We start from the raw sequence: 57,671 nt of genomic DNA on the forward strand, positions 1-57,671 counted from the left end.
GGGTACCACGGATGTACAGCCTTTGAAATTCCGGGTAAATAACCAACAATCCGGATTTTTGAACTCACTCAATTCCAATACTTTTCTTGGTTACCAATCGGGCTTAACCTTTAGTGGGGTTAATGATGCCACCAGTACCTTAACCAATCCCAGAATCAGCGGAGCGCCGGCACTGATGACTAATAAAACCGTAGGGATTGGTTATAAGGCATTAGCGAACGTTCAGTTACCGGTACAATCGGTAGCCATCGGTGCTTTTGCACTGGGGACGGTAGATAATCCATACCGACTTACGGCAATTGGATACAGAAGCCAGTATTACATGACCGGTAACTCACCGGGAAATACCTCTGTAGGTTATAATACCCTGGCAAATAATCCGGGTGGTAATGGTAATACGGCCATCGGATCCGGTGCTTTATCAGATGGAACTGATGCGGTGGGTATTCAAGTAAATGGCAACGTGGTTCTGGGAACAACACAGATCTTCCCTAATGCCACAGCCTTTGATCGCAACATCATCATCGGGAACAATTTCCATACGGCTTTTACCGGAAGTCTGACGGATCGGTTATTGATCGGAAACAGTCCGGCAGGAAATGGTGCACCTAATGCCATTATCGACGGGGACCTGGCCAACAAGGTCTTAACAATCAACAATACCCTTAAAGTCAGCGATCTTGCAAGCACTGCAACAGCGACCACAGGAAATCGTCCCGTAGTGGCTGATGCCAATGGGCAGTTGATGATTGGGACGGTAGCGACAACATCAACATCAGCTATTGTTGTAATAAATGCCGACTATACGGTGTTGGCTGCAGATCGTACCATCATTGCTGATGCTACAACCGCAGGTTTGACCATCACTTTACCTGCCGCATCTGCTAATACAGGGCGAGAGCTCATTATCCGCAAAGCGGATGAAACAACCCATGTTTTAACCTTTAGCCAGAGCCTTAAATATTCGGTAACTACTAACATCACTACCGTTAACAGTTTATCTACCCTACATCTACAAAGTGATGGTACCAACTGGTGGGTAATTAGTAAAGGTTTATAATTTCAGTATCAAACAATCATGAAGAAAAGATTTTTAACATATAGTATTTGCTTAGGATTACTGGGTATCGGTATGAATCGGGCCCAGGCACAGCAGACCTTGAAAATAGGTACCAATCCTACCACCGTAAATAATAGCGCGGTTTTAGACGTAGAAGCAGCCAATAAAGGAGTTTTATTACCAAGGGTAGCCCTTACAGGTTTAACTGATGTGACTACTGTTCCATCTGCTGCAAACGCGTTAACCGTATTCAACACAGCAACCGCAGGTACATCGCCCAATAATGTCATACCCGGATATTACTACTGGAATGCAGGAGCTGCTACCTGGGTAAGGTTGAACGATCAGATTTATTACAATGGATTAAGCTTGAAGACTGGTAACCGGGTTGGGTTAGGAGGACAATTCGACGAAGACACCCGGATTTATTACAATGATAAATCAATGGTTTTTCTGTACGGCGACGAAGGCAATGGTTTCCCTGGTGCAAAATCAATAGGTTTTTCCAAGGGTGGATTACGGCTGAGATATAATGATGGCGGCTCCGGAGATGCTTCCGGTACAGACACCTATCTTTCCATTCAGAATAGCAGAACAGTTGATCCGCAGAATCTTCAGCTAAATACCAGTTATGATGGATATATGACAGGGATCAAGAGCATTCTCGGGTCGTCGAATAGCAATGGTGAAAAGCTTATCGGAGGACAATTCGGGGTGCTTAATAAGCAAACCAGTGGTGCAAACCAGGAGCAGGTAGGGCTGATTGCCAAATCAGCCTATATGGGTAATAATAATAGCCAGGTTACAAAAACGATTGGCGGCTTCTTTGAAAGTAAAAATGTCTCAGCGGCTAATACAGGAAATTATGCCATCTATTCCAAAGCTACGGGCATCAATCCAATTGCTTTGCTGGCAGACAGTGGGGTGGTGATTATTAATGATCTGAACAGCACGGCAACCGCTACCACAGGTAACCGTCCCGTTGTGGCTGATGCGAACGGTCAATTGAAAATTGGCACTGCTTCTGCTGCGGGTTGGTCTTTAACCGGCAATGCAGGTACCAATTCCGCTGTCAACTTTCTGGGAACGACTGATAATCAGGATCTCCTTTTTAAACGGAACAACGTTCTTCTGGGCCGTCTATACGTGAATAGTCTTGCTTTCGGTATCAGCTCATTGCCTGCATCTTCCATCGGCAGCTACAACAACGCATTTGGTTCAAATACCTTGACTCGCAACACCACGGGATCCGCCAATACGGCACTTGGTTGGACATCTTTTCCGAATAACACTACCGGATCAGCCAATGTCGGGGTGGGGTGGCGTACAGGAGAAGCCAATACAACGGGTAATCAAAATATTGCTGTCGGTAACGAAGCGCTGAATATCAACGAAACAGGTAGTTTTAATATCGCCATCGGTAATGCTGCGACTTCCACATCAACATCCAGCAGCTTTAACATAATGATTGGTTCCGGTGCCAATGTTGATACCGAAGGGGGTTCCAATCTGGCACTCGGAACCGGAGCGAATGTTAGTGGAACTAACCTCACCAATGCCAGTGCAATTGGTACTGGCGCGCAGGTGACTGCCAGTAACAGTCTGGTGTTGGGTCAGGTCGCCAACAGTAGCGCTAATATTCCGGTGACGAAGGTGGGAATCGGTGTGACTGCCCCCAACAGTACTTTACAAATTAATGGATCTGTCAGTGCAAGTATTATAACCGTTAACGCCAGTTATTCCGTAACCGATAACGACTTTACGATTATCATTAAAAGGATTGACTCTTCGCCGATATCAATAACCTTACCAAATGCAACTGCCAACAAAGGGCGTATTTATGTATTGAGATATTTTAGTATGGGATTCAGCGGCTATCCAACAGTAAATGCAAGAGGAGATTTTACCTCAGGTGTAAGTGGTGCTACAACTACGGTAGGTACCACTGGTGCATCTAATCTTAGTAATGCATTGACCGTACAAAGTGATGGTACCGAATGGTTAGTCATTGGTTCTTAACCTTATGCCGATAGTTATTTTAGGATGAAATATAGGTGTAGAAGTTAAAGCTTTGAAGGATTTTAAATCATAATAAATGAAAAGAATAATAGTTTGTGTTGTGTTAGGTATAGCACTTCTATGGTACACCAGAGCATCTGCCCAGGATAATCTTCCTTTCACGCTCAATTCCGCCGGGGGGTATGGTAGCTCCGGTGGCCAGCTCTTCGACTTTAATTTTGGAGAAATGGTGTTGGTCAATACATTCAGTACCGGACCTTACCTATTAAGTCAGGGTTTTTTGCAGCCCTATTTGCTAAACACTTCTTCGGTAACAGACGTAACGGTGGTGAACAATGTCATCACCCCTAATGGCGATGGTAAGAATGATGTCTTGCTGATCCAGGGATTGGAGCGCTATCCGGGTAGCAAACTCAGTATCTATGACCGTGCCGGTAGGAAGATCTATAGTGCCACCGATTATCAGAATAACTGGAATGCCATGATAGATGGCAAGCCATTAAATGAAGATACGTACTACTATGTGATTAATCTTGGAAAGGGTTGGGGATTACTGCGTGGTTTTATCTCTGTGATACTGGATAATAAATAACCATAGGAAAGGTAGCAGTTTTTCAAGAGGGATGCTGAAAGCTGCGCAGGGCATGTTTTGAGGATACATGCCCGCCTTTCGAAAATTTTAAAAAACATAAACATGACAAAGAAATTATTAGGTGTGGCATTCTTCTTCATGATGATGAAGGCGCAGGCGCAACTAAACCCGTTGGGAACACAATATTTCCTCAATCAATACCTGGGTAATCCTGCTTTGGCAGGTAATGCCCCAGGATACGAGGTATTTGGCGTAGTAAAGGGCCAATGGAGTGCAATAGAAGGTGCACCTGTTATGCAGGCCGTTACGCTAACCAGGGGAAGTGAAAATAAAAAAGTAGGTTTAGGCCTTTATTTCTACAATGAATCAGCTGGAGTGATCAAAAGAACCAGTTTAAAAGCGAGCTATGCCTATCATTTGCCGATCAATCAAGGCGCCAATTATATCGATTTTGGTCTCTCAGCAGGATATATGAATGAATGGATTGATTTTAACCGTGTAAAGGGCGATAATACCGACGGTTCTTTAGCCAATTTCAACCAGCGGAAAATGTATTTCGACGGCGATTTCGGCATCGCCTACAGGAGTAACCGCTTAACCATACAAGGTGCATTGCCGAACCTTAAAAGATTAATGGATCGTGATGTGATCCGCTCGGTAGCAGATCGGTCGCTTTACCTGACCGCTGTCAGTTACAAATTCTTTTTCGATGATCAAACCACCGAATTAGAACCGAAAGTAATTTACCGTGGCGTACAAAACTATAAAGATATTGTCGACTTGGGGGCAAACCTAAGATTTGTTAATGGAAAACTCACTTTCAATGGCATTTATCATTCTACAAACAGTGTTACCGTAGGGGCTGGGACAACATACAAAGATGCCCTGACTATTCTCTGCCAGTACACCACCAACACAGCCGATTTACAAGGTTATAGTAATGGAGAAGTTGAAATTGGACTTAAATTCCATTTTTAGCGTCACAGTTATGGTCTGAAATAACTTATGCATGAAACTGATAATATGTTGAATCATAGCCGGTTAATGGCAATGATAAGAATGTTGGCACAACTCGAATTGATTTACCCTGTAAGTAAAGCATTATTTGCTGAAATATATAAGATTGCAAAATTTACTTCAGTGGCAAATAACAGGCATATTTCGAGTCCTTTAAGCTTCGAAAAAAGATTTATTTATATTGATAATGGAGTATGTCAGATCGCCAGAAAGATAGGAACTAAGCTAATTACCATCCGTTTAATTGACCGAGGCTCCTTTATAGCTCATGAAGCGATGAGCGCCCAGGCTGGATATATCCAGTCTATTGGGCCAGTTGAATTTATTTCAATACCTGCGGTTGTTTTGGATCGGTTGGCCGTTACAGACAAGAGCACAAATATTATTCTATCTGTACTAATGCAGAGGGAACTAGCCGAAATGAATTTGAGTATTATTACCTGTTCCATTAAACCTACCCGAAAAAGGTTGGATTACTTCAGGGCTAACCAACCGATTTTCGAAGATAGCATTCCCTTAAAATATATTGCATCATACCTGGGTATGAGATTAGAGACGCTGATCAGACTAAGAAAATGCTATACCTGACATGAATATTATCATCAGCGACCTCCAAGACATCACACGGCGTGGTTTGATTTCCTTAATACTCGACTTTTGGCCAAATGCACACATTAACCAATTAAATACCTATGATGAGTTAAAAAAAAATCTCTTGCAAGGTAATGATGCTCCAATCACCATTATAGACCCAGGCTTGCTGTCTGTGCCATATGATGAGGCAATCGTTGGTATTAAAATTCGCGCTCCGTTAAGTCCCATTATCATCTATACGGATTTATCACCATCACTGTATGCCATCAGGATGATTAAGCTTGGAGCCAGTGCCTATATCGAAAAAAGGGCAAACGAAGCTGACATTCTGCTGGCAATTACAGCGGTAATAAGCGGCGGTAAGTACGTTAATGATCAAATTAAAGCTAAAATATTTAGAGAATTTAATGAAGTTGTAAGCTATGAAAAAGAATTATCAGCCAATGAGCTTAAAGTAGCCAATCTTTTAATACAAGGACAATCCATTAAAGAAATTAGTAAACAGTTAAACATTAAACAAGGTAGCGTCGGAACCTTTAAGTTTCGCATATTTAAAAAGTTACAGGTTAGCAATATTATCCAGTTATCCGAGAAAATCAAATGATTAAATACAATTTTTGAGATCCCTATCGTTCATCATCTGTTGTCTATCGTTTACTGTCTGGCATCATCTTTTCCAGTTTTCGATATAACGTAGCAATGGCGATTCCGAGCTTTCTTGCAGCTTTTCTTTTATTTCCCTTGTATTCTTCGATTACGTTCAGGATATGCGCCCTCTCAAGTTCCTCAAGCGATCCGGAAGACTGTTGCGCATGCTGCTTAGGTTTAAGGATCAGATTTTCATCCAGAACACCATCACAAAGAATAATTGCCCTTTCCATTACATTGATCAGCTCACGTACATTGCCTTTAAAGTGCAAAGTTGACATGGCTTTAATAAAGCCAGGTGCCAGGGTCGGTTTTGGGATGCCCAATTGGGCAGGTAAGGTATTGATGAAGTGTTTAACCAGCAATTGAATATCGCCATCCCGCTCTCTAAGCGGCGGAATGTTAATTATGAAAGATGAAATTCGGTAATATAAATCCTCCCTGAAGCTTCCTTTGCGTATTGCCGATTCCAGATTCTGATTGGTGGCCGCTATTAAACGACAGTTAACTTTCGTTGTTTTGGTGTCTCCTAATTTAATAAATGTACCATTCTGCAGTACCCTTAATATCTTAGCCTGTAGTTCAACGCCCATTTCACCTATTTCATCTAAAAAAATTGTTCCATGATCAACCATCTCGAACAATCCTCTTTTATCTTTTAACGCGCCGGTAAATGCGCCGGCTTTATAACCAAAAAGTTCACTTTCCAAAACATCTTTTCCAATTGCACTGCAGTTTATGGCCAAAAATGGTTTTTGATGGCGTAGACTGCTATGGTGTATCGCTTCAGCAAACAGATCTTTGCCTACACCTGTCTCACCAAGTAGCAGTACATTTGCATTGGTTTTTGCCACCCTTTTGCCTAATTCTTTAACCTGTTGTATTGCCGGAGAATCACCGATAATGGAGGCAAAACCTTTTTCCTCCAAACCTTTATGATAGCATTTTTCCATAAACTTATCCATGGCCACCAAACTGGCTTGATTGACCATCGCTATAAGCCGTATCGGAGAATCACCTTTAACCATATAATCAAACGCCCCAAGCTTGATGGATTTGACCCCATCAGGGATGGATCCCGTTGATGTAAAAAGAATAATTTCGGTATCGGGCGAAATTGTTTTGATTTCTGAAATAAAATTTAAGCCACTGCCATCCGGTAAGTGTACATCTAATATAATAACGTGGATTGCCTGACGCATAATAATAGCCTTTGCGGATTTGATACTGTCCGCCTCGATTATCTCGTAACCTTCGTCCGATAATATTCTTACATAAAGTTCTCTCTCTAAGGTATTGTCTTCTATGATTAATAATTGTGCAAGCATGTAGAAATAATGGATATGAACAATAAGTGTAGTAATGCAGAGAATGCCGTATTTTATATCTGGTTTATAAAAGATTGACTATCTGTCAATGAAAAGATTATGAATCTTGCCGTTCATGACGAAAAGCTGAAATCAGCTGCCATGGTAACTAAAAAGTAATATTTTTGAATTTAAATTTTTGGATACTTGTTGGCTGATTGATCAAAGGACATGCGTAATGGGAACACTTTCTAAATCACATTAGCATATCACTTGAACTAGTGCCCTACAAGTGTCAGGCTGATCCAACAAGGCGTTTAGAACCGTGCCACTTCAATACCGTTTTTTTGCGGTAACAGCTATTAAATTGCTATCCAAAAATGCCTTGCGGTCAATTTCGCCAAATCGTGATTTAAGCGTCCAAAAAAAAATGATAGTCAGAAATCTAAAGATTGTAGTAAATGTCACACTGGGTATAGATAGATTATAAATGCTTCGAAGCAGTTTGTAACTCATTTATTTTGTTGTGATAATGAAGGATATTTTGGTTAAATATTAGGGATTTAATAACAATGTGCACTGCGCTTGTTGAATTAATTTATTAATTGCTTCCTTAAGCGCCATAAACGCAATGATCATTTTCATTGGATCCTAACATTTAAATTTAAGCATAACTATCCTCATTTATGTTTATTTCAAAGAAAATATGATAGTTATCAGTAATTAAATTTCAGGGATAGGACTTAGTTATCAATCTTCTTAAAAAATAACCGGCAATAATATTTGCCATATAAAATGGCGTCTAACAGGATATTTTAAAAATAAATGTGGCAATCAATGTCCTGGCTTCATTTAATTGGAGTTGCCGACAACGGAATTTTAATCGGAAAATGTAGATATGCCTACTTTTCCCTAAATTCAATCTCTTGTTATTATTAGTCGACGCATAAAATTGTTGATAAATATCAAGTATGTGCTAACGTTTTATGGGTTCCGACAAAATCTCTTATTGAGTCTGGGTAATGCCGGTTACATTTGTTTTCAGATATCCCAAACTTCGTTTCGCCCTCAGGGATTCAGCTATGGAATGCTTCCCGCTTATTTTGGTGGCTTACCAAACTGAAGATTATCTGTTAGCTAAAGATTTAGAATTGGGTTGGGTGTTGATGGATATGGAAAGGAGCATCACAATTTCCTTTACCGGTCAAAATCACTAAAACCTTAGCAAATTCAGGTAATATTGATAGCTACCTTACATTAGTTGGTTGAGTGGCTTAGCATTTAATGATGACAACCCGGATTTTAAATGAAGAGCGGTTAACCAGTTGTCAGGATCGGATTTATACAGACAATTAAAAAAACATGTTAAGCTCAATGCAGCTTGATCAGTGGCATGCAATTGCGTATAAGAAACCACAACATACCTACAGCACTTTTAAGATTTCAAAAACCGAACTAAAATTGACTTCACTTCATTAAATATCCTCTTCCTCCATGGCAGATATAAAATGAGGAAGAGGTAAGATTCATTAGCTTTTAGGCACCGGGGTTATCTACGGGTTTAAATGTCAGCTCGAGCCAGAACCAGTAGGAAAACCTTTCGCTCGCATCTTTTGCTGAACGCAGATTGGTAATCTCATAATTGGCCGGTATTTTGATTTCCTGGTATTTAAACAGCTCTTTACCTTTCGTCATTGCCGTTTCGCTCTCTGTACCGTCACTGTACACAAAGTTAATTGATTTTAGTGGGGCGAGCCCGATGTAGGGAGGCAGATAGTAAAACCGTAACGCAACAAGTTCCTTGTCAGGATCAACTTTGATCGTTTTGGTCTTATCGCCACCAATTTTGGTTGCCCGCTGGCCGTCGTGGCTTTCAAAATTTACCTGGAAGCTGTCCAGGCTATCTCCAAAGTTGTATACTATTTCTTTGATTTTTCCGCTTTTCTGCGTTTCATTTGCCGGGCGTAAAGGGCGCAGCTCATTTTCATTGCCTGGTGAGAATGGCCCTATAGTAATTTGATTAAAAGCCGGGTCAATGTTCGGCGGTGAGTTCTCCGATCCGGGAACGAGTCTGTTCACATAAAAAAAAGAGGCGTATGACTGCGCAAAGTCGGCCATCCAGAAAGACATCCAGCCTTCCTTGATCTTCATCAGCTCATCCTTCCGGTAATCTTTGCCATCAACAAACCTGTAACTCTTTTTAAACGATCTTTTCGCAAAGGTATCGTTTATCTCAATATCAGTGTCTTTGATCAGTTTTCCACTGGTTTTACTGTCATACATAATCTGTGAGGCGCGCCACTCCACCAGCGCCGGGATCTGTTCAGTAAAAAATGACTGATAATTTTCAATCTGCCGTTCCAGGTCAATTACCCAGGCCTCGTCAAATTCGCCGTAAAGTGCTTTTCCGGAGTCAACGCGCTCTTTCAGTATGGCCAGGTGTACCAGTGAAAATGCAACGGTAAACGGCACAAGCTTCTCTTTGTTTTTAGATTTGATCAGCTTAAAATACATTTCGGTACATCTGCTGATCAGGGTATTGAGCTGCATGGCCTGCTCCAGCTTGTTTTTGGCAACAACGTAAGATACCATGTCGCTTTTAATGGCCATGAGTTCGCTCCCGTCACGGGTAATTTCAAATTCGAGGATAGCCAGGTCTATCATCCTGGCCACGTTCTCGCTTACCTGAGCCCATATATCTGCTTTGGCCTCCTGCCAAAAGCTTTTAATTACATAACTGATGGCCCCGCCGATATAAGGAGCCTTGGCAGCCAGGGCAATCACGACGGTCCTTGCCTTAGATTCCCAGCTCGACTTTGGCAGGGGTGGGGGATGGGGAAAAAAATCTTTGCCAGATAAGATTAGCCGCTCGTAATCGGTCGGCGTGTGTTTGAGCGTAGTTGACATCATTTTTAAATTTAAGTTGTTAAGGTTCAGGTAAAGCCATATTTACATCAGGCCCAGCTTGGTAAGAACACCATAATGATGAAGTCTTTTCCTGTTTACAATCTAAAGTAGGAAAACTAGAGGATAGAAAATGAAAAAATGTAATCCAGGAATCGTAACAAATTTGAAGGATTAATTCAATGCCGGCAATGTTTTACAGCATCATTTATAGGCTGCATACTTATGGCGCCGGTGCCGGCTTAAGAGTCGGGAAGATCTGCTGTTTGTGTAATATCCCCGTGCTGCTGGCTTTGTTTTAAAAGTGAAATTAGTTTTATAGGGGAATATGGTCAGGATGTATTCAGCCAAAAAAAGGGTCAGATCAAATCCATGATCAACTTCTTTTCTAAATTAACGCGCTAAGGCTTTCTACTGGTGTAGGTCTTTCATCTTTTACCCGGCATTAATACCGAAAATATCTCTTACAATATTCATCCTGCTTTTTTGCGTGGCCCTAAAATTCATTTAGTGGATCGGTTCAAGTTATCTGACTTGGAGGATGGGAAGATAAAAATATAAGAACCGGTTCGAGATAAAAATCTCACATCCATGCAAATCTAATCGGTTGGAAGCTATCGAAAAATCTATAAAAATTTGATCTGGCTTCTTGCAGAATTTCAACTAAGCATCTATCTTGTAGAGATAATTATCTATAAAGCAGTCTCATGAAAAAAATTACCGTCTCTCTCGTTTTTATGGTATTTATTGGGTACGGCGCCGTTGCCCGGCAGTCAAAAAATCCCAATGTTTATCTTGATGCTTTAAAACTTCTTGATGCATCGTTTTCTAATACCGGCACCGGCGCTTCTCAAAATGACTATTTTTTCGAAGTCGTCAGGAAATACGGACTGAACCGGTCAAATATCGAGAGCAATCCATTTCTCAAAGACTTTATACCTGGTATCAGGCAGGCAAACAACGGGTCCCTCACCGATGATTTCAAGATCGCACCGGTTGAAAAAAACAGTACACGCTCGCTTAGTTTCCAGGCTGCCCTAATAAACGGAAGCGCCAACTTCATGGCCGGCAGATTCAAAGAGGAAGTATTGTCCGCTTCAATTGATTACATGTTTAAGGCAATAACCAAAAATACGGAAGAGGCAAGGCTTACAAAAGGCGTTTTTCCAAAAACTTTCGCGCTGATAGAAGCGCTATACCAGAAACACAGTTACTATTCTGCTGATCTCATTTACCTGAGACAGGTTGCGCAATATGATCTCAACCAATTACCGGATAATTTGGTTCTGAATTTGGATGAGATTCTTCCTAAACTGGCAGACAAACCGGACTATAAAGACCTGATCCTAGCTACGCACGGTATTTATAAGAACACTAAAAAAGGGGACAATGCCGAAAAGATCGTAACTACCCTTGCAGGATTGAAATATAGCGATGAAGGAAAGATAAAAAATATCATGTCCCTATTGGATCTCGTATCGCAAGCACTTATTGCAACAAAAAATTCCCCGAATATCTGGGTAAGTTCAGATGAGTTACCGCCTGTTCTGGAGGACGGGCGTAAATCTGTACAATCTATATTCTTTTATGGTTTATTGTTTGAGCAGCTGAAAACCATTCCTTTTCTACGCCCTTACCTAATGAAAGGTGGTTTGTACCTTCACGATACAAAAGTGCTTTCAGAAAAAATGTACAAACTGATCGGGATATCAGATCAGCTAAACCAGGCTGCGGAATATGTTAAAAATAGGAAAGCACAGATATTATCAGTGCCGGATGCAGTTGGCTATATGAAAGTAATCGGGGAAATAATCGCTGACTTCAGTGTTGAGATAAATTCAATTAGTGAGCTAGGTATAGTCATCCCTGAAGGAGCAATATCAACACTCTCGACATACATTGACCTCACAGAGCCGATAATGCAAAAGGATTATCAGCGAGCGATTGCCAGCCTGCTCATAGATTTTGGTAAGTATACACGGGTTAACGAAACCTATAATAAACATCTGACCTTTATTGCCCAGGTGGCCGACCTCAAAAGCGCTGCCGATATGGAGGCCTTAATGAAGGCCTACGCGCTTCCCATAGGCGGCTCGTCGATTAAACGTCAGAGTTTTTTTAACCTTTCTGTTAATGGTTATGTCGGGCTTACAGCGGGTAGCGAGAAGGCCTATGGTTCTTTAGCAAATCAGTCAAAAGCAAACATCGGATTAACCGCTCCAATAGGTATATCGTCGACTTTTGCATCCGGAAAGTTAACTGCTTTGGTTTGCCTCATCGATCTAGGATCGGTCGTTAACCAAAGACTCAACAATGATACTACGTCTTATACCGATTTTAAGCTCGAGTACTTTTTTACACCTGGTGCCGGGCTTTACTATAACGTACCAAAACTTCCTATCACGGCAGGAATACAATGGAACTATATACCAAACTTAAGAACGATAAAGTATGAAGCAGGTAAGGCTACGATAATGGAGACAAACCGCAGTGTAAGCAGGTTTAATGTGTCTGTAATGGTTGACCTGCCTTTTTTTACCTTGTTTAACCGCGCAAAAAACGAGTAGTACCCGATTTATTTTGGCTTTGACTGAAAAAACGTATTTCATGGCTCATCAGCAAAATTTAATTTTCTGCTTGTCATGATCCGATTCTGGCCATGTGGAATTGGTTATAACTTCCTGCTTTGAAAAAAAACTGTAGCAGATATGAAAACAGATGATGAAATCCGAATGATGCCGGAAACCTGTTAAGCATTCGTGGGATGGAGAATAAGATAAACAAACCATACCTCAGCCGGGGGAGGTCATGCAGCTTTAAAACATTGCACAGGAAAGCGTAAAAACAAAGGAAAGGTAAACCAGGGTTACCTCATCAGTGATGCCCGGGGCAATGTTAGTTGAATCGAAGTATTTACAGCCAAGCTTTTGGATAAAGCCGGAATGAGCGACATGTAGATAAGGTTGGCAGATCTGTATGGCATAAAATATTTCTTAGGTAATCTTCCATCATCGTTTCATTTGGATAATATTGTGCCAAACAGATCCAACACTTCTGTTCTTTATATTTTCCAAAAGCAATTTCCATAAAACTGTTTACCGGTTTTTGTACGCTTTCAGGTACCTGGCGGTTTTACTGTCGGGGTTTTTACATAGCGCTTCAGGAAGGCCCGCAAACACCACCTTTCCACCCTCGTTTCCGGCCCCAGGGCCAATATCAATTACCCAGTCGCTTTGTGCAATCAGCTGCATATCATGCTCCACTACAATTACCGTGTTTCCGCTATCTACAAGCCTGTTCAGCTGTAAGAGCAGCCGCTCCACATCGGCCGGATGGAGGCCTGTTGTGGGTTCATCAAGGATGTACAGTGAAGAGCCTTTATTATTTTTTTGCAGTTCAGTTGCTAATTTAATGCGCTGCGCCTCCCCGCCAGATAGTTCAGTGGCCGATTGGCCGAGCCTGAGGTAACCCAGGCCAACCTCCCGTACCACATTAAGGCCCTGGTAAATCTGGAGGTCTTCATCAAAAAAGCTGCAGGCCTCCTCAACCGTCATTTCCAAAACCTGCGCAATGTTTTTATCGCGATAGGTTACCTCTAAAGTTTCAGCGTTGTACCGGGTACCTCCACAGGCCGGGCAGGGGGTATATACACTCGGTAAAAACAACAGTTCTACCATCACAAAGCCTTCACCCTGGCAATTGGAACAACGGCCCTTAGCCAGGTTAAAAGAAAAGCGTCCGGCGTCGTACCGTTTTTTTCTGGCCGCGGGTGTGTCGGCAAAGCGTTTGCGTATGTGGTCAAAAATTCCGGTATAGGTAGCCAGGTTTGATCGGGGGGTTCTGCCAATGGGGCGCTGATCGACTACCACCAATCTGGTTAGCTGCCCGGCCCAACCGGTTATTTTTCCCCCGGCCGGCTTTGAGCGGTCGACGAAAGGACCTTCATCTCCGGGTTCGCCATCGGGTTCAGTTGTCATTCCCAATTGCTTTGAAATTAACTCCACCAGTACCTGGCTCACCAGGCTGCTTTTTCCCGAACCCGAAATTCCTGTCACCGTGGTCATCACACCCAGGGGAAAGTCAACGTCCACATCCTTCAAATTATGTTTGTTAGCACCCCGCAGGCAGAGTTGCCCTTTGGGTGTTCTGGGCTGGTGCTCCTTACGATTGTCAGCGTTGTTAAGAAACCTTGCGGTAACAGAGGCGGTATTTTTTTTCAGCCCGGCAACCGTGCCGCTGTACATCATCTGCCCGCCCTGCGCTCCTGCACCCGGCCCTATATCAATAATCCAGTCTGCGCGCCTAATCACCTCTATTTCATGCTCCACTACGAATATGCTGTTCCCGGCGCTTTTTAATTTCTCCAGTATATTTAATAAAGCTTCGGTATCTGCCGGGTGTAATCCGGCCGAGGGCTCATCAAGCACATAAACCACACCGAAAAGATTGGAGTGTACCTGGGTAGATAAACGCAAGCGCTGTAATTCGCCCGGAGAAAGGGTAGGGGTACTTCTGTCGAGGGTAAGATAGCCCAAACCCAGCTCCAGCATCACACTGATCCTGGCACGTATGTCGGCAGCAATTCTTTGTATCACCAGCTGTTTTTCTTCCGGTTTTAGCTCCTTTTTATTCGCGGCAGGTGCGCTAAAAAGCTTCGAAAGTTCAGCTAATGTTAATCCGGCAGTTTCCGCAATATCTTTGCCCTTAAATTTCACAGACAGCGCTTCTTTTTTGAGCCGCTTGCCCGCACAAACCGGGCATTCCTTGCTGATCATATATCTGGAAACCCTTTTTTTCATCAGTTCAGACTGACTTGATGCAAAGGTTTTTAATACGTAAGCTCGGGCACCAATAAAGGTACCCATATAATCAGGTGATTGCTTTTTGGCAACTGCCAAAGCGGTTTCTTGGGGCGAAAGGCCAGGGTAAACGGGTACTGTAGGCGTTTCTTCCGTAAACAGTATCCAATCCCTTTGCTTTCTGGGTAATTTTTTCCATGGCGTATCCACATCGAAACCCATCGATACCAGGATGTCGCGCAGGTTTTGGCCCTGCCATGCCCGTGGCCAGGAGGCAATGGCACCTTCCCTGATGCTCAGCGTATCGTTAGGTACCATGGTTTGCTCGTTCACCTCAAATACACTGCCCATACCGTGGCATGCTTCGCAGGCACCTTCAGGCGTATTCGGAGAAAAGCCCTCGGCATAAATGATGGATTGACCGGGAGGATAGTCTCCGGCCCGGGAGAAAAGCATCCTGAGCAGGTTCGATAACGTGGTTACGCTACCAACCGACGATCTGGTAGAGGTGCCTGAACGCTGCTGCTGTAAGGCAACCGCGGGAGGTAATCCCTCGATGGAGTCTACTTCCGGTACATTCATCTGGTTAAAAAGCCTGCGGGCATAAGGTGAAACCGATTCCAGGTAACGCCTTTGCGCTTCGGCATACAGTGTACCAAATGCCAGCGAAGATTTTCCTGACCCGGAAACACCGGTAAATACCACCAGTTTATCCCGGGGGATCTCAACAGAAATATCTTTTAGGTTATGTTCCCGAGCACCCTTTACCCGGATCGTATTGGTTTTGTTGTTTTTCTCCATTACTTAGCCATTGTATACCATTAGCAACAGTAATTAGCCAAGTAGGTTTGGCAAAATCCGAGATCACTTACATACACCAATTTAATCGTGCATCCGGAATGCAAATTGAGTTTGGAAGTGAAATAATAGAAAACACTTCACATAAGAATGTTAACGCTCATCAAAGATTCATGAAGTATAACAAAGAATTTAATATTGTAATTTAGCCGGTAACTTACAGTTATACATCCGCCGGAAAGGTTACCTCCCCGTTATTAAAATAAAAAACACCTATAAGGTTAAATTAACATTAACAAGACCACTCAAGGGTGGAATGCCAGGTTTATCTTAGATTCATTGCTGTTTTCTTATCCTGATTTAGGCTTTTGATTGAACCCGAATATTGGTAGCGGATCCCTGGTGTTTATCGGATGGTGTTCATTTCGAAAACCTGATCTTTTTCCTGTAGGCTTTTTTGATTTCGATCAATATCACCCCATGAGCCCCTTTTGCGCCGTAAACGGCCATAGCCTTTTCACCCTTCAGTATTTCTATTTTTTCAATCCAGTCCGGAGATAGCTCATTTAATTCCGGAGCTTCGATTGTACAGCTTTTATTGCCGGCCTTGATCAGATAAAGCGGTGATCTGTTCAGGGAGATTGTTGATATACCGCCGAGCATGATCCTTTTCCCGGCGCTTAACCTGATCATCATGTTATCATTCAGATAGGTCTCCATGGGGGTATAACCTGGCAGGTTGAATATGAATTTAGATAACTTTTCGCGATCAGCCAGGTTGAGCTCAAATCTGCCAAGGGAATCGGTTATCGCCAGGATATCGTCTTCTCCCATTTGTCTTAATTTCACGCCGGCAAGTGCCTTGCCATTCAGGTCTTCCACTACAGTTCCTTTTATGGTGATTGGTAAGGTGGGGAGGCCGGCTGATGATGGTATCATTTCACTGGTATTTTTGTGCTGTCCTGCGCTTTGTAGCATTGCCGGTTTTGTGTTTTGTGCCTGGGCCGGGCTAATGGCCAGGGCAGCCAGGGCAACTGGCATTAACCATTGCCAGCCTATCTTGGCCGGGGGCAGTAAGAGGTCGCGGTTCATCTGGCTGGCCAACAGGCGCCCGCATACCTTATCGCTTTTATGTTTAAAAAAGTCTGCCAGTTCCGTATCGGATTTGGCGGTGAGGTCTACGATGTGTTTGTCGCATTTGCTGCAGTAATGTTTGCCGTCTGGCTGCTCCATGTCGCTCCATTGCTGTAAGCATGGCTCGGTCAAAATCAATTGCAGGTGTTTCATGGGCTGAAGTTTTATTTAGGATGCGGTAGCGTGGGCGATTCCATAACTGGTCATGTTTTTATTCTTTATTTTGGTTAACGTCTGGTTTTAATGGTTTTGGTGTATTTCAACAAAATAAGGGCGGTATACTGGATATCCTGAAATAATTAGCGATTATTGAACATTCATTACGCGCTAAATGTTAAGAGAACTATCCGTTTTAACTAGCCTTTTGGTTGCTGATATAGCCGGTTATGGTCAAATTGTTCACCCGGACCTTATCGGGCAAAAGATGGCTGACCATTGTGAACGGAAGTAGCTATAAAAACATTGCATTGCGCACTGACAACAGTACTAATTCATTTAATTTCAATTTTAGCTGGAATGCTACAAACGGGTATACGAAAGGGGACGTACGTATTCATCCGCTTAATTCAGCTCCTTCACCAGCCAATATTTTCGGTATGGTAAAAATCTCAACAATACTGCCCTCCAAAATTCAGGCGCTGCTGATATTACATTTTACAAACAGAATGTTGCTATGACCATTCTTACCCCTGGCGGTAACTACGTCATTACTGTTGAAGACCGGGCACAGTTAACCGCGGCATATACGACCTATAAGAATGATATTACGGCCTATCATGCAAACTATGCACTGTTGATGAGCCAGCCAGGAGGAAACACGAAGGCAATCCCCGGCCTATTGGGCAATGCGATCAACCTTTATAAATCCGACAGCAACAATGTCATGAAGCCCATAGTTCCGGGTTCGGATGGAAATGTTGCTGAATTTAATTGTAACCCGGGATCAGTGGAATAATAACTAAAAGAGAACAGACATGAAAATAATACTAATTGCAACATTACTGAGCTGCCTTTCCATCTTCCGGCAGGAAGAACCGTTAAGCAGGATAGCCAATGTTGAGCTTCCCCATAAATCGCAAAGAATCAACAATAATAACCTACCTGCAGAAGCAAAAAGCCGGTTTAAATCCACTATGGCCATATCGCAGTATAAACACTGATATGAGGTTGACAAAATGCTTCTGGCATTTTCCGATTACAGCGAAACAAAAAACAATTTTAAGGCACTGGAGGACCGCAGGGACGAATGGCTTGGAGGCATGAACAAGGGTGGATTAAAATCCAATATCAATAGGGCGGAGATTATCATGATTAACAATACCAGGTTCCTGATCATGTCGCTTAAGAACGGTGATGAATACTACAGCTCCTTTATTTCCGACCGAAAAGGATCGAGGGGAATATCAGGAAGCATTCAGTACAAAGCGGAGGACAGGGAGAAGGGAGAAAAAGTGTTGTTAGATTTCCTCAAGCATATCAGCTTTAACGCGCCATCACTGTCCGGCGATAATTAATCCAATCTTGCATAGATTTAACTAAGCTTAATTATAGCATCGCTAGCCCGCCGGACCATTTCAGCGGGCGCCGAGGCCTTTGCATTTTTATTACCCCTTAATCATTAACGATAATAGTAAATACCGTTAACCATCGCAACGCCGCAGGTCGTTTCAAAAGCATTACGTGTGCTTTCCGGCGTGCGGGTTCCCCATATATTCCACATCAGGCCCTGGCTATTGCGGATAGACCACGCCTGCGCTGCATTGGCATCCAGCCAGGGCCCGTAATTACTCGCTGTGCCGGTATTTTTTACAAAAAGGCAGGCCCAGCGTGCAAAAATGCTTTTCATGCCCTGGGTGTCGGCATTGCCATTCTCATCCTTTAAAATTCCTCCGGGGGTATTACAAAGGCTATTGCGTGCATAATCCATCGCTTTGGTACCCATCGCCAGGTAATTTATGGCAGGGAAATCAGCACGTAATAAGTCACATGCGCCAATAAAAGTTCCCTGCGTATAAGAAAGCGCACCCTCGGTAATGGTACCGGCCTTATTTATGGCCCCTTTAACTTCACCGCTTGATGAATCGTAAAGCCTGTTCACCATCCAATCCATAATAAGTTTAGCCTTGTTTTTATAACTTACATCACCTGTTGCCTGGTATAACAGCATCGCACATATCACTGCCGGCGCATTTACACAGGTATTTTTGGTTTGATTATCGGTAGTCCACCATAAGCCACCGCCTAACGATTGCGTATCCCAGGCGCGGTTCCACATCATGTTGAAGTTATTTTTTGCCATATCCAGCATGCCGCCATCATTGGTTATTTTAAAAGCCCTTACACACATTAGTGCCCCCCAAACAATATCATCATTAAATTTATTGTCGGTCCACAATAAACCATAACCATCCCGTACGCCATTGTATAAATAAGAAATTTTATTTTTCAAATCGGTTCCGGGATTGATATTATAGGCATCTATCAGCATTTCAATCGCTTCCTGCTGGGTCCAGAAATCCATTCTACCGGTATGGTTATCATCCTTCCAGTAATATGCCTTATATGACGGGCCATAGGTGCCGTATTGATGATAAAAATGATTGTTATAAACCTGCATGGCCACTAAGGCCTCACTCTTAGCAGGTATGGAAAGGGTTGCCACCGCATGAGATGTTGCATGGGAAGCACTTTTTTCAGGTGATAACAGTGCGATGTCTGGTTGATCTTTTTTACAGGCAGTAAACAAACCGCTGAAAGCGAAAATGCCTGCTAAGAGTCTTTTTTTGCTGCTCAATTTCAGTCCATAGGCATGTAATCCCACTGGCTCAATGGTAATTTTCTTTTTCATAGTTAACACTAATGTTGATAAAGGTGATGTATTTGGTTAGCGGTAAAACGATTTCATGTTTTATAATATGAATATACACACTTGTAATGAATAACATACAATAATGGCAGGCGCAACGAATATTTTACAAAAACGAATTAGGAATAAATTTGATTTACCTATAGAAGATAAACGCCGGTATATTTTAGCAGGATTTCCTTTTAATTGCGGAAAGCAGGGACTCAGGTAGTGTTTCAACACGGTTAGCGCAGCGGATGGTGATCCGGGAATTCCATTTTTAATTGAGTTTGGATTTCTGGTGCCTTTTAAAGACAGCCTCACAAAAAAACGGGCGGATAACCGCCGCAATTTTAATTAATGTCGACATTGTTTATAATTTTTGTAAATTTCCATTATGAAAATTTCTTTATTAACTTTCTTTTGTCTGATCTCACTGTGTGCTTACAGTCAGGTTACGTCCTTCATCATTAATGATGATCAATTGAACAAACCTTTAAAGGATTCATTGGAATCCATCTATACATCCGACCAGTCTGTTAGAATTGCAGTTTCCGAAGCCCTGGAAGCTAAAAAACCAAAAGAATATGTAGACAGTCTGAGAGCTGTGATGCGCCAAACGGATAACATTAATTTAATACGCGTAAAAAATATCATTAAAGAAAAAGGTTGGCAAAGCCCTCAGCAGGTTGGTATGATTGCAGCTCAGGGTTTGTTTTTGGTCATACAACATGCTGACTTGCAAACCCAGCTTGAATACTTACCGCTGATACGGGATGTTGAAAAAAAGGGTGAAATATTATCCAGCAACCTGGCTATTCTGGAAGACCGGATCAATATCCGACAGGGGAAAACACAAAGTTATGGTAGCCAGTTATTTACAGACAGGACATCCGGGAAGCAATATCCTTACCCAATTGCTGACGTAGATAATCTGGATAAACGCCGCAAAGCTATGGGAATGCCTCCAATGCAAACCTACCTTAAGGATTGGAGTGTGGAAAGCTATAAAAAGGATCTTCCCATCATTGAACGAATATTCACAGCACAGGGCATACGATAGCAAAAGTTCAGTGGCTGTCCGTAAAACTTTATCCGTTGATGCGCAAAAATAATTGCAGTAAAGTTTTGTAAAGCAATACTGCCGGGAGGGCCGAATCGGTATGGCTATTAAGCTAACTAAGGTATTCCCTCCTGATTACTTTTGCCATGATTACCAGGCTATAATTTTGCAGATCAGGCCATTTATGGTTAATCAATCAAGCCATTTGTTATGCCAGCAGTCAGTTTGGTATATCGGTAACGCCCTAGAGGTCCGTGTAGGATATAGTTACCCTTGGTATTAAATCCAAAGGTGATTACATTTTTTATCCAGGTCTTCAATCTTTTCATTTAATTCACCTGATAGCCACACTTTCCTCCTGCAGCCGATTCTAATTTTTATATCACGAAAATATCCATTAATTTTTATAGATTCGATCTTTTTTACGATAATAGGAAACTTATGGCAGGTGCGGCCGGGCAGGAAAAGGCAAAATTAAAGCCTCAAAAAGCTTGTAAGCAAATCCTATGGATTTAATGCTCATTTGTGTCTTTAATAAACATCAGAAACTGAATTATAAGTAAGCGTGTAATGATAATGAGAAATGTAATTTTGGTAATCCTAACCGCCGTTATCTTTTCTGGCTGTGCCACAAGGTTAACAGAGGTTAAAAAATCAGATTTGAAAAATCAACTGGCAGCAATGGTCAAAACAGACCAGGTTGCTGCGTTTCGATGGGAAAAGCAGTGGTACGGTTATAAGGACAGTGTTTTTACGGCACATAAAGTGCAAGTGGAAAAGCTATTTAAACAATATGGCTACCTGGGTTTTGATAAAGTTGGTAAGGATGGATCGGACAACTTTTGGCTCATTGTACAGCATTGTGACAAATTTCCCGGGTTTCAAAAAAAGGTTTTAAGGGCGATGGACAAAGAGGTTCAGAAGAAGAATGCCAATCCCAAAAATTATGCTTACTTATACGACAGAGTAGAGGTGAATGCAGGACACAAACAACTTTTCGGTACCCAGGTAGAATATGACGTGGCAAAAACGGGAAGGGCATTTGTGAAAAATGGGTTAACCGATAGTGTCAATGTCGACATTCTTAGAAAAAAATATGATCTGAACCCACTAAAGGAATACCTGAACATCATGACTACGATGCATTATGAGATGAACAAGGCTCGCTATCAGGGCATGGGTATTACCAAACCGTCCATATATGAATAGATAGCGAATTTTGCATGCCGGATGTTCCGGTTAATACCAGATGGAAGATGAGCTGATAGCTAAAGCTTTAGAATTGAATTGGGGGTTGCAGGATATGGAGCACAATAGGAGCGGGCGATAGGATAAAGGTTGTACATTTGAGGAAACTGATGCGGTACACGCTGATCTAGATATGATTTTTCAGCCGCACAGTAGTCTGTCATTCTAGCGGGCAGTTTCAGCCTTTTTAACAGCCTGCTGCCGGGTTTTAAACTAATTTATCAGGATAATTTTTCCAAAAACAGTTCCTGATTCCATTAGGTCGTGTGCTCTAGCTGCATCTTTTAATGAAAATACTTCCTGAATAGGAGCATTGAGGGAATGTTCAGCCACTAAGGTTAGTATTTGGCTCATTCACTTTAAAACCTCCTGATCAGGAAAAACATTTAGACTAAAAATATGAAGGCTTAGTAATTGGTGTACCCGTGCCAAAAAATGATATTCGAAAATCTCTTTCCGTATTTCCGGTTTAAAAATTAACAATCAGTCGATTAAAATTAACTGTAATACGTCTTTAAGCATCCATACATTGTTTAACTTTTCAAAAAATGCGGAAACAACTGCACCGCCGGCCCCCGCGCGGGAATATCTGATCAGAAATAATGCTTTATCATTTATATTCTCGTGCAAGCATTTAATGTAACGCTGGGGTTGATTTATTTCCTGGTAAGAAGATGGCAACTTTAAATAGTTGAAAAAGAGTTGAAGTTGCAGTTCAGATAAACCAAAACCACTTCAATGCTTTTACTGTTTTAAAACAATGGAAACACCGGTACCTGGATTTTTAATATTCCCTGATTTTATCAGCGAGGCAGAAGAGCAACAATTAATAGATGAAATAGACGGGCAGCCCTGGATGGTGGATTATGCCAGGCGGCTGCAGTACTATGGTTTCCGTAATGAGCTGGAGGCGCCATACGATCTTGTTGCCATTCCGCTAGCCATTCCGCCCATTATGAACGAACTTGGCCGGAAAATACAGGCCCTGCAAAATCTGGAGTATGTTCCCGATCAGGTGATTATCAATGAATACCAGCCGGGTGAAGGCATCAGGCCCCACAAAGACCGGAACTATTATGAAAATCAAATCTGCGGAATTAATCTGGCAAGCGGCTGCGTAATGCGTTTCACCCGGGCAAAGAACCAGGAGGTGGTGGATATCGAGCTACCGGAACGTTCGCTGTACATCATGCAGGACGATGCCCGTAAGAAATGGAACCACGGCATTCCGCCGAGGAAAAAAGACCTGATTAACGGCACCGTACGGCACCGTGGGCGTAGGGTATCGATTACGTACCGCAAGGTAAAGCCATCAAAGGTACAACAGTTGAATCCACAGGGCAGGGTTGCCGATATCCTGCGGGAGCAATTTCAGGTAATGGTGGCTGAAAAATAAAATTGCCATCACCCAACAGCCGGATGGGCCAAAGTTTTTGGATTTAAAAGCTTGATGTTTAAAATATACCACCCGGTGCAAAATTAAACGCGGATAGGACTGATTGTTATGGAAAGTTGCGGCTAGATCAGATCCACATCAAACTCATGGCGCCAGGGCCCACCGAGATACGAGAAAACCTGCATGGCGTTGATGCCTACGCTGAAAGCTGCCCATTCGGTGTTTAGCTCATCATACAGGCGGCTGGCCGTTTCCGGGCTTACCTTATTCTGTATGGTAACATGTGGCCGGTACCCCTGCTTGTCCTGGGCGTTCAGCACCTGCAAAAACCGCCTGGATAATAAGCGGTGCAACTGTTGCATTTCAGCACATTCTACGCGGTAGGCCAGGCCGCGGCCCAATTTCATCAGCCCGGTTACCTCGGCAGTAAAACGGGGAAACTTAAAACCTTTAAGAAAGGATATCGTTTCAGCATCGGATGGCAGGTGGTGAAATACCATTAAATGGGCCTCCAGAAAATTTTTTTCAGGAGGAAAATGTGCCTGGCGTTTGCGGTTAAAAAAAGACTGGCTTGTTTCATCCATCTTTAGCGTAAGGATTAAGGGATTGTTCATTTTTGGTGGTATAGTTAATCAAACGCCGCAATTGAGCTGAACCGTTGGCGTATTATTCCTTCCGCACCACATGGTAAGCTGGCGAAAGCAATTCGATTCCGGTTGCCGCAAGTTCATTCTGTATGTTTTCAAGCAAACTGCTGTAAATGGATGCCTGTTTTCCGGCTTCATGCGTGTACGCATTGATTTGATAAGAAACATAGTAATCGTTCAGCTTGGTTTGCAACACAAAAGGTTTGGGATCAGGCAGGATGAAATCGGTTTTAAGGGCGGCCTTAATCAGCATTTGATAAGCCTGTTGCCAGGGTACATCATAACCCAGCGTAACCTCGTAATGTATAATCAGGCCAATGTTTCTGGCCTGGATGGAGTAATTTACCGTACTGCTCGAAAGTACCATCGAGTTGGGCACCGTTACATCTTCATTTTTAATGGTCCTGATGCGGGTTACCAGCATCGTTTTTTCAATCACATCGCCGGTAACCTCGCCAATTTTAACCCTGTCGCCGGCACGAAAAGGCCTCATATAGGTAATTACCAGGCCGGCTACCATATTGGTGATGGCACTGGATGAACCCAGTGAAATTAATATGCCCAGAAAAACAGATACCCCCTGAAAAGCTGCAGATCCTGAGCCGGGTAAATAAGGAAAAATGACGACCAGCATAAAGGCGTACAGGATAAAACGCAGTATGTTAAAGGTGGGTGCCGACCACTCCGGATGGAAACCACTAATTTGAATGTTGCCTTTGCCCAGTTCCCTGAAAAAATACCGAACGGCTTTTAGTGCAAATTTGAAAATGAGATAAATAACGAGTATGGTAAACAAATTAGGCAGATAGGCCACAATGCCGTTTAATGCTATTTTTAACGGACCCAATATCCAGTTGAGCAAGGTACTGGTCCAGCTTTCGGTTTCCGGGAATACACTGAAGAGCAAAGGAAGAGACAGGTAAATCAGTAAAATGGTAACGAGTAATCTAACCGTACCATTTATTTTTAACAAAATGATTTCCAGATCCTGAACAGGAATAACCTTAACCGTTCCAAGTTTGAGGCCTGATTTCATTTTTTGTGTACGTTGGCTGATATACTTTCTGCTTTGTTTGAAAATGAGGTGGATTAGCCATACCATAAAAATCAGCACCATCAGAATAAGCAGTGCCAGGCCGATACGTTTTGCCCAGTTGATTAAACTATGCGATTCCCTTTCGCGTGCAATGGTTTGTTTGATGTCTTGTAAATAGGCTTTAGCCAGTTGCGCATTGGTTTTACCAAACCATAAGCCATCTAAATTAGACACCGTCATAATAATTTCATGGTTTTTATAAACGATATCAAAATTATCGGTCGATGACCTGATTGTTAAGGAATCGGGCGTATAAAAAGCATCAGCATAAAGGCTGTTGATTTTTTTGGTGATGGCTGATGCCCTTTCGGCAGCACTGAAAGATCCCGTTCTGGTGTAGATGCTAAATAAAGTGTCGTGATGGAGTACAACCGGATAAGCTTTGGCATGGGCTTTTAACTTCTGAATTTCTGCAGCCTGCTGGATATTCCGCAGCGAATCGCTTACGGCAATTTTGCGCAGCTTTTCTTCCAGCTCTCTGGTTTTGGTTTGGTTGCCGGCAGCGTTCCGCAATTGTTTCTCCAGCTGGATTTTGACTAAAGAATCAATCTGCTTCTGCTGTTGATCTTTAATGAGCATGACCTCGTTAATGGCTAAACTTTCTTTGGTAATGGTATCTTGCTGTGCATAAAGCATATTTGTTAAAAATGCAAGATTGCATAATAAGATTATTTTTTTGATAAGCATAAGCATCTGTCCGTGTTTGTTTCAGTTAGTGGCCTCATCCAAAGTTAAGGATGGTTTTTGCCTAAACAACTGACTGTGGAACAACCTCGTTTACGGGATTGTTTGCCAAACGCAAAGCCTTTAAACAAAAAATCAATAAACTTTTCGCACATTTTCAATGTCAACGCTTTAAAATCGTCATGATACCCTGTTAAATCCCAGGTGCTTAATCGCTATTGCTTCCTGAAAGCTGAAGAAGGACACCGGCAAACGATGATACAGGATCTTGCAGGTAATGGTGAAACCCGGATCGAACAGACTCATACGCTCCGCCTGCCCAAAGCATCATGACGGACCTGAAAACTTTTAAAGCTTTCCCCAAACCACGCCGTAAGCGGCGCCATAAACGGGCTGAAACAGCAGAAAATTCCGCAGGTGTATGCGGATGGCTGTTTGAAGGTATAGTGGAATTGAAAGTAATCAAGTTATTTGAGTTGAGCGTCAGCCCAATTTTCAGGTGCTTTTAAAATATATATTTTTTGATCCTAACCGTGATTTTGTATTTTATTTAGCTGCCTGCCGGCTCATTTTTTGATCCAGAATATCCAAAAAAGGGAAACCGTAATAAAGGTTGGTTGCTCCTTTTTAATTTTGAGCCGGGAACCTCAATAGGCACAACTGATGTAAGATGGTGATACATGTTTAAAAAAGTACTGATCGCAGAAGACGAAGATTTTATGAATATCGCACTGAGAATAGCATTGGAAGACCTGGGCATTATCCAGGATAACCGTGATTATGTGGTAAACTGCGATCAGGCCTTTAGCCGGGTAAAGAAGGCCATCAGCGAAGCTAATCCCTATCAGTTGCTTATTGCTGATCTGTCTTTTAAAGGAGATCCTGAAAAGAGGGAAATTTCTTCCGGCTGGGAATTGATCCGGGCTGTTAAAGAAATACAACCGGCAATCAAAGTGATGGTTTTTTCTGCTGACGACCGTAAGAATATTGCAGACCGGCTTTTTAAAGATTACCTGATTGATGCTTACGTGCATAAATCGTTTGGCGCAGCTAATGCTTTTAAAACAGCGGTTAAAGCAGTGAACGAGGGTCAGAAATATTGTTCAGTTAATCTTCGCCGCTTTCCGGGTGATGAAATTTTAGCTGACCTGACCGTGGAAGAAAAACTTATTTTAACACTCCTCACCGAAGGGGTAAAGCAAAAATCGATAGCGGCCCATTTCAAAAAAAGGGAGATGTCTTCTTCCAGTCTGAGCCATATCGAGAAAAAACTTAAAGCCCTCCGGGAAAAATTAAACATTCCGTCAACTTTTTTGCTGGCCTGGCATTGTAAAGAACGGGGCATTGTTTAACGGATTCCGGCCTGGTAGATGATAATGCAGGCTTTCATTTTCAGTTAAAGTTGTTTGAGGAAAACTCTTTCCGTTCCTGTTTTTGCGGATGGGAAGTGGCAGGCGCAGACCAGGGTTTCCAATACTGAAAATATCATTATTTAACGTTGTCATACAGTATCAAAATTGCAACTGCAATTAAATCAATTGTTCAGCTGTATATAGGGATCATACCGGCTATGAGCTGATTAAAGTTGATTTAACCAGCTATGGTGTAAAAAAAACGGGATTAATTATATCCATAATTAACCCCTCAATCTAAATTAACGCTCTCAGGCTTTCGCCTGCTGTAGGACTCTCACCCCCTACATGACCATTTACGCAAAAATTGATCAGGCGGTCTTACGGTATAGATTAATTTTCGTCAAATAAAGGTCAGATAAGTAGTTTGCCAAATCTGAAGCTTTTAAAATATATAAACCTTTCCTGCCATTTTATGTTAACTGTAAAGAAAAATAACAATGCAGTTATGGATAACTTTAGCTTAATGGCCGTCGCATCCCACATCCGGTACAATCATCATGAGTTGCAAAAAAGTCACCTCTATTATCAAAATCATTTTTTAGAAAGCATTCCAACATGGAATAAAAACGATCAGCATATTACCTTCATCGTTCAGGACGGTACCGATTTATTGCTTTTCGCAAAATCAGCGGCGTTGTTTTGGAAATTTTCCAGCAAATATCCGCACTGCTTTAAAGGAACTGTCCGTACCCGCAAGGGTAACTGCTTTGCCACATTCAACTATCTTGCGGAGAAGAATGCAGACGTGATGATGGAAGTTCAATAATAAATATTCATTGATTATTTTAGTGCTGCCATCACCCAATACTATCCAAACGAGCTTGCATTTAATTGTGCGTAAGTATTGATCTGTTAAAAAAACCGATGATGGACTGCAATTAACTTGGAATGTTGTTGTTGCCTATTCCTGTACCTGTTTACAGATTTCCTTTTCAATAGAAAAATTAAACCTATCGATTCAAATGTACTTAACCCGTTATTATGGATTCCTTTGACTGGAAAAACATATTTCTAAACGATCTTGACCTTACCATTGCGGTTGAAATTGGCATCCGTACCGTTATTATGTTCGCTCTGGTACTGATATTCCTGAGGTCAACCGGCAAGAAAGGAGTGAGGCAGCTCAGCATTTTTGAGGTTGCGATTATTATTGCACTCGGAAGCGCCGCCGGCGACCCCATGCTAAATGGTGAATCCGCTATTATGCCATCTGTACTGGTTTTCCTGGTAATTTTACTGGTTTATAGAATCATTACTTTTTTTGCCGCCAAATACCAGAAAGTGGAAAATATATTGGAGGGTGTACCCATGTATATTGTTGAAGACGGCAGGTTTACCATGAATGAGGAAGGTGATGCGAATTTTGCGAAGGATGAATTTTTTGCTGAAATGCGGGTACAGGGCATTGAACATGTTGGCCAGGTGAGAACAGCATTGCTCGAAACCAATGGACAGGTGAGTTTTCTTTTTTTTGAAGATGAAGAAGTAAAACCTGGCTTGCCCATCTACCCCAAAATATACAATAAGAAAGCTGAAGCGATAACTGAACCCGGACTTTATGCCTGCACACACTGTGGAGAAGTATTGCAGCTCATGCACGAACAGGCCTGCAGCCGTTGTAACAAAGAAGAATGGGTAGCCGCCATTAGCGATAAGCGGGTAAAGTAGTCCTGCTCACCGGTGAAACAGCTTTTGACTGCTGAAAACGGGGTGTTAAATCTGTTATCCGGACTTATACATTTAAAAATATGGAGCAGTATCAAAAATAAATAAACTGACGGCCCGGATTGATATTGATGCATTTAAGCAGGATGGAATTATTTTTATTTAAGCTATTTTCTGTTATTTCTAAACTTTTCAGGCATTGCATGGTTAAACTATCTTACATGAATTAATAACCAAAATATTTTGAATATAGAACACGACGCTGATCTGCCTCTGGCAGGGAATGATCCCGCCAATATCAAATTGCTTAAAGCTGCCCTCGATTCGTCTATATCCGGCATCATTATTACGGATAATACCCAGTTCGATAACCCCATTATTTACTGCAACAAGGCATTTGAAAAACTCTCGGGCTACGGAAGGGAAGAAGTGATTGGCCGCAACTGCCGGTTTTTGCAAGGCGACGAGCGAAACCAGCAAGCCAGGGAGGATATCCGCACGGCGGTAATGAACGGCAAAGCGATAACGGTAGAACTCAGAAATTACCGTAAAGGCGGAGAGTTGTTCTGGAATGAACTATATATTTCGCCAATTGCAGTGGAAGGGGATCAAGTAACGCACTTTATCGGCGTTCAAAATGATGTAACCCGGCGTAAAAATGCGGAAGAAAACCTGACGCATGAACGTGAACAGGTAGAACGTAAAATTGAAAAAAGGACACGGGAACTCAATGAAAGCCGGGAGTATCTGGATAGTATCATCCAAACCATCCGGCAGGGATTGCTGGTGTTGGACCCTCAATACCAGGTGATATCTGCAAATGATTTCTTTCTGAAAACTTTTAAGGTAGAAAAGCGGGATACCATAGGACGTTCATTATATAAACTGGGCAATGGCCAGTGGGACATTCAGCAGCTCAGGGTATTGCTGGAGCAAATTTTACCGAGTAATAACCCCGTGCTTGATTTTGAGGTTGACCATGAATTTCCGCACATCGGCAGAAAACTGATGCTCCTGAATGCACACCGGATAGAGCTGGAGGGAAGTTTCAAAGACCGTATTTTAATTGCTATTGAAGACATTACAGAGATCAGGGCGTCAGAGAACCGAAAAGATGATTTTTTATCGGTATCGAGTCACGAACTTAAAACCCCGCTCACCACAATTAAAGGCTATAATCAAACCATTTTACGTTTATTGCCAACAGATATTAATCCGAAAGTGCCCCTGATCGTCAATAAATCTGGCAAACAGATCGAGCGTTTACAGAATATCATTACGAGTTTACTGGAAATGTCGAGGATACAATCTGGAAAACTGGTGTTGGATGCAGACCAGATTGATCTGAACGTATTGATTTCGGAGTTGCTGGAAGAGGCGCAGGAAAACTATCCAAACCATACCCTGAGCTTTGAGGGGCACCTCCATAAAACCGTTCCCGGAGATGAATCGCAGGTTTCGCAGGTGATACAGAATTTAATTACCAATGCCATCAAATATGCCCCCGACTCAAAAGAAGTTAAAGTATTACTGTCGGAGGTTAGTAATTACGCAAAAGTCTCGGTTACCGATTACGGTTTTGGAATCAGCCAGGAAGACCAGAAAATGATCTTCGAACGCTTTTTCAGGGTGTCCACCATCCAGAAACAATTTCCCGGAATGGGGATCGGATTGTATATCAGTGCACAGATTATTAAGCAACACGGGGGAACATTATGGGTTGACAGCGAACCGGGTAAGGGGGCAACTTTTAGTTTCACATTGCCAATAACGGGGAAGGAGGTTTCTGATGAATAAAAAGCTGCTGATTTGTGATGATGACGTGGATATTGTGGAAATGCTCGAAATTGTTTTTGAAGATTGTGGCGTGGAGGTGATATCCGAAACGGACAGTAAAAAGGTATTGGCGCTGATTACCCACCTGCATCCTGATTTGGTATTGATGGACCTTTGGATGCCGGTGATTACCGGCGACCAGGTATTGAAACGAATGCGGGCAGATAGCGGGCTTTCATCCATTCCGGTGTTAATAATGTCTGCCGCGCAGGATGGCAGGGAAGTGGCCATGCAGGCGGGTGCAGATGGCTACATTGCAAAACCTTTTGATGTTGATCAGTTGTTAAAAAGGGTGCAGGAAATGATTGCCTTAAACTAAAATTTAAAGAACGATTACCCTGCCCGGTTAAGCATGAAAGATCGCAAATAGCTCAGGGGCACATTATTTTGGTAAACGGTTTGTAATGGGTAAACTGAAAAAGGCCATCGTTCCTTTTCCGGTTGGGTTAGGCTGTATCCCGATGGTGCCACCGTGCCGGGCAATAATTTCGGAGCACAGGAAAAGGCCGATACCACTGCCGGCCGCCACATGGCTGGAGTTTTTGATCCTGTAAAATTTCTCAAATATTTTCTCCTGCTCATTTTCGGGTACACCCATTCCCATATCAATAACCGAAACCTTAACAGTTGAAACATCGCCGGATATTTCGATCGCGATGGGTGATTCGCCGGGTGCATACTTGATGGCGTTATTGATCAGATTAGTTAATACCTGCGCGATACGGTAGCGGTCTGCCTGAACGTGGTAAACATCAGTGAGGGTGATCAGTTTGATCTCTACGTTTTCACTGATCAGGCTGGTATTTGAAATCACCTCTAAAATCAATTTTTGAAGATCAAGGTTTTCCTTTTTGAGCAACATTTCAGATTCGCTGTGCGCAGCGGGATGGGTGATCTCCGCTATCAAACGTTCAACCTTACTACTGGCGCTAATGGCACGCTCTGCAATAAGCTGATGTTTGGTATTCCCGGTTCCGGCTATAAATTTATAAATTAATTGCAGATAGCCCTTCACAACCGATAATGGTGTTTTGAGTTCGTGGGTGGTGATGTTTAACAGTTCATCACGGAGAATTTCCATCCCTTTTTTTTCTGATATGTCTGCCGTGGTACCAATAATCCGTACAGGTGTCAGCGCTTCAAAAATAACGGTTCCTCTTACCTGCAGCCAGCGAATGTTTTGATAAGGGTGTTTCACACGGACTTCGAAATCATAGGTTGGCGTTTCGGGATGCATGGCTCTTTTTAACCCTTCCACACGCCTCCAGCGGTCTTCGGGCAGAATCGCTTCGATAATGGTATTCTCGGTAATCAGCTGATCTGCCGTTAGTCCGAAATTAGCCCTGTTCTGTTCCGTACAGCTAACGAGCCCGTTAGCGAGGTCGAGTTCCCAGAATCCCAGTTTAACCTGGGCAAGCGCGATGGCCAGGTTTTCGTTAGAAACGCTGGACGAATTTAAAAAGTTTTTTGGCAAGGTGTTTTGCTATTAGTTTTAGTAAAGATAAGGATTTCCTGCCCAACCTCCAATTCCTAACAGGGATTTTGCAAATCTCTATTGAAGCCGTTTAGCGGTGCGCCGGCTGATTTGCCGGCGATTGATTAACGGGGAACGGATATCCTGTTCACTTCATCCCTGATTTATACCAACTTCATCCGGTATAGGGGCTTCCGTTTTCACTACCGTTTAATGGATGCTTTGCTGTGATCCCCCCCCGGTGCTGACGGAAATTTTCGTAATTCATCCCAAAATATTTTTACATTAGAAGTACCGACAATCAAAGCCAGCGAAATGGAAATGACGAGTGCGATAGAAAAATTACAACAATTACTGTTTGAACTTGCCGGCGTATCTGCCGAAGATTCTTTACCGCTTTTTGCGATGGTGCACGTGGTTAACCTTAACCAGAACCAAACCTATATCGGTATAGGCAGTATCAGCCGAAAGCTGGCTTATATCCAGGACGGCATTATACGTGGTTATACCATAAAGGAAAACGGTGATGATGCCACTTTATTTCTCAGAAGCGAAGGGCAATTCATCGCCTCCCATGAAGGTATTATTTTTAAACAGCCATCCCGGTTCATATACCATGCCTTGGCACCTACCACCCTGATGGAAATAGATTATGATGTATTGGAAGAAATTTTAAAAACGCATCCGGTTTATGAGCCGCTCCGGAATTTTTTTTTAATGCGCATGCTTGGCGAGGCATTAGCCCATATCGAAACTTTTGTAACGCAATCTCCCGAAGAACGGTACCGCGCGCTGGTGGCCACGCAACAGGCATTGGTAAACCGTGTTCCTGATAAATACATTGCTTCCATGCTGGGCATAACGCCCGTATCGTTAAGCAGAATCCGTAAAAGAATGCATAAAAGAGACAAATAGCGGAGGGGTTTGTTTGTTGCGGAATGCGATATTATCTTTTGTTAACTCACCTGAGTACTACTGTTTTCTAATTTTGCGCTAAGAAAAAATTATTTTATGGAAAAGATCATAGAAACTACCATCGAAATTTTCAGCTTATCGGCTATGAGGTACTTTTTAATTGCCGGAATTCCGTTTTGTCTGTTCTATCTGTTATGGCCTGCGAAACTCAGTAAGTATAAGATACAGGAAAAATTGGCTTCAAAAAAAGATTTTATCCGCGAAATCTTACACTCGATGCAGAGCACCCTGGTATTTACGTTTATCGCTGTTGTACTGTTGCTTACGCCCATTCGGCAATACACCATGATTTACACCAACATTAACGATTATCCAGGTTGGTATATTCCGGTTAGTGTGGCCATAAGCCTGTTGATACATGATACCTATTTTTATTGGATGCATGTGATCCTGCACCATAAAAAGCTTTTTAAATTTGCTCATCTGCTACACCACAAAAGTACCAATCCGTCTCCGTGGACCTCTTATAGTTTCCATCTGGCAGAGGGTATTACTGAAGGCCTGGTTTTGGTTGTAATTGTATTTATTTTACCGATACATGTTACCGGCATACTGCTTTTTACCGTAGTGGCTTTTGCGATTAACGTTTATGGGCATCTGGGTTACGAAATAGCCCCTGAATGGTTCAGGAAGAGTTGGTTATTCTCCGTATTCAATACATCGGTTCATCATAATTTACATCATACGCGTTTTAAAGGCAATTACGGATTGTATTTTAGAATATGGGACCGCCTGATGGGAACCGAACATCCCGATTATGTAAAAACCTACGACCAGCTTCAGGAAAAACGCTTTGGATCCAAATAACTAAAATACCCTGCATGCAGCTGTAAACAGAGGCTGCATACAGGGGAGAGCTGAAATAACGGCTACCGGTTCTGGTTTTTTTTGGCAGGTTTACCAGCCATAATTTTGAACGAGGTTTGGATCTTTATCAATTTCTGACTGGGGTATGGGCATCAGATAGTGTTTATCGGCAAAAACGCGGTTTTGTAAGGTAACAGTCTTGTAAAATACGGCCACCCCAGCAGCCTCGCTGGATACATCCAGACCTGTACTGCTGAGTTCTGCTGCCGAAGGCCGGGCGTTGAGCCCGAGAGCGGGTGCGTTATCTACCGTTCTGGCAATTAACCAGCGTCTTACGTCCCAAAACCGGTGACTTTCAAATGCGAGTTCCACACGGCGCTCATTCTGGATCCGGTTGCGCATCCCCGCCTTGGTATTGTCGGTGGCCAGAATGGGCAGGTTGGGCATGGCTACCCGGCTGCGCACCAGATTGAGGTATTGATAAACAGATTGATCTGGTGCATCAAGGTATTCATTCATAGCCTCTGCGTAGTTCAGGTATATCTCCGCCAGTCTGAAAATGGGAAAGTTGCGGGTTCCGGTACCTGAGTTGGCATTTCTGTCGTAACCGGGCGACAAAAACTTGCGGACATTGTAACCCCATGGGTTGGTGCCTGACTTGCCCGTTGCCCAGCCATCGGTTATTCCATTTCCTGCGCCATACCAGGCCAGCCTTACCGGGCGCCTGGTGGCATCAAAACGCCATACATCATACTGGAAAAATACACTGGCATAAAAACGCGGATCACGATCTTTGTACATATTCGATATATTACTTACCGTCTGAAATTTCAGGCCATCCCATAGCTGTCCACTCCAAACTCCGGTAGTGCTATAGCCCGAACCGCTCTGGTTAATGGGATAACCATTTTTCATCTCGTAAGCATCTACAAATTGCTGTAAAGGCGTTAGTTTTCCATTTCCTTTAAAAGGAGAGCCGTTAGGCAGATAATTGCCGTCAATATCTGTGGAGTTGCCCAGGATCCGCTGAAAGATGGTTTCGGTATAATCACGCGTATAAAACTGTGCCGCATAATTTTGTACCGGATTATCCGGAAAAGGTGCATATAATTTGTAAATCCCCAGATCGATCACGGCCTTTGCTGCATCCGCGGCTTTTTTCCATTTTTCTTTATCATAACTGCGGCTAAAAAGGGCTTTGCCGTCTTTGTTTTGTATGTTGGCATAAAGCGGGTTGCCATTAAACAGCGGACTGGCAGCATACAGTAAGGTACGGGCTTTTAAGGCCAGTGCTGCTCCTTTGGTCACACGACCGGTTTGGGCGGCTTCCTGCGTGAGGGGCAGTACGCCTGATATCTCGTCGCATTCTGAGGTGATGAAATTAACGATCTCATCCACCGAGTTACGTGCTACCTGCGTATCTTCCAGGTTCCCGGGGTCTACATCGTTTGAAGTGGTTATTAAGGGAACCGCTCCATAGCGTTTAAAAAGTTCAAAATAAAACTGGGCACGAAGAAAACGCGCCTCAGCTTTGTAACGGGGTTTCCAGATCGCATAATAACTTTCACGATCAAGCGGTACCGGAACCGCATCTATGCGTTTAATAAAGATGTTGGCCCTGCGGATATCCTGATATTTTCCTGACCAGTTACCGTAAGGGTTATCATTGGTGCTCCAGGCGCCAAGATTATATTTATAGGCATCTACCGCTTCGCCATTATCAAACCAGTGGTGGTAGGTTTCATCTGTTGCGGCTGTTAGGGGCGAGGTTAACTCATTAGGCAGCGCGTTGTATAAACGGGCAAGTGCCTGTTCGGTGAGGTTGATATTGTTGTACACGTCATTTTCGCTCGAATATTCGGCGGGAACCACATCCAGGTATTTTTTACAGGAGCTGCTGCTGAACAAGAGTACTGCCAGAAGCAGCTTGGTTATGTTTTTCATGGGATTATAATGAAGCATTTATTCCGAAGTTGATTACACGCATTTGAGGATAGTCTCCAAAGCCATTGGTTCGCTCGGGATCAAAAATCTTCATCTCAGACCAGGTAAAAATATTTGACCCCGTGGCAAAGGCCCTGATATTGGTGAGTCCGATTTTTTTGATCCAGGTTTTAGGCAAGGTGTATCCTACCTCCACATTTTTTAGCCTCACATAATTGGATGATCTTAGCCAGAACGTGGAGTTTTGGTTGTTATTTACATTGTTGGAAGATGATAATCTTGGCCATTTGGCATTGGGGTCAGGGTTTTGGGTGGTCCAACGCCCATCCAGATAATCAGCCAGTACAGAACTGTTGCTGGCAAATGCCCATGCAGATGTACCGGTGAGCCAGAGTTTGCCTCCGGCAGCACCCTGGAAAAGGACATTCAGGTCGAAGTTTTGATAAGTATAGGATAGCGTTAAGCCCAAAATTGATTTTGGGGTGGTTACCTGGCCCAGGTAACCTTCATCCTGACTATTGATTACACCATCGCCGTTTCGGTCGAGATACTTGATATCACCCGGGCGTACGGCGCCAAACTGCTGGGTAGGGCTGGCAGCGATATCGGCTGCATCTTTAAATAAACCGAGTGCGGTTAAGCCGTAAGCTTCGTTGATCTGTGTGCCTTTTAAGCCCCGGTAGGGTAAGGCATATGTTGGCTCTGCAGCATACTGTATCCGGTTGGTGGCATAAGAATAAGAGCCCCGTACCATCAGGTTGTGGTTGCCAAATCGTTTGCGGAAGGTAATTTCTCCTTCAAAGCCCTTGTTGTCTACAATACCGGCATTGATGGCCGGTAGATTTTGAACACCCGTTACATTCGGAATGATGGCTGCCGTGGTCAGGATTTGCGAGCGCCTTTCGGTAAAAACATCGCCGGTAAAAGCAACCTGCCCTTTAAATAATTCAAAATCGATACCAATATTGGTTTTTTTAGATTGCTCCCAGGTGAGGAACGAATTTCCGGATGCACTTTCCTGAGCGCCGGAGTAACCATCTCCATCGGCCGCCAAACCAAAGCGGTAGCCACTGCCGTTCCCGGTTTGCCAGGTACTGAGGTAGGCAAAGCGCCCTACACTGTTATCCACACCGACTATGCCGTAAGAACCCCTTAATTTCAACAGGTTTATTAATTTAGCATCTTTCATAAACGGCTCGTTGGATATGATCCACCCGGCAGACGCCGCAGGGAAAAAGCCCATACGCCGGCCCTTCATAAAATTCTCCGAGCCATTATAACCCGCATCGAATTCCAGCACATAACGCCTGTCAAATGAATAATTCACCCTGCCCACTAAGCCCAGTTGTTTATAAGGTAAGGCAGCAATGGCACCATCAGCTGTGGCGGTGGCCAGGAAACTTTGTGATTGATTATAACGGATCATACCCGAAACCACGTGTTTTTGCGCAAATGTCCTGTCGTAATTCAGATAACTCTCGAAGGTAGATTTACGGCTGCCGTTCGCAGCAATATTAAAACCGAGCAAACCATCACCCGTAGTCAGTTCTTCGTAACGACCTTTGCTCAGGTCCGTTTCGTTTTCGTTTGTGATAAAACGGTAGGTGGAATAATTTCGTTGACGGGTAATGTTTCTGAAATTCTGCGCATCATAAGCAAAACGTGTTCTAAAGCTTAACCCTTCGGTAATAAAGGGCAGTTTCAGGGTAAATCCGATAATCGAGCTTAATGTATTTTCAAAGAAACGTCCGTATCCAAACTGAGTCAGCCGGCCGTAAGGATTGGCCGGTGAATCTTTTTGCCCGGATACCGAACCGTTTGGATTGGTTAAAGGGTAAAGATAGGCTGGTGTATTGCGTATTTCAGACCAGAAGGCGCTTGCCGTTTCTGTCGGATAGTTTCGGTCGCGAACAATGTCTGAAAGGTTGAGCTCCAACTTCAGTGTAGGCAAAAGATCGATATCGATGTTGCTTCTGAAATTATACTTATTCATCACGGCATTGATGTTGTAGGCATTGAGATCATCGTATTTGTACAAGCCATCCTGTTTTAAATAGGCCATAGATACAAAATACCTCGCTGTTGAAGAACCTCCGTTAACATTGAGGTTGGCCTGGCTCATCATTGATGAGGGTTTGATCAGTTCCTCTGTCCAGTTTACATTTGGATAAAGGTACTGGTAGGTAGGGTTACTGCGGTCGCGGAATTTATTCAGGTAGGCATCCGTGTAGAGGTTGGCATTTAACCCGTCATTGTTCAGGGCTTCCCTAAATAGGGTTAGCGCATCAAATGAGTCTAGGTATTCGGGCATATTAAAAGGACGTTGTTGTGAGGTCTGTGCGGTAAGTGAAATAAGGGGTTTACCGGTTTTTCCCCGTTTTGTGGTTACCAGTACAACTCCATTTGCACCCTTCATCCCGTAAACCGCTGTAGCAGCTGCATCTTTTAAAACACTCACGGTTTCTACGTCGTTTGCATCAATACCATCGATACTGTTCTCAATCCCATCAACCAGCACCAGAGGGCTCTTGCCCTGGTAGGTACCGAACCCACGGATGTAAAGTGCAGAGCCATCGGCTCCCGGCTCGCCACTGCTCTGTATGGTTAGCAGGCCCGGTAAACGTCCGGCTAAACTGTTGGTTAAACTGGCTGTGGGCGTTCGCAACAGTTCTTTTGAGCTTACCGAAGTAAGCGCCCCGGTAACGTTGTTTTTCTGTTGGGTGCCATAGCCCACTACAACTACATCCTCTAACATGGCCTGGTTCTGGCGCAGTTTAACTGAAATAAATTCGCGTGAACCGACCGGCACTTCCTGCCGGATAAAACCCACCATGCTATAAATAAGGGTTGCATCTTCCGGAACTTTGATCAGGTAGCCGCCATTAACGTCGGTGACTGCACCAAAGCCGGTGCGGCCTTTTACGCTCACCACTACGCCTGGCAGGCCGACCCCGCTGGTGTCGGTTACGGTGCCCCTCACTTCGATATCTTTACGTGTATTGTTTATTGATGATATCTCCCGGCTGTTTTTTTGATCTGTGCTGGCATGCGCAAAAACAGCAGAACAACAGCAGATCATCATCATGAAGAACATCGCACGGAAACCCTGGGGGCCGGCAGCAGTGCTTACTTTATGGCCAAATAAAAGTTTTATCATAGCTGATTTAATTTTGTTTTTTCAATTATTGGTTTAAAATGGAGTAGAAGACAGGGGATGGTCTTTTGGCTGACCACAGTTTTTTGGGGTGTCATAAATGATAAATCTGGTTAGTGGATTAAAAAAAAGGCCAAACAGAGCCATCGTGCCGCTTTAGGGGCACCGTACTAAGTGGCGGTATTATTGGCTATTGTTCGTTGATGGGACAGGGAAGGTTAATCCCCGTACTGATGGCGGTTCCAAAATCGGGCGATCCATCTTCTTTCCAGGAAAGCTGCTGCATTCTGGCGGTTCTGGCCTGCCCGGGATCATTTGGCATACTGCGTGCATGGTAGATAAACCAGTTTTCGGTTTTCAGCGTGCCATTATCATCACGGCGGCTACTGGTGAAAAAACCATTATGCCCCGGGCCATAGACCGAATTTTTATCGCTCTTTACAAATACCTGTTTTTTGTTGATCCAGTTTTCTGCAAGTGCCGGGTCACTACCGGTTTTCAACTGGATCTGAGCCAGGCAGTAATGGTCACTACTGTACCTGCTGGCAGAGAAAATAATAAATAGCGGGCTGCTGGCGTCACGTTGGAGCATAATTGGTCCTTCGTTTACGCCTGCGCCGGGAAAAGTAGGCTCCCATTTTTCCCAGTCGTTTGTTGGTGAAGAGAGTTTGATTCGCGGTCCGCTGATGGTCCAGGGGTTAGACATGGGCGCGAGGAAGATATATTGCTTATATTTTTCTGTAGGATTTTCCCAGCCTGACCATACGAAATAGGTTTTGTTACCTACTGTAACGATTGAACCATCTATGGCCCACTGATCATTTGACGGGTCGGCTATTTTACCTTTGAAATTCCAGTTGCCCTGGGTAGGGTCGGCGTTTTCATTTTCCAGTACAAACATGCGGTTGCTATCGTTTACTCCCTTTTGTGCTGCGGCAACATAAATATACCATTTGCCCGATAAAAAATGTAATTCGGGTGCCCATAGGTCTGCCGAATGATCGGTATTTTCAGGTGGGGTCCAAACTGTTGTTTCATGAGCTGCAGCGAGTTGTGTCATGGCCTTTGTTTTGGCTATGGATATACGGTTGCCTTTGGTAGAGAGAAAATAATAGTTTCCGTCTTTCTGCGCTACAAAAGGATCGGCATGATCTCCGTTGAGCAATGGGTTTTGAAAATATTTCACCACTTTAGCCTGTGCAGTGGCGATCGAATCTCCCTGAGAAGACTTCTGACAGGCCGTAGACAAGATGGGAAGTCCTGCAGCTATCAAGATAAAAAATCTGTTTCTCATAAATCTCGTAGTGATTGTTATTTGGTTCAGCCAAAAGTAGCAATCAAAAAACGGGATCGATTAGATTCACAGCCGGCTTTGACGCAAATCAAAGTCATATAAAATATAAGCTATTGTAAATGAATGTATTATGGCTTTGTTTCACTTTAAAAATCAAAACATTTTTTGTGTTTTTGAGCATTAGAAAACTCCATGCCCGGTTTTGATGCGCGATATTGGAACGGCAATATCAGCTTAGATCATAATTTATTGTATGTTTATGTAATGAGCCGCAGGCCAACAGCATTATTCATGATAAAGAAAATTTTTGCAATTATTATTCCGCTCTTTTACATGGTTCCCGTTTATGCGCAAACTTCGAAAGCGGACAGTTTATGGAAAGTACTGAAACTGGAACTTTCAACAGAAAATCATTATATCCGTCAAAAAGAACAAAAGATCGGGGAAATGCGTAAGCGGCTTTCAGCAGTGCCCGCTGCACGGTATCTTGAACGGTACAAATTATTGTCTGGATTATTCAATGAATATAGTGCTTTCCGTTTCGATTCTGCCATTACCAATGCCAATAAGTTAATTGCCCTTTCCAAACAGTTAAGCGGTAACGAATACCTCGTTCAAAGCCAGATGGGTTTAGCTACTGTGTTGGTAAAGTCGGGTTTTTACAAGGAGGCTTTTGAAACCATTTCGGAAATAGATACCATTGGGCTTTCGGAAAAATTCCGTTATGATTATCTGAATTTACGCGGAATGCTTTTTGATGAGATAGCTGCTTATAATAAAGATGCCTACTATGCCACGGGTTACCGCAAGCTTGCCCGGAAAGAATTTGAAAAGGCGCAAAGTCTGATTAACCCCAGTGAGCTTGAAAAAACCATCAACCTCGCTTTTTCACATGGCTCAGGACAAAATAAGCAACCAGATGTAGCATTTTATTACCAATATTTATTGCATCATGATTTATCCGAACACCAGATCGCCATCATTGCCACCAGGATCAGTCATGCCTATTCGGGTGAGGATAAGCTGATGTTGCTTACACTTGCGGCAATCAACGATATCCGTTCGGCAACGAAAGAAACTTTTGCCATCTTTCTACTGGGGCAGGAACTGTTTAAAATGAACAGAAATGATGATGCTTATGTGTGTATGCAGGAAGCGCTTGATAATGCCGCTTTTTATGGGACCAGAAACAGGGCGGCACAGATCGAATCGGTATTGCCGCTCATTGCAAGCAGGTTGATAGAGGAAAAACAACATGAGAAAGAGATGCTTTGGATTGGCATTGTGTTATTTATTCTGGTGGCAATTGTTTTGCTTTTCCAATTGGTGCTTTTCCGCAAACAGATGATCCGGATTGAGCAGAATGATCTGATCATCACAGAAAAAAATACAGAACTGGAAGATGTGAATGGCAAATTATGGGAATCATCGCGGATCAAGGAAGAACTTATTGGCTTATTTTTTAAAACCTGTTCATCCTACATTGAAACGCTTGATAAAGTAAAACGCAAAGCGCAGCACAATATTAAATTAGGAAAATATCAGGATGCCACCCAGGTGCTGGGAGGTGTGCACATCCAAAAAGAGAAAATACAATTGTTTAGTACGCTGGATAGTGTTTTTTTGGCTCTTTTTCCCAATTTCGTTTCTTCGTTTAATGCACTTTTAAGAGCTGATGAACAGATTGAGTTAAAGGAAGGGGAAATGCTTACTGCCTCGCTTCGCATTTTTGCGCTGATCCGTTTAGGGGTTACCGATACCGAAACCATTGCCCGCATACTAGACTACACGGTAAATACTGTTTATACCTACAAGGCCCGCATGAAAGCAAAAGCACTGGTGCCCCCGGAGCAGTTTGAGCAAAAGATTATGGAAATTAAATTTACAGATGAACGCTGATGAAGCAAGAAGGGGCAACAATTTGCCCAACAATGATAATCAGTTAACCATTAAGGAAAAGATATTTTTCTATGGTTAAACGATGGCCCGGTATTTACGCGATGCCTTTTATATTTTGTACCCAAGTTGTTCAGGTTCGTATCAGCGTACTGCTTGTATTTTATGGGTTGCCTTTATACACCATATTTCTTTGAAATTATTCAGGGGGGAAATAATAAAATTCAATTTATTTAAACTTTAAGTAATGAACGCCCCGACATATTATCATCTTGCCGAACTGCTTTTGCACGCGTAACCTGGAGGCCGTTGGATATTTAACATCATTTACAGTGTATCTAAGAAAAGAGTGGATTCATATCTGCCTGTATGATGATCATATCTCCGGTCACGTTGCTGAAATTGCAGATCCATTTACGGTCAATTGTGCAACAGTAAATCCCGACCGTCCCTTCCTGTATGTAGGATATTGCCTAATGCTTAGGCATTATCAATTTCTGGATATTCACAAAATGGAAGAAGAATTTAACATCTCGTTACACGGATACAAACACTGAAAATTATGTCTGGTTTGGGGTCTGCTTATAGTAATAAAGCTGTATCAGCATTTATGTAAATGGACTTTTTATGATTTGTAGCATTCATAATACCGGCATGAATTTAAAATGATCGCGGCATAAAATGCGCACCAGACTTTTCTTATTTAAAGCTTACTGTTTTTGTTGAAAACAAGATGGAAAGGATCGGAGCCCGAGATAAAAAGTCGGAAAATTACAAAAAGAAGTCTGAATAGGCTAAGATAAATCAATTTGTTCAATCGTACATTTGCTAATACCTTCTATAAACTGATTAGAGGGGATTTAACCAAATATATTAGCCGAAAAATAGTGTTCAGTAATTCATATTTACTGCTATTCTACCCTTTATTGTTTGAGAAATCCAATTTGAAACAGTCAAAACTTCCCTGATTAATGCATTAATATGTATGCCTATGATGATAGATAAAGACTAAAATAACTCCCGGAAAAGAACTATTGAATATATGCGCATAGCTATTCTTTATGTTTCTCGCACTTAGGTTGGTGAAATAAATGTATGTATTAAACCAACCAACATTATCAATAAACTAACCAAATATGAAATATGAAAATAACAAAAAACTCGCCAGGAAATTGGCGTAAACAACTTACCTTACTCACCTTTAGTTCGGTACTGTTCATAAATCCCTTTGTTGAAGCTGCGGCCAACAACAGAATAATCCCTTTAAGTAACGATACCAAAGCAATCGGTATTTTTAATCCCGAACATGGCAAGTTTGATGTGAGTATACAGGGAAAAGTAACTGACCAAAACGGAAAAGCTATACCGGGTGTCGTGGTGAAACATAAAGAATCAGGAAAAGCAACGCAAACGGATAGTCAGGGTAATTACTCGCTTAGCATTACAGATCATAAAGGTACCCTTGTTTTTAGCTTTATCGGGTTCAGTACCAAAGAGGTTGTAATTGGGCAGCAGACACAAATTAATGTTCAACTGACTGATGATAACAAAAAGCTTGATGAAGTGGTTATTGTAGGTTATGGTACACAGAAAAAAGTGAACTTAACAGGAGCTGTAACGACAGTTTCTGCCAAAAGCCTTGATAATCGTCCGATAACCCAGGCCTCTCAGGCTTTATCTGGTTTGGCACCTGGTGTACAGGTACAGCAGGGCGGGGGTCGTCCGGGCAGTGATGGTGCAAGGGTAATTATAAGAGGCGTTGGTACCTTTAATGCCGGCAGCAGCCCATTGATCCTGATTGACGGGATAGCGGGTTCCTTAGATGATGTTGCACCAGATAATATTGCCACCATGACGGTATTGAAAGATGCAGCATCGGCAGCCATTTATGGTAACCGTGCGGCGAATGGTGTTATTTTGATTACAACAAAACGCGGTCAGCAAGGGAAAACCCAAATAAGTTATAACAACTATTTTGGATGGGAAAAGGTGACCAGTTTGCCTCAGTTTGTAGATTCATGGACTTATGCCGAATTAACCGGGGCAAGTGCTGATGTGGTGGCAAAATACAGAAGCGGAAGTGACCCGGACAACTTTCCGAATGTTCCGCATTTAAAAAACCTGTTAAATACCGGGTCAGGATTTCAACAGTATCACAACGTTAACGTATCAGGAGGTGAGGGTAATAATGTTTTTTATCTTTCAGGCAGTTACCGTGACCATAACGGGCTAACAGCAGAAACCAGCAATAAAAGATACGATATTCAGGCCAATATTGATACACGTATTAAAGATAACCTAAATCTTAAAACCAGTATCCTGGGTTTTTCACAGTTCCAGACACAGCCACAATCTAATGGCTCAGGCATCGGTGGGATCATTGGTTATTCCGTACGAGAACCGAATACCATTCCTGGATTAAGAAGCGACGGTACTTACGGCCATCAGGACTTTAACTCACCAGAAGCCTGGCTGGCCAGCGAAGGTTTTAATAATTTCAGGGCAAAAAATTTTTATGGCAACTCGACATTAACCTGGGATATTATACCTGGCTTGACCTTGAGCGGAACAGCAGGTTACCATTATTACACGAGTGTAAACACCACTTATATTGCTGATATTTATCTTGATAAGACAACTTATGTTGGACCTAACAGTCTTAATGTGGGTAATACAGATGGTAATGAGGTAACGCTGAATGCGCTTTTGAAATATGTAAAAAGCTTTGGTAAACATAACTTCGCTATCTTAGGCGGGTATCAGCAGGAAGCGCACCGCGATAATTATACACGATCGTTCAGAGATAAATTTCCGAATAACCTGCTTTACCAGATTGACGCCGGTGCAACAACCAATCAGCAAACATCGGGAAGCGCAAATGAATATGCTTTCAGATCTTACTTTGGCAGGTTCAATTATGATTTTGAAGGTAAATACCTGTTCGAAGCCAATGTGCGTTATGATGGCTCGTCGAGGTTTGCGCCAAAAAACAGATTTGGTGTTTTCCCTGCAGTATCTGCCGGTTGGCGACTTTCAGAAGAATCATTCATTAAAGATCACATCAATTGGATAGATGAATTAAAAATCAGGCTATCCTATGGTTCGCTGGGTAATGCCAATATAGCTAACTATCCTTACCAGTATAACATCAATACAGGTGTGAATTATAATTTTGGAGGTGTAATTGCACCAGGTGCTGCAGTAACTGCGGCTGCTAACCAGGATATTAAATGGGAAACAACCACTACCACCAATTTTGGGCTTGATTTTTCCCTATTTAAAAACAGGCTTAGTGGAACGGTGGATATTTATGACAGAACAGCCAAAGATATTTTATATCAGGTTCCGGTTTCAACCACCCTGGGGCTGGGTGCACCGATACAAAATGCCGGTTCCATTCAGAACAGGGGAGTTGAGTTAAGTTTAACTTATAATGCTAAAATTGGCAATGTTAACCTCGGTGTATCACCAAATTTTTCTTACAATAACCAAAAAGTCATCAAAATAGCAGGCGACATCCAAAGTGTAATTCCCAATTTCTTCCTGGGACAGCCTTTAAATCCAATTTATGGTTTTGTAGCCGATGGACTTTTTGTTGATGCTGCTGATGTGGCCAGCTATCCGACACAACCAAATGGTGGCGTACCGGGTAACATCAGGTTTAAAGATATCAGCGGACCTAATGGCGTTCCGGATGGTAAAGTTGATGCCACTTACGACAGACAAATTTTGGGCAATACCAATCCTAAAATTTCTTATGGTTTAAATTTAACGGGCTCCTATAAAGGTTTTGATGCATCGGTATTGTTCTCTGGTTTGGGACAATATACCGTACAGATGGGGTTTTATCAGTCTTATGCCTTGTATAACGGTGGAAACATTCAGCAATGGCAGTATGATAATGCCTGGACCATTCAAAATCCGGATCGAAATGCTAAATACCCGCGCATTGCTAACCTAAGCCAGGGTAGTGCCAATGTCCAAACAAATTCTTACTGGAACAGATCAGGTACATTTTTACGCTTAAAAAATGCGCAGATCGGTTATACCATCCCTTCAGCAACAACCAAAAAAATCGGTTTGGATAAAGTGAGGGTTTTTGCCGGTGGACAGAATATTTTTACGCTGAACAATTTTTACGAGGGATGGGATCCTGAAAATAGCCAGGGATCAGGAGATAGTCCTAACTTCTTCCCGCTAACAGCCATATATACCTTTGGTATCAATGTAAAATTATAATGTTCCAGTAAGCATGATTAAAAAAAACAAAATGAAAAATTATAGATATAAATTAACAATTATAGTGGGCAGTGCGATACTCAGCGCAATTACAGGATGTAAAAAAGATCTTTTAAACACCCAGCCACTTTCATCTATTTCTGACGCCACTTTTTGGAAAACGGCAAATGATGCAACATTAGCGTTAAATGGTGTTTATGACGTAGGAACAGGTTTTTCAGGTTATAACTTCTGGGTTCCAACCTCAATGGTTAATCTCGATTTAATGGCCGGAAATGGTTCTGAAAAGGAATCTATTCCTGATAATTTTACCAACGGCACATTAAATCCTACCTATGCCTTTGTAGGTTTTTACTATGGCAATGCCTATTCACAGATTACCCGTTGTAATAATTTTTTGGCCAATATCGGTGCAGTCAATATGGATGCTGCGCAAAAAGCAGTGATGATCGGAGAAGTAAAAACGATTCGTGCATACAACTATTTTAACCTGGCCCTATATTATGGAGATGTTCCACTGATACAAAAGTTACTAACTGTAGATGAGGCCAATTCGGTAGTGCGTACCCCTAAAGCTGAGGTTTGGGCATTTTGTGAAAATGAACTTAAAGCAGCGATAGCGGTACTGCCGTCATCAGTAAGCACAGAGCGTGCAGGTCATATGACGTCTGCAGCTGCATTGGGGATTTTAGGCCGTTTGCAGCTGGCCCAGAAAAAATGGGCTGAAGCTGCAACAACCTATAAAACCATTATCGATTTTAATTATTATCAAATTGACCCCAGGTACCGCGAACTTTTCCTGAATGCAGGAGAGAACAGCAGGGAAATCATCATGTCTACACAATACATAAAAGACACGTACAGCCACGTGCTGTTGCAATACCTTACACCCGAAACCTGGGGTGGATGGCATCAGTATTCTCCATTTAACGAACTGGTAGAGACTTATGAATGTAAAGACGGAAAAACAATTGCTGAATCGCCCTTATATGATAAAAATAATCCTTACAACAATCGCGATCCCAGGATGGACTTTAACATTATGATTCCTGAACGTACTATTTTCAGAGGTAAAGTGTATTCCGCAAAACCAGGAACCACACTTCCTGACCGATTAAATCAATATCCCGGTGTTTGGAGTGGTTATGTCATTTATAAATTCCTCGAAGATGATCCGAATGTAGCTTCAGGCTTTAATTCGGGAAATAACTTTCCGTTAATCCGGTATGCAGAAGTGTTATTGGGTTACCTGGAAGCAAAGTTAGAGTCTGGTACCGGCGTCGATCAGGCATTGTTGGATGCAACCATCAACAAAGTCAGGGGAAGGGCAGCAGTGGCCATGCCGGCTGTTACGACAACAGATCCTAATGCACTAAGAACAATTATCCGTAGAGAACGCCGGGTAGAATTTGCTTTTGAAGGAATCAGATACTTCGATTGTTTAAGATGGGGTATAATCGCTTCAGAAAATAACCAGCAATTTACCGGAATGAAATTAACGAATGATCCTGCCAACTACAAAGATTATCCTGTTAATGCAAATGGTTACTACATTTATAAGAAGCGTAATTTTATTGCAGGTAAAAATGAGCTTTGGCCAATTCCGCAATCTGAGCGTGATTTAAATAAAAACCTAACTCAAAACCCTGGTTATTAAGGTTTAAAATTAATAAAAAAGGTGAGTAGTTTAGCGTCATTTCTTCGGGAATGACGCTTTCGTATTTGAGCAGGCGTGTAAAACCAGCACCAGATGGACCGGAACATGAAAAAAATAAAAAAGAAGCCGTTTGATTTTGGTTTGCGGATATAATAATCCTACGCATTTTGGCTTTGTATTACAGGATAAAAACGAACTGTTTTTATTTTAATAAATAACGGCTCTTCCTCCATATCCGCTGAGCTATTCGTTATTTTTGCCGTAAATAATGGCTAAATAAATCATTTAATGGATAACAAATTTGCCGACCAGGCACAAATTGCGGTAGTATCCACGTTTCCTCAGCTGATGGATACCGCTTTGCGGGGAGATTTAAACGCAGCTTGCTGGCAAAGAGAACTTGAAGGCGATTTTAAGGAAATTGTATCTAAGCTCGAACTCAAAGCAAACCTGACGGAAATTTCGATGGATGATCTACAGTCGCTTAGACTTTCAGAACAAGGTGAAGTAGCCAGAGCACAGATCATAAATGATTTTCAGCTGTTAGCAGATGCTGGCGCTTCTCCTTCGCTGAATTTAATTAAAAGTTATGAGCGGGATGAAGAATTTGATTTCATTTCAACAGATGTATATTCTTTTCACGTCGACCGGTCGCCCATCGGTACCGATACTTTTTTATGTACCTATTATGGTGCGGCCAGTGAGATTTTACCGAACCATCTGGCCGAACAAAAAGTGCTTGTACCTGAGATTAGGCTAAAGCTCAAAGCGCTACATGAGGGCACAGCGGAAGAATTTGAACGCTTTTTGACGGAACATTACTTTGATCTGCATTATCAGGCCAAAGCAGGGGCAATGCCTGTAAAATTAGGATTGGGACATTTGTGGAGACTGGCTGTAGATCATCCTGCACAGTCATGTTTACCCTGTATCCACCGTGCACCGCTGGAAAAAGAGGGAGAATACCGCTTGTTGCTCATTTGCTAACCCGCTGGGTTAAGTTTTTACTGCGGTATAGCCAATAACGTTTTTTTTCAGCTGCCCGTTAACTGCCCGCCACATTCAAAATATTCCTAAGGATGCTTTTCGTCCATATAATTCAGATATATTTGCCATATGTTCAACAGCGCCATCTTTTTGCCTATCATTGTTATGGCTGGTATGGCTTATAGTATCCTGGCCAAAAAACTGACTGTTTTGGCTGCCTGCACAGGTGCTATATTGGCCTGTTTTATCTATGACGCGGCTGGTTACACCGGCGTGGCAATGATGACTGCATTTTTTATTCTGGGTTCTGCAGCCACGTCATGGCAGCGGCATAAAAAGATGGCTTCTGCTACCATAACAGAAACGAAGCGTGGGCGGACCGTACTGCAGGTACTGGCTAATGCCGGGGCTGCCGGTATAGCGGCTGCATTGATTTATTTTTATCCTTCGCTTGCTGATTTTATGCTTCCGGCTATGGCCGCTACTTTCGCATCAGCCACTGCAGATACTTTATCCTCTGAACTGGGAATGATTTATGGAAAGCGTTTTTTTAATATTATTTCGTTCAGGCCTGACCGCTGTGGGATGGATGGCGTGATCAGTTTGGAAGGTACGTTGATTGGCATTGCGGGTAGTGGTATCATTGCCACCATTTATGCGCTGGGATTGGGATGGAACATGGATTTTTGCTTTATCGTTATTGCCGGTACGATTGGAAACCTGACGGATTCTATACTGGGGGCCCTACTGGAGCGTAAAGGCATCATTGGCAATAACATGGTTAATTTTTTAAATACATTAACAGCAGCTTTGCTGCTTTCAGTGATGAAAATGCTTTTCATTTAGAAATATTTATCAGCCAAAGGGAGACGGGGAAAAATCGATGCAGTGATGTGGTTTCATTTACACATCGTTTTCAGATTGAAAATACAACAAATGCTTTGACTATCAGTACTTTGAAGCTGTTCTTCATTGATTTGTAAAATCCTTCATTAATCCTGATCAAAGTCTGTTTCAGGTGATTTATAATAAGCTTTTTTGTGATATTTATGTATTGTTTAGTTCTAAAGATCATGAAAAAAATCATTTTTGTTTTACTGCTGGCGGCCTGTGGATGTTCAGGTTACGCGCAAACCTATCAACCAATTACCAGTAAAAATAAAACCTATCAGGAAACGCTGAAAGGAGTAAGTTACACTTATAAGCAAGGAGTTGTTACGCTCAGGAATAATGGCAACTATGCTTTAGGCACGGTGAGTATTGTGGCTTCATCAAAAGTAGATAGTACCTTATTTGGTATTGCTTTATTTGAAGACGGTATCAACAAAGGAGACATTGCCAAAGCGGAAGTTTATTTTACGACCGGCCGGGGCGGGAAGGTGCATGAAGTGCCTTTAAAACAGGTTGATCAACAGAACCTGGTGTTATCTTTCGATAAGGCCACCCGGGCCGTGAAATAATCGTTTAGGGTTTCCAGATTATTGATTTGAAAATATCAGTATTGATAATGATCAGAATCGAGCGGCCCTAACAGATGATAAATATTTAACACAGGATTAATAATCGATATTTAGTTTTGCGATATAAATATTTGGTTAGTATTTATAAGTTTAGGTTAGTTGATTAAAAGAGCCCTGATGGATATCCGGGCTTTTTATATAATAGGGCTACGCCAGGTTAAACCACTGTTCAAGCTTAAGGTTAACCGCAAACATGGTTCAGAATGGATAGATATCGTTATTTCAAGCCTGTTACCATATAAACATTCTGACCAACTGCACCTTCGTAACCAAATACCAATTTATATTCGTAGAAATTTTCGATTTCACTTTTAAAAGCATCAAACGAAGGTATTTCTTTTGATGCATATTTCGGATCCCATTGAAATTTACTGCCAATTTTTAAAGTGGGTTTGTTACCGTTATTAGCATGGTTGTTGATTAATTGGCTGGGGGTGATGATGTTTTCCATATCTTAAATTTAATGATCTTATCTATATAATCTAACGGCTAACCCGCCGAAATGTTTCCTGACCCCTGTAACAATCAGGAAAACATACCGGTTTAAATCACCCTAAGTCAACAGAAAAACAACGAAAATAAGGATACATAATTCGCCAGATGGTCTCGGCATTTATATAAAATGATATAAAAACACCACATCGCCCACGTAAGCTGGTTTAGGCTGGTCTTTAATTACAAGCGTAGCCTGTATGGTTACTTTGGTAATTCCCCTTAAATTGCTGATGCACATCAGTTTGGCTTTTAACTGTACTTCATTATCCACTAAAACAGCCTGTCCAAATTTAAAACGTTCAATACCATAATTGATTTCCATCTTAATATTGCGCACATCGGCAATTTGCTTCCATAAATAAGGAATTAATGATAGCGTTAAGTAGCCATGGGCAATTGTTGCCTTAAAAGGGCCTTCATTTCTAGCCTTTTCAGGATCTGTATGTATCCATTGATGATCTAAGGTTGCATCAGCAAATCTATTGATCTGTTCCTGATCTATAGTATGCCATTGCGACACGCCTAATTCTTTACCCAGATAGGATTCGTACTCTTCGAAATTATTGATCACCAACATATATTTTATTTATAAAGTTTGTATTGATTTGAAATTCTTAGGCACAACAATCCAAGAGGTATATAGTTTCATTTACTTTTCTGTGACTTAAATTATCATCGGTTAATTTAAGCGTAATGCAGGTAACTGCTTAATTATAAGGTGTTAAGACTCGCACCGGTACAACGTGAAAAACATAAGTTGGCATGGTGTGTTCAACCAGGTTAACACCTATTGCTAAAATAAGATTATCATGGAATAAATACCGTCTAAATAATTTATTTGATATATTTAAATTAAAATTTAGATTTGTCTAAAATTATATTTAGATAATTCCTTTGTTTATGAGAATCCTATCCATTTGTTGTATTTGTTTTGTTATATCGCTAAATGCCATTGCTCAAAAGGTAACCATTAAAGGTCTAATTACTTCAGATAAAGAACCTTTAGAGGGTATCACCATTAAAGTTTTAGGTACTAAAAGTTCAACAAAATCAAACCTTAGCGGTACTTATCACTTAAATGTTACTCCCGGGATTTGTGATCTCCTTTTTTCAGGCATTGGTTACCAGTCCAAAAAAGTCAGGGTAACGTTAGCAGTAGATACGGCTATTGTTAATGCCGAATTGTTAAGTTTAGCTTCCAGTTTAAATGATGTGGTGATTACCGGGGTAAACCGGGCCACGCAATTACGGAAAAGCCCGGTGCCCATTGCCGTACTTTCTAAAAAATCGATGGACCAGAACGTAAATACCAACTTAATAGAAGCCATTGTGAAAGGAGTACCGGGCATTACGGCTGTTACCACCGGCCCAAATGTTTCCAAACCATTTATAAGGGGCTTAGGGTATAACCGCGTGTTAACTCTGTACGATGGTTTAAGGCAGGAGGGACAGCAATGGGGGGATGAGCATGGAATTGAGGTAGATGAATATGGCATTACCAGGGCAGAGGTAGTAAAAGGTCCGGCCAGTTTAACCTACGGCTCTGATGCATTGGCCGGCGTTATCAATATGATCCCCTACACCCCAAATTTTGAAGACCGAAAACTGAAAGGCGATTATACCGCAAATTATCAGAGTAACAATGGAATGATCGGTTCGTCGCTCGGACTCGCTTATGTTAAAAATGATTGGAAATATAGCTTTAGGGCTACCGGGAAAACGGCACATCATTACCGGAATAAAATTGATGGATGGGTTTACGGAACAGCTTTCAGAGAATACCATTTATCGGCCAGTGCCAGGGTTGATAAAGCCTGGGGTTTTTCTAAAACAGCACTTACCTATTACGATAACCTAATGGAAATTCCCGATGGCAGTCGGGATTCTTTATCAAGAAGATTTACCAGGCAGGTTCTGGATGACGGGGATGATATTAAAAACAGGCCCATTGTGCCAGAAAGCGATCTTCGGACCTATGCCATTAATCCATTGCATCAACACATTCAACATTTCCGGTTTTACAACACGAGTCAGTTTAAATTCGGAACGGGTGATTTAAATGTATTAATTGGCGGGCAGCAGAGCGTCAGGAGAGAATATAATCATCCTACCAGGCCAAATCAGGCGGGGCTTTACGTGGTGTTAAATACCTTTAATTACGATTTCAAATACAACCTGCCCGACTTGGCAGGTATAGAAAGTACAGTCGGGCTTAATGGGATGTACCAGGCAAACAGGAGCAAAAATGCAACAGATTTCCCTATCCCGGATTATGATCTTTTTGATATCGGCGCATTTTATTTTGCAAAGAAATCAATGGGTAAGGTAGATATTTCAGGAGGAATCCGGATCGACAGAAGAAATATCAGTTGGGATGATTTTTATGTAGGCACAAACGGGCAGACAGGTTTTGATCAACAGGTAAGTGTGGATGACCCTACCGGCAAATTGCAGTTTCCATCTTTTAACAAAAACTATTATGGATTATCCGGCAGTTTGGGCTTAACCTACAATATTTCTGAGCGGTTTTTGATTAAAGCTAACATAGCAAGGGGATACCGGGCGCCTAATATTACCGAAATCGGTTCGAACGGACTGGATCCGGGCGCACATATTGTATATTTAGGCAATAGGACGTTTAAACCGGAATTTAATCTGCAGCAAGATCTTGGCGTGATCGCCTCGTTAAAAGATGCTGATATGAGTATAGAGCTGTTTAATAATCATATTCAAAATTACATTTATCAATCGCGTTTAACCGATGTCAATGGCGATCCGGTGGTAATTGTTCCGGGAAACCTCACTTATCAGTATCAACAATCAAAAGCCAGGCTGTATGGTGCGGAGATTTCAATCAATTTGCATCCAACCACATTAAAATGGCTCAGTTTCAATAATAGTTTAGCCTATACGGTAGGATTAAATCAAAACCGGGAGTTATTGGATCAACATGGCAAGGAGGCCAGATATTTGCCTTTTATTCCGCCTTTACAGGTTCGATCGGAAATCAAAGCAACCGCACAAAAGCCTATCGGCATTTTTGATCAGCCTTACATCAAAATTGATGCGGCCTTTTTTGCCGATCAGGACAGGTTTTACGCACTTGATCAAACAGAAAGCTTTACGGCGGGTTATACTTTAATTAACGGAGGAATAGGATCAGCCTTGAAAACAAAAAAAGGAAAAACCATCTGCGATATATTTCTGCAGGCCGATAACATTTTTAATGTTGCTTATCAGTCTAATTTAAACAGATTAAAATATTTCGAATATTATAACCAATCGCCCAACGGCCGGTCAGGGATTTACAATATGGGCAGAAATTTGAGTTTTAAAATGATAATTCCACTTTAAGAGTTAAAAAAAATGCTTTTGCCGCAGATCAATAGTTTTACCGCATTTCTTTTATCCGTCATTGCGAGGAGGAACGACGAAGCAATCTTTTTAATTGAAGATATGTTATATGAAATGAACGTTAAGTGATTCTTGGCGGTCGCTGGTCCCGCTTTTCATTTCAAGTCCTCTCCCGATTGAAAAAATCGGGATGCGGGCTTTACATTGCAATCGGGTTTAAGAACAAAGGTTTGTGCACCCTTCAACCTCGCAAATGAAATGCTGTATTGGCCAATAGCCCCGGTAGCATCATTATCCAACAGCAACAAGATACGAGACAACGAAGCGTAAACCAGTCAGAAATTAGGTGTTCGGCAGAGCACTTGCGCTACAAAGATAATAAGGCTTTTTTAATCAGGAAATGGACGGTTCGTGTTTCTTGGCGGGCAATAGCCCCGATTTCACTAATAGTCCTCGCTGCGCTCCGGGCTATTCCGCTCAATCCCTTAGGTTTTAGAAACAAAGGTTTGTGCACCCTGCAACCCCACAAATGAAATACAGTTTTGGCCATTTAGCCCCCCTGCCCGTTGCAGGCGGGGGTTGCAGCGTTACCCTGCAGCAACGAGGTACGAGGAAGCGAAGCGTATAAGCGAAAAACGGGAGGGAGCTTTCTTTTTTGTACTGGCCCTGCGCTTTAAATAGGTAAAATGAATTTCAATATGATCCTCATATCTATAATCGGATAAGGGTTATTAACCTTTCGTTCTAAAGACTGTGCCTCATTTTTCCTATCTTTACCTACGCATCAACTATTAAACATATAGCTATGGAAGCCTCTTTGAGCGAACAGCGTCTGAATTTTCTAAGACAATCAATTGGTCAGGTAATCACCGGTTCGCCCTCTAACTTTATGAACTGGCTGGCCCCTGTTTTAATTAAAGCAGAGCAGGGGACATTGGTATGCCGGTATACCGTTCGTAAAGAAATGACCAACCCATATCTGATATTACATGGCGGTGTAACAGCAGGAATTATTGATGATTTGATTGGAGCAACGGTTTTTACAATGGGGTTAAATGAACGGTATACCACGGTAAATAATTACATTGATTATTTTGCTACAGCAAGTGAAGGCGACGAAATTATTGCGGAAACCTCGATCGTAAAAAGAGGACGCACCATTTTAAATCTGCAATGTGAAATATCTTTGCCGTCGAAAAAACGTTTAATTGCCAAAGGTTATTCGAACATGTTAAACATAGGTTAAGTTAAAGCACAACGCCTAAGAATAAATTATTAATTCCTTAAAATTAACAAAACATTCTCCGTGGTATATTGTTGTAAATTAACCGAAAATATAATGAGCCATGTTAGAAAATTATTCCACCCTGCAATTTGACGTGAGAGGCAAAATTTTTAAGGGATTTTGCATGCGTATTCAAGATGATTTTCATGAAACTTATGCTGTAATTTTAGACGGTTACCATTCTTTTTGCATCTGGTTAGATAATAAAACAGAAAAGTGGTGTGCTTCTAAAAATGCAGTAATTGATCCAGATGCCATTGATGAAATCATCAACCGGATATCTCCTCAAACTTCTTACTGATAGCTCATCATCATGAGGTTGAAGTATCAGTCCTGTCCTAAATTTGAAGGATATTAAAATCCCTGTTAGCGTTTATTTCTGGCAGGGATTTTTGCTATCTGCTCAACTTTTCCTTTGGTCATTGTTATATTCCAATGCCAAATAAACCATTGGCCAATACCCCAAACTTAAGCAAAAAACATATAACTAAGCGCTATTGCTGTACAAACCCCAACCAGATCGGCGAGCAGCATCGAACCGATGGCATAACGTGTATTTTTTATTCCAACCGCACCAAAGTAAACAGCTACCACATAAAATGTAGTATCCGAAGCACCCTGGAAAACTCCTGAAAGTTTACTCGCAAACGAATCTGGTCCGCTTGCTATCATGGTACTCACCATCATACCACGTGCCGCACCACCACTTAAAGGCCTGATTAAGGCGGTGGGTAAGGCATCAACAAATTTGGTATCGGCTCCAAAAAATACGAACACGCTCTTAATTCCACTCATCACCACATCAAAAGTTCCGCTGGTTCTCAGCATGCTTACCGCAACTAAAATTCCAACCAGATAGGGAATAATTTTTAACGCGGTTTCAAATCCACCCTTGGCACCATCAATAAAAGCATCAAAAACATCGATTTTTTTATATAACGCGCCCAGTACAATTAATAAAAAGATCAATAAAATGATTCCACCACTTAATAAGCCGGAAAATGATTTTATACTCTCTGCATTTAATTTGCTTACATACCAAACCAGCAAACCTATTACAGCCGAAATACCCAATACCCATGTAATGATAACCGGTTGCAGTAAATTTATTTTTTGTTTAAAGGATACAATAAGCATGGCCGCCATGGTCCCTACAAAGGTTACAATTAAACAGGGAATAAAAATATCGGTAGGGTCTTGCGCATTCTGGCTAGACCTGATGGCAATTACACTAACCGGAATTAAACATAAACCGGCCGCATGCAGGCATAAAAACATAATCTGTGAGTTGCTCGCCACGTCTTTATTGGGATTCAGCTCCTGCAAGCTTTCCATTGCTTTGATACCAAAGGGTGTAGCCGCATTATCTAAACCCAATAAATTAGCAGAGAAATTCATGATCATATGTCCCATAGATGGGTGTCCTTTAGGAATTTCGGGAAAAAGCTTTGAAAAAAAAGGACCTATAATCCTGGATAACAAACGGATGCCGCCTGCCTTTTCGGCAATGCTCATCAGGCCCATAAATAAAGCCAATGTTCCGATTAGCTTAATACAAAGGTCAACTGCTATCCAGCAGGTTTCGATAATACCATCTAACTTTAAAGGATTTAAGGGATCGGACGATTTGCCGATGACCATCCAGTTAAAGATATCGCTATGTCCGAAAAAGAAACATTTAATACTGGCTACAACAATAGCTATAATAATAAATGCCGACCAGATTCTGCTTAATGCCATTAGGATTGAGTAGTTGTTTTATTTGAAAGGGTTAAAATACCTTTTTTAGTCGAAAGTTCATAGCAGAGGAGTCCGAAGTCGGA

General features: G+C 42.2%; 44 protein-coding genes (1 of these 44 running past the window's edge). 29 read left to right on the forward strand and 15 right to left on the reverse strand.

Features of this window, described 5'->3' with window-relative positions:
• The 6 genes from ACK1I8_RS06630 to ACK1I8_RS06655 all read left to right on the forward strand — a co-directional run.
• A protein-coding gene (locus tag ACK1I8_RS06630; protein WP_412468551.1) for a beta strand repeat-containing protein crosses the window boundary here: on the forward strand, positions 1–1,060 show its final stretch. Its footprint begins 3,458 nt before the window's first position; 1,060 of the gene's 4,518 nt are visible here — the last part of the coding sequence; the start codon falls outside the window, past its left edge; the stop codon is at positions 1,058–1,060.
• 18 nt (positions 1,061–1,078) lie between these two features.
• Positions 1,079–3,079 carry a hypothetical protein gene (locus ACK1I8_RS06635; protein WP_412468552.1) on the forward strand — a complete coding sequence of 667 codons (2,001 nt, stop codon included), beginning with the start codon at positions 1,079–1,081 and terminating at the stop codon, positions 3,077–3,079.
• Between the two features lie 76 nt (positions 3,080–3,155).
• On the forward strand, positions 3,156–3,671 hold the full coding sequence (locus tag ACK1I8_RS06640; protein WP_412468553.1) for a gliding motility-associated C-terminal domain-containing protein: 516 nt from the start codon (positions 3,156–3,158) through the stop codon (positions 3,669–3,671).
• 102 nt (positions 3,672–3,773) lie between these two features.
• Positions 3,774–4,649 (forward strand): PorP/SprF family type IX secretion system membrane protein, encoded by an 876-nt coding sequence (locus ACK1I8_RS06645; protein ID WP_412468554.1) that lies wholly within the window; start codon positions 3,774–3,776, stop codon positions 4,647–4,649.
• A 66-nt stretch (positions 4,650–4,715) separates the two neighbouring features.
• A complete protein-coding gene (locus ACK1I8_RS06650; protein WP_412468555.1) occupies positions 4,716–5,276 on the forward strand; it encodes a hypothetical protein in 561 nt (186 codons plus the stop codon).
• Position 5,277: 1 nt separating this feature from the next.
• Positions 5,278–5,886: a LuxR C-terminal-related transcriptional regulator gene (locus tag ACK1I8_RS06655; protein ID WP_412468556.1), complete on the forward strand. Its 609-nt coding sequence runs from the start codon at positions 5,278–5,280 to the stop codon at positions 5,884–5,886.
• A gap of 43 nt (positions 5,887–5,929) precedes the next feature.
• On the opposite strand, the gene ACK1I8_RS06660 is transcribed toward ACK1I8_RS06655, so the two are convergent.
• Positions 5,930–7,258 (reverse strand): sigma-54-dependent transcriptional regulator, encoded by a 1,329-nt coding sequence (locus tag ACK1I8_RS06660; protein ID WP_412468557.1) that lies wholly within the window; start codon positions 7,256–7,258, stop codon positions 5,930–5,932.
• A 1,515-nt stretch (positions 7,259–8,773) separates the two neighbouring features.
• The gene (locus tag ACK1I8_RS06665; protein WP_412468558.1) at positions 8,774–10,147 is read right to left on the reverse strand and encodes a hypothetical protein; all 1,374 of its coding nucleotides are present in this window, start codon (positions 10,145–10,147) and stop codon (positions 8,774–8,776) included.
• Between the two features lie 701 nt (positions 10,148–10,848).
• On the opposite strand from ACK1I8_RS06665, the gene ACK1I8_RS06670 reads away from it, so the two are divergent.
• On the forward strand, positions 10,849–12,708 hold the full coding sequence (locus ACK1I8_RS06670) for a hypothetical protein (protein ID WP_412468559.1): 1,860 nt from the start codon (positions 10,849–10,851) through the stop codon (positions 12,706–12,708).
• A 528-nt stretch (positions 12,709–13,236) separates the two neighbouring features.
• Here ACK1I8_RS06670 and uvrA read toward each other — a convergent pair.
• Together uvrA and ACK1I8_RS06680 are read right to left on the reverse strand one after the other, a co-directional pair.
• A complete protein-coding gene (uvrA, locus tag ACK1I8_RS06675) occupies positions 13,237–15,741 on the reverse strand; it encodes an excinuclease ABC subunit UvrA (RefSeq protein ID WP_412468560.1) in 2,505 nt (834 codons plus the stop codon).
• Positions 15,742–16,158: 417 nt separating this feature from the next.
• A complete protein-coding gene (locus ACK1I8_RS06680; RefSeq protein ID WP_412468561.1) occupies positions 16,159–17,025 on the reverse strand; it encodes a hypothetical protein in 867 nt (288 codons plus the stop codon).
• Positions 17,026–17,545: 520 nt separating this feature from the next.
• Here ACK1I8_RS06680 and ACK1I8_RS06685 point away from each other — a divergent pair.
• The 3 genes from ACK1I8_RS06685 to ACK1I8_RS06695 are packed head-to-tail and all read left to right on the forward strand — an operon-like array spanning position 17,546 to position 18,386.
• Complete coding sequence (locus ACK1I8_RS06685) at positions 17,546–17,827, forward strand: hypothetical protein (RefSeq protein WP_412468562.1); 282 nt, start codon at positions 17,546–17,548, stop codon at positions 17,825–17,827.
• A 19-nt stretch (positions 17,828–17,846) separates the two neighbouring features.
• Complete coding sequence (locus ACK1I8_RS06690; RefSeq protein ID WP_412468563.1) at positions 17,847–18,032, forward strand: hypothetical protein; 186 nt, start codon at positions 17,847–17,849, stop codon at positions 18,030–18,032.
• A 15-nt stretch (positions 18,033–18,047) separates the two neighbouring features.
• A complete protein-coding gene (locus ACK1I8_RS06695) occupies positions 18,048–18,386 on the forward strand; it encodes a hypothetical protein (RefSeq protein WP_412468564.1) in 339 nt (112 codons plus the stop codon).
• A 104-nt stretch (positions 18,387–18,490) separates the two neighbouring features.
• Here the strand turns inward: ACK1I8_RS06695 and ACK1I8_RS06700 are convergent, their stop codons facing one another.
• Positions 18,491–19,720: a glycoside hydrolase family 76 protein gene (locus ACK1I8_RS06700; protein WP_412468565.1), complete on the reverse strand. Its 1,230-nt coding sequence runs from the start codon at positions 19,718–19,720 to the stop codon at positions 18,491–18,493.
• A gap of 394 nt (positions 19,721–20,114) precedes the next feature.
• On the opposite strand from ACK1I8_RS06700, the gene ACK1I8_RS06705 reads away from it, so the two are divergent.
• Both ACK1I8_RS06705 and ACK1I8_RS06710 read left to right on the forward strand, forming a co-directional pair.
• The gene (locus tag ACK1I8_RS06705; RefSeq protein WP_412468566.1) at positions 20,115–20,780 is read left to right on the forward strand and encodes a DUF6624 domain-containing protein; all 666 of its coding nucleotides are present in this window, start codon (positions 20,115–20,117) and stop codon (positions 20,778–20,780) included.
• 660 nt (positions 20,781–21,440) lie between these two features.
• Positions 21,441–21,989: a DUF6624 domain-containing protein gene (locus tag ACK1I8_RS06710; RefSeq protein ID WP_412468567.1), complete on the forward strand. Its 549-nt coding sequence runs from the start codon at positions 21,441–21,443 to the stop codon at positions 21,987–21,989.
• Positions 21,990–22,241: 252 nt separating this feature from the next.
• Here ACK1I8_RS06710 and ACK1I8_RS06715 read toward each other — a convergent pair whose 3' ends face one another.
• Positions 22,242–22,382, reverse strand: a complete 141-nt coding sequence (locus tag ACK1I8_RS06715; protein ID WP_412468568.1) for a zinc-binding dehydrogenase — start codon at positions 22,380–22,382, stop codon at positions 22,242–22,244.
• Between the two features lie 406 nt (positions 22,383–22,788).
• Here ACK1I8_RS06715 and ACK1I8_RS06720 point away from each other — a divergent pair, with 406 nt between their 5' ends.
• Positions 22,789–23,424, forward strand: coding sequence for an alpha-ketoglutarate-dependent dioxygenase AlkB (locus tag ACK1I8_RS06720; RefSeq protein ID WP_412468569.1), 636 nt, complete (start codon positions 22,789–22,791; stop codon positions 23,422–23,424).
• A 122-nt stretch (positions 23,425–23,546) separates the two neighbouring features.
• Here ACK1I8_RS06720 and ACK1I8_RS06725 read toward each other — a convergent pair whose 3' ends face one another.
• Together ACK1I8_RS06725 and ACK1I8_RS06730 are read right to left on the reverse strand one after the other, a co-directional pair.
• On the reverse strand, positions 23,547–24,038 hold the full coding sequence (locus tag ACK1I8_RS06725; RefSeq protein WP_412468570.1) for a 2'-5' RNA ligase family protein: 492 nt from the start codon (positions 24,036–24,038) through the stop codon (positions 23,547–23,549).
• Positions 24,039–24,090: 52 nt separating this feature from the next.
• Positions 24,091–25,803 (reverse strand): mechanosensitive ion channel family protein, encoded by a 1,713-nt coding sequence (locus ACK1I8_RS06730; RefSeq protein WP_412468571.1) that lies wholly within the window; start codon positions 25,801–25,803, stop codon positions 24,091–24,093.
• Positions 25,804–26,531: 728 nt separating this feature from the next.
• On the opposite strand from ACK1I8_RS06730, the gene ACK1I8_RS06735 reads away from it, so the two are divergent.
• From ACK1I8_RS06735 to ACK1I8_RS06755, 5 genes are all read left to right on the forward strand, one after another.
• Complete coding sequence (locus ACK1I8_RS06735; protein WP_412468572.1) at positions 26,532–27,203, forward strand: response regulator; 672 nt, start codon at positions 26,532–26,534, stop codon at positions 27,201–27,203.
• A gap of 475 nt (positions 27,204–27,678) precedes the next feature.
• Positions 27,679–28,032 carry a hypothetical protein gene (locus tag ACK1I8_RS06740; RefSeq protein WP_412468573.1) on the forward strand — a complete coding sequence of 118 codons (354 nt, stop codon included), beginning with the start codon at positions 27,679–27,681 and terminating at the stop codon, positions 28,030–28,032.
• 215 nt (positions 28,033–28,247) lie between these two features.
• Positions 28,248–28,934 carry a DUF421 domain-containing protein gene (locus ACK1I8_RS06745; protein ID WP_412468574.1) on the forward strand — a complete coding sequence of 229 codons (687 nt, stop codon included), beginning with the start codon at positions 28,248–28,250 and terminating at the stop codon, positions 28,932–28,934.
• 240 nt (positions 28,935–29,174) lie between these two features.
• Complete coding sequence (locus ACK1I8_RS06750; protein ID WP_412468575.1) at positions 29,175–30,728, forward strand: PAS domain-containing protein; 1,554 nt, start codon at positions 29,175–29,177, stop codon at positions 30,726–30,728.
• Complete coding sequence (locus ACK1I8_RS06755) at positions 30,721–31,086, forward strand: response regulator (RefSeq protein ID WP_412468576.1); 366 nt, start codon at positions 30,721–30,723, stop codon at positions 31,084–31,086. The genes ACK1I8_RS06750 and ACK1I8_RS06755 overlap by 8 nt, the downstream gene beginning before the upstream one ends.
• A gap of 63 nt (positions 31,087–31,149) precedes the next feature.
• Here ACK1I8_RS06755 and ACK1I8_RS06760 read toward each other — a convergent pair whose 3' ends face one another.
• A complete protein-coding gene (locus tag ACK1I8_RS06760; protein WP_412468577.1) occupies positions 31,150–32,241 on the reverse strand; it encodes an ATP-binding protein in 1,092 nt (363 codons plus the stop codon).
• Between the two features lie 315 nt (positions 32,242–32,556).
• Here ACK1I8_RS06760 and ACK1I8_RS06765 point away from each other — a divergent pair, with 315 nt between their 5' ends.
• The gene (locus tag ACK1I8_RS06765; protein ID WP_412468578.1) at positions 32,557–33,156 is read left to right on the forward strand and encodes a Crp/Fnr family transcriptional regulator; all 600 of its coding nucleotides are present in this window, start codon (positions 32,557–32,559) and stop codon (positions 33,154–33,156) included.
• 96 nt (positions 33,157–33,252) lie between these two features.
• Complete coding sequence (locus ACK1I8_RS06770; protein WP_412468579.1) at positions 33,253–34,023, forward strand: sterol desaturase family protein; 771 nt, start codon at positions 33,253–33,255, stop codon at positions 34,021–34,023.
• Positions 34,024–34,113: 90 nt separating this feature from the next.
• Here ACK1I8_RS06770 and ACK1I8_RS06775 read toward each other — a convergent pair whose 3' ends face one another.
• From ACK1I8_RS06775 to ACK1I8_RS06785, 3 genes are all read right to left on the reverse strand, one after another.
• Positions 34,114–35,967, reverse strand: a complete 1,854-nt coding sequence (locus tag ACK1I8_RS06775) for a RagB/SusD family nutrient uptake outer membrane protein (protein ID WP_412468580.1) — start codon at positions 35,965–35,967, stop codon at positions 34,114–34,116.
• 4 nt (positions 35,968–35,971) lie between these two features.
• Positions 35,972–39,124, reverse strand: a complete 3,153-nt coding sequence (locus ACK1I8_RS06780; RefSeq protein ID WP_412468581.1) for a SusC/RagA family TonB-linked outer membrane protein — start codon at positions 39,122–39,124, stop codon at positions 35,972–35,974.
• A 187-nt stretch (positions 39,125–39,311) separates the two neighbouring features.
• Positions 39,312–40,415, reverse strand: coding sequence for a family 43 glycosylhydrolase (locus ACK1I8_RS06785; protein ID WP_412468582.1), 1,104 nt, complete (start codon positions 40,413–40,415; stop codon positions 39,312–39,314).
• 291 nt (positions 40,416–40,706) lie between these two features.
• Between ACK1I8_RS06785 and ACK1I8_RS06790 the strand changes: the two genes are divergently transcribed.
• The 6 genes from ACK1I8_RS06790 to ACK1I8_RS06815 all read left to right on the forward strand — a co-directional run bounded on the left by ACK1I8_RS06790 (position 40,707) and on the right by ACK1I8_RS06815 (position 50,654).
• Positions 40,707–42,314, forward strand: a complete 1,608-nt coding sequence (locus tag ACK1I8_RS06790) for a DUF6377 domain-containing protein (RefSeq protein ID WP_412468583.1) — start codon at positions 40,707–40,709, stop codon at positions 42,312–42,314.
• A 1,140-nt stretch (positions 42,315–43,454) separates the two neighbouring features.
• Positions 43,455–46,550, forward strand: a complete 3,096-nt coding sequence (locus ACK1I8_RS06795) for a SusC/RagA family TonB-linked outer membrane protein (RefSeq protein WP_412468584.1) — start codon at positions 43,455–43,457, stop codon at positions 46,548–46,550.
• A gap of 31 nt (positions 46,551–46,581) precedes the next feature.
• A complete protein-coding gene (locus ACK1I8_RS06800) occupies positions 46,582–48,207 on the forward strand; it encodes a RagB/SusD family nutrient uptake outer membrane protein (protein ID WP_412468585.1) in 1,626 nt (541 codons plus the stop codon).
• Positions 48,208–48,495: 288 nt separating this feature from the next.
• Positions 48,496–49,194, forward strand: coding sequence for a DUF1826 domain-containing protein (locus ACK1I8_RS06805; RefSeq protein WP_412468586.1), 699 nt, complete (start codon positions 48,496–48,498; stop codon positions 49,192–49,194).
• A 129-nt stretch (positions 49,195–49,323) separates the two neighbouring features.
• A complete protein-coding gene (locus ACK1I8_RS06810) occupies positions 49,324–50,040 on the forward strand; it encodes a DUF92 domain-containing protein (protein ID WP_412468587.1) in 717 nt (238 codons plus the stop codon).
• Between the two features lie 227 nt (positions 50,041–50,267).
• Entirely contained in the window at positions 50,268–50,654 is a 387-nt protein-coding gene (locus ACK1I8_RS06815) for a hypothetical protein (protein WP_412468588.1), read from the forward strand.
• A 277-nt stretch (positions 50,655–50,931) separates the two neighbouring features.
• On the opposite strand, the gene ACK1I8_RS06820 is transcribed toward ACK1I8_RS06815, so the two are convergent.
• Entirely contained in the window at positions 50,932–51,165 is a 234-nt protein-coding gene (locus ACK1I8_RS06820; protein ID WP_412468589.1) for a hypothetical protein, read from the reverse strand.
• Between the two features lie 162 nt (positions 51,166–51,327).
• Positions 51,328–51,786, reverse strand: coding sequence for a MaoC family dehydratase (locus tag ACK1I8_RS06825; RefSeq protein WP_412468590.1), 459 nt, complete (start codon positions 51,784–51,786; stop codon positions 51,328–51,330).
• Positions 51,787–52,109: 323 nt separating this feature from the next.
• Here ACK1I8_RS06825 and ACK1I8_RS06830 point away from each other — a divergent pair, with 323 nt between their 5' ends.
• From ACK1I8_RS06830 to ACK1I8_RS06840, 3 genes are all read left to right on the forward strand, one after another.
• The gene (locus ACK1I8_RS06830) at positions 52,110–54,563 is read left to right on the forward strand and encodes a TonB-dependent receptor (protein WP_412468591.1); all 2,454 of its coding nucleotides are present in this window, start codon (positions 52,110–52,112) and stop codon (positions 54,561–54,563) included.
• Between the two features lie 805 nt (positions 54,564–55,368).
• On the forward strand, positions 55,369–55,809 hold the full coding sequence (locus ACK1I8_RS06835; protein ID WP_412468592.1) for a PaaI family thioesterase: 441 nt from the start codon (positions 55,369–55,371) through the stop codon (positions 55,807–55,809).
• A gap of 163 nt (positions 55,810–55,972) precedes the next feature.
• Complete coding sequence (locus tag ACK1I8_RS06840) at positions 55,973–56,149, forward strand: hypothetical protein (protein ID WP_412468593.1); 177 nt, start codon at positions 55,973–55,975, stop codon at positions 56,147–56,149.
• 167 nt (positions 56,150–56,316) lie between these two features.
• On the opposite strand, the gene ACK1I8_RS06845 is transcribed toward ACK1I8_RS06840, so the two are convergent.
• The gene (locus tag ACK1I8_RS06845; protein ID WP_412468594.1) at positions 56,317–57,588 is read right to left on the reverse strand and encodes a nucleoside recognition domain-containing protein; all 1,272 of its coding nucleotides are present in this window, start codon (positions 57,586–57,588) and stop codon (positions 56,317–56,319) included.
• Positions 57,589–57,671: the final 83 nt, after the last annotated feature.

This window comes from Pedobacter sp. KLB.chiD (assembly GCF_047040275.1).
Classification (GTDB): domain Bacteria; phylum Bacteroidota; class Bacteroidia; order Sphingobacteriales; family Sphingobacteriaceae; genus Pedobacter.

Excerpts from the sequence above, each read along its gene's own strand:
- ACK1I8_RS06685 (WP_412468562.1), top strand. The coding sequence starts at position 17,546 with ATGACCATTCTTACCCCTGGCGGTAACTACGTCATTACTGTTGAAGAC.
- ACK1I8_RS06820 (WP_412468589.1), bottom strand. The coding sequence starts at position 51,165 with ATGGAAAACATCATCACCCCCAGCCAATTAATCAACAACCATGCTAAT.
- ACK1I8_RS06725 (WP_412468570.1), bottom strand. The coding sequence starts at position 24,038 with ATGAACAATCCCTTAATCCTTACGCTAAAGATGGATGAAACAAGCCAG.
- ACK1I8_RS06840 (WP_412468593.1), top strand. The coding sequence starts at position 55,973 with ATGCGTATTCAAGATGATTTTCATGAAACTTATGCTGTAATTTTAGAC.
- ACK1I8_RS06680 (WP_412468561.1), bottom strand. The coding sequence starts at position 17,025 with ATGAAACACCTGCAATTGATTTTGACCGAGCCATGCTTACAGCAATGG.
- ACK1I8_RS06790 (WP_412468583.1), top strand. The coding sequence starts at position 40,707 with ATGATAAAGAAAATTTTTGCAATTATTATTCCGCTCTTTTACATGGTT.
- ACK1I8_RS06780 (WP_412468581.1), bottom strand. The coding sequence starts at position 39,124 with ATGATAAAACTTTTATTTGGCCATAAAGTAAGCACTGCTGCCGGCCCC.
- ACK1I8_RS06810 (WP_412468587.1), top strand. The coding sequence starts at position 49,324 with ATGTTCAACAGCGCCATCTTTTTGCCTATCATTGTTATGGCTGGTATG.
- ACK1I8_RS06690 (WP_412468563.1), top strand. The coding sequence starts at position 17,847 with ATGAAAATAATACTAATTGCAACATTACTGAGCTGCCTTTCCATCTTC.
- ACK1I8_RS06640 (WP_412468553.1), top strand. The coding sequence starts at position 3,156 with ATGAAAAGAATAATAGTTTGTGTTGTGTTAGGTATAGCACTTCTATGG.
- ACK1I8_RS06805 (WP_412468586.1), top strand. The coding sequence starts at position 48,496 with ATGGATAACAAATTTGCCGACCAGGCACAAATTGCGGTAGTATCCACG.
- ACK1I8_RS06755 (WP_412468576.1), top strand. The coding sequence starts at position 30,721 with ATGAATAAAAAGCTGCTGATTTGTGATGATGACGTGGATATTGTGGAA.
- ACK1I8_RS06665 (WP_412468558.1), bottom strand. The coding sequence starts at position 10,147 with ATGATGTCAACTACGCTCAAACACACGCCGACCGATTACGAGCGGCTA.
- ACK1I8_RS06835 (WP_412468592.1), top strand. The coding sequence starts at position 55,369 with ATGGAAGCCTCTTTGAGCGAACAGCGTCTGAATTTTCTAAGACAATCA.
- ACK1I8_RS06695 (WP_412468564.1), top strand. The coding sequence starts at position 18,048 with ATGCTTCTGGCATTTTCCGATTACAGCGAAACAAAAAACAATTTTAAG.
- ACK1I8_RS06815 (WP_412468588.1), top strand. The coding sequence starts at position 50,268 with ATGAAAAAAATCATTTTTGTTTTACTGCTGGCGGCCTGTGGATGTTCA.
- ACK1I8_RS06795 (WP_412468584.1), top strand. The coding sequence starts at position 43,455 with ATGAAAATAACAAAAAACTCGCCAGGAAATTGGCGTAAACAACTTACC.
- ACK1I8_RS06650 (WP_412468555.1), top strand. The coding sequence starts at position 4,716 with ATGGCAATGATAAGAATGTTGGCACAACTCGAATTGATTTACCCTGTA.
- ACK1I8_RS06740 (WP_412468573.1), top strand. The coding sequence starts at position 27,679 with ATGTTAACTGTAAAGAAAAATAACAATGCAGTTATGGATAACTTTAGC.
- ACK1I8_RS06705 (WP_412468566.1), top strand. The coding sequence starts at position 20,115 with ATGAAAATTTCTTTATTAACTTTCTTTTGTCTGATCTCACTGTGTGCT.
- ACK1I8_RS06715 (WP_412468568.1), bottom strand. The coding sequence starts at position 22,382 with ATGAGCCAAATACTAACCTTAGTGGCTGAACATTCCCTCAATGCTCCT.
- ACK1I8_RS06745 (WP_412468574.1), top strand. The coding sequence starts at position 28,248 with ATGGATTCCTTTGACTGGAAAAACATATTTCTAAACGATCTTGACCTT.
- ACK1I8_RS06765 (WP_412468578.1), top strand. The coding sequence starts at position 32,557 with ATGGAAATGACGAGTGCGATAGAAAAATTACAACAATTACTGTTTGAA.
- ACK1I8_RS06845 (WP_412468594.1), bottom strand. The coding sequence starts at position 57,588 with ATGGCATTAAGCAGAATCTGGTCGGCATTTATTATTATAGCTATTGTT.
- ACK1I8_RS06670 (WP_412468559.1), top strand. The coding sequence starts at position 10,849 with ATGAAAAAAATTACCGTCTCTCTCGTTTTTATGGTATTTATTGGGTAC.
- ACK1I8_RS06645 (WP_412468554.1), top strand. The coding sequence starts at position 3,774 with ATGACAAAGAAATTATTAGGTGTGGCATTCTTCTTCATGATGATGAAG.
- uvrA (WP_412468560.1), bottom strand. The coding sequence starts at position 15,741 with ATGGAGAAAAACAACAAAACCAATACGATCCGGGTAAAGGGTGCTCGG.
- ACK1I8_RS06730 (WP_412468571.1), bottom strand. The coding sequence starts at position 25,803 with ATGCTTTATGCACAGCAAGATACCATTACCAAAGAAAGTTTAGCCATT.
- ACK1I8_RS06735 (WP_412468572.1), top strand. The coding sequence starts at position 26,532 with ATGTTTAAAAAAGTACTGATCGCAGAAGACGAAGATTTTATGAATATC.
- ACK1I8_RS06770 (WP_412468579.1), top strand. The coding sequence starts at position 33,253 with ATGGAAAAGATCATAGAAACTACCATCGAAATTTTCAGCTTATCGGCT.
- ACK1I8_RS06700 (WP_412468565.1), bottom strand. The coding sequence starts at position 19,720 with ATGAAAAAGAAAATTACCATTGAGCCAGTGGGATTACATGCCTATGGA.
- ACK1I8_RS06635 (WP_412468552.1), top strand. The coding sequence starts at position 1,079 with ATGAAGAAAAGATTTTTAACATATAGTATTTGCTTAGGATTACTGGGT.
- ACK1I8_RS06720 (WP_412468569.1), top strand. The coding sequence starts at position 22,789 with ATGGAAACACCGGTACCTGGATTTTTAATATTCCCTGATTTTATCAGC.
- ACK1I8_RS06800 (WP_412468585.1), top strand. The coding sequence starts at position 46,582 with ATGAAAAATTATAGATATAAATTAACAATTATAGTGGGCAGTGCGATA.
- ACK1I8_RS06830 (WP_412468591.1), top strand. The coding sequence starts at position 52,110 with ATGAGAATCCTATCCATTTGTTGTATTTGTTTTGTTATATCGCTAAAT.
- ACK1I8_RS06660 (WP_412468557.1), bottom strand. The coding sequence starts at position 7,258 with ATGCTTGCACAATTATTAATCATAGAAGACAATACCTTAGAGAGAGAA.
- ACK1I8_RS06775 (WP_412468580.1), bottom strand. The coding sequence starts at position 35,967 with ATGAAAAACATAACCAAGCTGCTTCTGGCAGTACTCTTGTTCAGCAGC.
- ACK1I8_RS06825 (WP_412468590.1), bottom strand. The coding sequence starts at position 51,786 with ATGTTGGTGATCAATAATTTCGAAGAGTACGAATCCTATCTGGGTAAA.
- ACK1I8_RS06785 (WP_412468582.1), bottom strand. The coding sequence starts at position 40,415 with ATGAGAAACAGATTTTTTATCTTGATAGCTGCAGGACTTCCCATCTTG.
- ACK1I8_RS06655 (WP_412468556.1), top strand. The coding sequence starts at position 5,278 with ATGAATATTATCATCAGCGACCTCCAAGACATCACACGGCGTGGTTTG.